The sequence below is a fragment of the Actinomycetospora sp. NBRC 106378 genome, assembly GCF_030269685.1.
Lineage (GTDB): Bacteria > Actinomycetota > Actinomycetes > Mycobacteriales > Pseudonocardiaceae > Actinomycetospora.
In genome coordinates this window covers 55,530-113,043 of the sequence record NZ_BSTT01000011.1, presented here as the reverse complement: position 1 = coordinate 113,043, position 57,514 = coordinate 55,530, and the positions used below count along the sequence as shown (strand labels likewise).

The 57,514-nt window shown below is 74.0% G+C and carries 54 protein-coding genes (2 of these 54 only partly in view); 31 read left to right on the top strand and 23 right to left on the bottom strand.

The annotated features are described in order from the left end of the window. Nucleotides 1–335, top strand: the 3' portion of a protein-coding gene (hpf, locus tag QSK00_RS22210; RefSeq protein ID WP_285594191.1) for a ribosome hibernation-promoting factor, HPF/YfiA family. The gene continues 328 nt to the left of window position 1, outside the view; 335 of the gene's 663 nt are visible here — the last part of the coding sequence; its start codon lies off the left edge, out of view; the stop codon is at nt 333–335. Between the two features lie 176 nt (nt 336–511). Further along, a complete protein-coding gene (secA, locus tag QSK00_RS22205; protein WP_285594189.1) occupies nt 512–3,688 on the top strand; it encodes a preprotein translocase subunit SecA in 3,177 nt (1,058 codons plus the stop codon). Between the two features lie 150 nt (nt 3,689–3,838). On the opposite strand, the gene QSK00_RS22200 is transcribed toward secA, so the two are convergent. Next, complete coding sequence (locus tag QSK00_RS22200) at nt 3,839–4,423, bottom strand: Rv3235 family protein (RefSeq protein WP_285594187.1); 585 nt, start codon at nt 4,421–4,423, stop codon at nt 3,839–3,841. A 126-nt stretch (nt 4,424–4,549) separates the two neighbouring features. Further along, nucleotides 4,550–5,329 carry a TrmH family RNA methyltransferase gene (locus QSK00_RS22195; RefSeq protein ID WP_285594185.1) on the bottom strand — a complete coding sequence of 260 codons (780 nt, stop codon included), beginning with the start codon at nt 5,327–5,329 and terminating at the stop codon, nt 4,550–4,552. Between the two features lie 54 nt (nt 5,330–5,383). Between QSK00_RS22195 and QSK00_RS22190 the strand changes: the two genes are divergently transcribed. The 3 genes from QSK00_RS22190 to QSK00_RS22180 are packed head-to-tail and all read left to right on the top strand — an operon-like array spanning nt 5,384 to nt 8,314. After that, nucleotides 5,384–6,799, top strand: coding sequence for a WS/DGAT/MGAT family O-acyltransferase (locus tag QSK00_RS22190; RefSeq protein ID WP_285594183.1), 1,416 nt, complete (start codon nt 5,384–5,386; stop codon nt 6,797–6,799). Further along, nucleotides 6,796–7,767, top strand: coding sequence for a patatin-like phospholipase family protein (locus QSK00_RS22185; protein WP_285594181.1), 972 nt, complete (start codon nt 6,796–6,798; stop codon nt 7,765–7,767). The genes QSK00_RS22190 and QSK00_RS22185 overlap by 4 nt, the downstream gene beginning before the upstream one ends. Nucleotides 7,768–7,795: 28 nt before the next feature. After that, the gene (locus QSK00_RS22180) at nt 7,796–8,314 is read left to right on the top strand and encodes a DUF6912 family protein (RefSeq protein ID WP_285594178.1); all 519 of its coding nucleotides are present in this window, start codon (nt 7,796–7,798) and stop codon (nt 8,312–8,314) included. A gap of 182 nt (nt 8,315–8,496) precedes the next feature. Here the strand turns inward: QSK00_RS22180 and QSK00_RS22175 are convergent, their stop codons facing one another. From QSK00_RS22175 to QSK00_RS22165, 3 genes are read right to left on the bottom strand one after another with little or no spacing between them, the layout of a single operon-like run. Continuing rightward, nucleotides 8,497–9,459 carry a patatin-like phospholipase family protein gene (locus tag QSK00_RS22175; protein ID WP_285594176.1) on the bottom strand — a complete coding sequence of 321 codons (963 nt, stop codon included), beginning with the start codon at nt 9,457–9,459 and terminating at the stop codon, nt 8,497–8,499. 40 nt (nt 9,460–9,499) lie between these two features. Beyond that, on the bottom strand, nt 9,500–10,735 hold the full coding sequence (locus tag QSK00_RS22170; protein WP_285594174.1) for an FAD-binding domain-containing protein: 1,236 nt from the start codon (nt 10,733–10,735) through the stop codon (nt 9,500–9,502). A gap of 16 nt (nt 10,736–10,751) precedes the next feature. Next, nucleotides 10,752–11,687, bottom strand: coding sequence for an SDR family NAD(P)-dependent oxidoreductase (locus QSK00_RS22165; protein WP_285594172.1), 936 nt, complete (start codon nt 11,685–11,687; stop codon nt 10,752–10,754). Nucleotides 11,688–11,776: 89 nt separating this feature from the next. Here QSK00_RS22165 and QSK00_RS22160 point away from each other — a divergent pair, with 89 nt between their 5' ends. Beyond that, nucleotides 11,777–12,250, top strand: a complete 474-nt coding sequence (locus QSK00_RS22160; protein WP_285594170.1) for a phenolic acid decarboxylase — start codon at nt 11,777–11,779, stop codon at nt 12,248–12,250. Continuing rightward, nucleotides 12,247–12,711, top strand: a complete 465-nt coding sequence (locus tag QSK00_RS22155) for a DUF3237 domain-containing protein (protein WP_285594168.1) — start codon at nt 12,247–12,249, stop codon at nt 12,709–12,711. Before QSK00_RS22160 ends, QSK00_RS22155 begins: the two co-directional genes overlap by 4 nt. Here QSK00_RS22155 and rsgA read toward each other — a convergent pair. After that, nucleotides 12,708–13,721 carry a ribosome small subunit-dependent GTPase A gene (gene rsgA / locus QSK00_RS22150; protein WP_285594166.1) on the bottom strand — a complete coding sequence of 338 codons (1,014 nt, stop codon included), beginning with the start codon at nt 13,719–13,721 and terminating at the stop codon, nt 12,708–12,710. The two genes, QSK00_RS22155 and rsgA, sit on opposite strands and share 4 nt — an antisense overlap. A gap of 61 nt (nt 13,722–13,782) precedes the next feature. Next, nucleotides 13,783–15,150, bottom strand: a complete 1,368-nt coding sequence (gene aroA / locus QSK00_RS22145) for a 3-phosphoshikimate 1-carboxyvinyltransferase (protein ID WP_285594165.1) — start codon at nt 15,148–15,150, stop codon at nt 13,783–13,785. A 28-nt stretch (nt 15,151–15,178) separates the two neighbouring features. Between aroA and QSK00_RS22140 the strand changes: the two genes are divergently transcribed. After that, nucleotides 15,179–15,937 (top strand): SOS response-associated peptidase, encoded by a 759-nt coding sequence (locus QSK00_RS22140; protein WP_285594163.1) that lies wholly within the window; start codon nt 15,179–15,181, stop codon nt 15,935–15,937. Next, entirely contained in the window at nt 15,934–16,590 is a 657-nt protein-coding gene (locus tag QSK00_RS22135) for an alpha/beta hydrolase family protein (protein ID WP_285594161.1), read from the top strand. The genes QSK00_RS22140 and QSK00_RS22135 overlap by 4 nt, the downstream gene beginning before the upstream one ends. A gap of 6 nt (nt 16,591–16,596) precedes the next feature. Here the strand turns inward: QSK00_RS22135 and QSK00_RS22130 are convergent, their stop codons facing one another. The 3 genes from QSK00_RS22130 to QSK00_RS22120 are packed head-to-tail and all read right to left on the bottom strand — an operon-like array spanning nt 16,597 to nt 18,567. After that, complete coding sequence (locus QSK00_RS22130; protein ID WP_285594159.1) at nt 16,597–17,433, bottom strand: SCO4651 family lipoprotein; 837 nt, start codon at nt 17,431–17,433, stop codon at nt 16,597–16,599. A 41-nt stretch (nt 17,434–17,474) separates the two neighbouring features. Then, a complete protein-coding gene (locus QSK00_RS22125; protein WP_285594157.1) occupies nt 17,475–18,053 on the bottom strand; it encodes a TetR family transcriptional regulator in 579 nt (192 codons plus the stop codon). A 25-nt stretch (nt 18,054–18,078) separates the two neighbouring features. Then, the gene (locus tag QSK00_RS22120) at nt 18,079–18,567 is read right to left on the bottom strand and encodes an aminoacyl-tRNA deacylase (protein WP_285594154.1); all 489 of its coding nucleotides are present in this window, start codon (nt 18,565–18,567) and stop codon (nt 18,079–18,081) included. Nucleotides 18,568–18,680: 113 nt separating this feature from the next. On the opposite strand from QSK00_RS22120, the gene QSK00_RS22115 reads away from it, so the two are divergent. Together QSK00_RS22115 and rsrA are read left to right on the top strand one after the other, a co-directional pair. Continuing rightward, on the top strand, nt 18,681–19,511 hold the full coding sequence (locus QSK00_RS22115) for a sigma-70 family RNA polymerase sigma factor (protein ID WP_352231164.1): 831 nt from the start codon (nt 18,681–18,683) through the stop codon (nt 19,509–19,511). Beyond that, a complete protein-coding gene (gene rsrA, locus QSK00_RS22110) occupies nt 19,508–19,849 on the top strand; it encodes a mycothiol system anti-sigma-R factor (RefSeq protein ID WP_285594152.1) in 342 nt (113 codons plus the stop codon). Before QSK00_RS22115 ends, rsrA begins: the two co-directional genes overlap by 4 nt. A 69-nt stretch (nt 19,850–19,918) precedes the next feature. Here rsrA and QSK00_RS30510 read toward each other — a convergent pair whose 3' ends face one another. After that, nucleotides 19,919–19,993 carry a 50S ribosomal protein bL37 gene (locus QSK00_RS30510; protein ID WP_372460497.1) on the bottom strand — a complete coding sequence of 25 codons (75 nt, stop codon included), beginning with the start codon at nt 19,991–19,993 and terminating at the stop codon, nt 19,919–19,921. A gap of 54 nt (nt 19,994–20,047) precedes the next feature. Between QSK00_RS30510 and QSK00_RS22105 the strand changes: the two genes are divergently transcribed. Further along, a complete protein-coding gene (locus QSK00_RS22105) occupies nt 20,048–21,529 on the top strand; it encodes a sensor histidine kinase (RefSeq protein WP_285594150.1) in 1,482 nt (493 codons plus the stop codon). 371 nt (nt 21,530–21,900) lie between these two features. Here QSK00_RS22105 and QSK00_RS22100 read toward each other — a convergent pair whose 3' ends face one another. Then, nucleotides 21,901–22,149 carry a WhiB family transcriptional regulator gene (locus QSK00_RS22100; RefSeq protein WP_018333285.1) on the bottom strand — a complete coding sequence of 83 codons (249 nt, stop codon included), beginning with the start codon at nt 22,147–22,149 and terminating at the stop codon, nt 21,901–21,903. Between the two features lie 612 nt (nt 22,150–22,761). After that, the gene (locus QSK00_RS22095; protein ID WP_285594147.1) at nt 22,762–23,682 is read right to left on the bottom strand and encodes a diacylglycerol/lipid kinase family protein; all 921 of its coding nucleotides are present in this window, start codon (nt 23,680–23,682) and stop codon (nt 22,762–22,764) included. A gap of 86 nt (nt 23,683–23,768) precedes the next feature. On the opposite strand from QSK00_RS22095, the gene QSK00_RS22090 reads away from it, so the two are divergent. Further along, nucleotides 23,769–24,125 carry a hypothetical protein gene (locus QSK00_RS22090; protein WP_285594145.1) on the top strand — a complete coding sequence of 119 codons (357 nt, stop codon included), beginning with the start codon at nt 23,769–23,771 and terminating at the stop codon, nt 24,123–24,125. Between the two features lie 7 nt (nt 24,126–24,132). On the opposite strand, the gene QSK00_RS22085 is transcribed toward QSK00_RS22090, so the two are convergent. Both QSK00_RS22085 and sodN read right to left on the bottom strand, forming a co-directional pair. Further along, the gene (locus QSK00_RS22085; RefSeq protein ID WP_285594143.1) at nt 24,133–24,774 is read right to left on the bottom strand and encodes an acid phosphatase; all 642 of its coding nucleotides are present in this window, start codon (nt 24,772–24,774) and stop codon (nt 24,133–24,135) included. A 61-nt stretch (nt 24,775–24,835) separates the two neighbouring features. Then, the gene (gene sodN / locus QSK00_RS22080) at nt 24,836–25,246 is read right to left on the bottom strand and encodes a superoxide dismutase, Ni (protein WP_179797861.1); all 411 of its coding nucleotides are present in this window, start codon (nt 25,244–25,246) and stop codon (nt 24,836–24,838) included. 118 nt (nt 25,247–25,364) lie between these two features. Here sodN and QSK00_RS22075 point away from each other — a divergent pair, with 118 nt between their 5' ends. Together QSK00_RS22075 and QSK00_RS22070 are read left to right on the top strand one after the other, a co-directional pair. Further along, the gene (locus QSK00_RS22075) at nt 25,365–25,712 is read left to right on the top strand and encodes a S24/S26 family peptidase (protein WP_352231163.1); all 348 of its coding nucleotides are present in this window, start codon (nt 25,365–25,367) and stop codon (nt 25,710–25,712) included. Between the two features lie 104 nt (nt 25,713–25,816). Beyond that, nucleotides 25,817–27,493, top strand: a complete 1,677-nt coding sequence (locus QSK00_RS22070; protein WP_285594139.1) for a lytic murein transglycosylase — start codon at nt 25,817–25,819, stop codon at nt 27,491–27,493. 193 nt (nt 27,494–27,686) lie between these two features. Here the strand turns inward: QSK00_RS22070 and QSK00_RS22065 are convergent, their stop codons facing one another. After that, nucleotides 27,687–28,307 (bottom strand): dTDP-4-dehydrorhamnose 3,5-epimerase family protein, encoded by a 621-nt coding sequence (locus QSK00_RS22065; RefSeq protein WP_285594137.1) that lies wholly within the window; start codon nt 28,305–28,307, stop codon nt 27,687–27,689. Between the two features lie 390 nt (nt 28,308–28,697). On the opposite strand from QSK00_RS22065, the gene QSK00_RS22060 reads away from it, so the two are divergent. From QSK00_RS22060 to QSK00_RS22035, 6 genes are all read left to right on the top strand, one after another. Then, a complete protein-coding gene (locus QSK00_RS22060) occupies nt 28,698–29,864 on the top strand; it encodes an NAD(P)-dependent malic enzyme (protein ID WP_285594313.1) in 1,167 nt (388 codons plus the stop codon). A 433-nt stretch (nt 29,865–30,297) separates the two neighbouring features. Then, nucleotides 30,298–33,204, top strand: a complete 2,907-nt coding sequence (locus QSK00_RS22055) for a sensor domain-containing protein (protein WP_285594136.1) — start codon at nt 30,298–30,300, stop codon at nt 33,202–33,204. Between the two features lie 96 nt (nt 33,205–33,300). Then, nucleotides 33,301–34,356, top strand: coding sequence for an ABC transporter ATP-binding protein (locus QSK00_RS22050; RefSeq protein WP_285594133.1), 1,056 nt, complete (start codon nt 33,301–33,303; stop codon nt 34,354–34,356). Then, on the top strand, nt 34,353–35,000 hold the full coding sequence (locus QSK00_RS22045; protein ID WP_285594131.1) for an ABC transporter permease: 648 nt from the start codon (nt 34,353–34,355) through the stop codon (nt 34,998–35,000). Before QSK00_RS22050 ends, QSK00_RS22045 begins: the two co-directional genes overlap by 4 nt. 1 nt (nt 35,001) lies before the next feature. Then, nucleotides 35,002–35,706 carry an ABC transporter permease gene (locus QSK00_RS22040; RefSeq protein ID WP_285594129.1) on the top strand — a complete coding sequence of 235 codons (705 nt, stop codon included), beginning with the start codon at nt 35,002–35,004 and terminating at the stop codon, nt 35,704–35,706. After that, nucleotides 35,706–36,635 carry an ABC transporter substrate-binding protein gene (locus tag QSK00_RS22035; RefSeq protein WP_285594127.1) on the top strand — a complete coding sequence of 310 codons (930 nt, stop codon included), beginning with the start codon at nt 35,706–35,708 and terminating at the stop codon, nt 36,633–36,635. The genes QSK00_RS22040 and QSK00_RS22035 overlap by 1 nt, the downstream gene beginning before the upstream one ends. An 80-nt stretch (nt 36,636–36,715) precedes the next feature. On the opposite strand, the gene QSK00_RS22030 is transcribed toward QSK00_RS22035, so the two are convergent. The 4 genes from QSK00_RS22030 to QSK00_RS22015 form a co-directional block, all read right to left on the bottom strand. Continuing rightward, entirely contained in the window at nt 36,716–36,892 is a 177-nt protein-coding gene (locus QSK00_RS22030; RefSeq protein WP_285594125.1) for a DUF6104 family protein, read from the bottom strand. Nucleotides 36,893–36,897: 5 nt separating this feature from the next. Next, nucleotides 36,898–40,752 (bottom strand): multifunctional oxoglutarate decarboxylase/oxoglutarate dehydrogenase thiamine pyrophosphate-binding subunit/dihydrolipoyllysine-residue succinyltransferase subunit, encoded by a 3,855-nt coding sequence (locus QSK00_RS22025; RefSeq protein WP_285594123.1) that lies wholly within the window; start codon nt 40,750–40,752, stop codon nt 36,898–36,900. 111 nt (nt 40,753–40,863) lie between these two features. Beyond that, nucleotides 40,864–41,571: a zf-HC2 domain-containing protein gene (locus QSK00_RS22020; RefSeq protein ID WP_285594121.1), complete on the bottom strand. Its 708-nt coding sequence runs from the start codon at nt 41,569–41,571 to the stop codon at nt 40,864–40,866. Beyond that, complete coding sequence (locus tag QSK00_RS22015; protein ID WP_285594119.1) at nt 41,568–42,215, bottom strand: sigma-70 family RNA polymerase sigma factor; 648 nt, start codon at nt 42,213–42,215, stop codon at nt 41,568–41,570. Before QSK00_RS22015 ends, QSK00_RS22020 begins: the two co-directional genes overlap by 4 nt. 194 nt (nt 42,216–42,409) lie before the next feature. Here QSK00_RS22015 and QSK00_RS22010 point away from each other — a divergent pair, with 194 nt between their 5' ends. Both QSK00_RS22010 and QSK00_RS22005 read left to right on the top strand, forming a co-directional pair. Continuing rightward, nucleotides 42,410–43,099, top strand: coding sequence for a CHRD domain-containing protein (locus QSK00_RS22010; RefSeq protein ID WP_285594117.1), 690 nt, complete (start codon nt 42,410–42,412; stop codon nt 43,097–43,099). 2 nt (nt 43,100–43,101) lie between these two features. Then, a complete protein-coding gene (locus QSK00_RS22005) occupies nt 43,102–43,671 on the top strand; it encodes a sortase domain-containing protein (protein ID WP_285594115.1) in 570 nt (189 codons plus the stop codon). Nucleotides 43,672–43,729: 58 nt separating this feature from the next. Here the strand turns inward: QSK00_RS22005 and QSK00_RS22000 are convergent, their stop codons facing one another. Then, nucleotides 43,730–47,506 carry an ABC transporter ATP-binding protein gene (locus tag QSK00_RS22000; RefSeq protein WP_502872069.1) on the bottom strand — a complete coding sequence of 1,259 codons (3,777 nt, stop codon included), beginning with the start codon at nt 47,504–47,506 and terminating at the stop codon, nt 43,730–43,732. Nucleotides 47,507–47,727: 221 nt separating this feature from the next. Between QSK00_RS22000 and QSK00_RS21995 the strand changes: the two genes are divergently transcribed. Beyond that, entirely contained in the window at nt 47,728–48,318 is a 591-nt protein-coding gene (locus QSK00_RS21995) for a cysteine dioxygenase (protein WP_285594110.1), read from the top strand. Then, complete coding sequence (locus tag QSK00_RS21990) at nt 48,315–48,725, top strand: rhodanese-like domain-containing protein (RefSeq protein WP_285594108.1); 411 nt, start codon at nt 48,315–48,317, stop codon at nt 48,723–48,725. The genes QSK00_RS21995 and QSK00_RS21990 overlap by 4 nt, the downstream gene beginning before the upstream one ends. A gap of 80 nt (nt 48,726–48,805) precedes the next feature. Here QSK00_RS21990 and QSK00_RS21985 read toward each other — a convergent pair whose 3' ends face one another. Further along, complete coding sequence (locus tag QSK00_RS21985; protein ID WP_285594105.1) at nt 48,806–50,212, bottom strand: FAD-dependent oxidoreductase; 1,407 nt, start codon at nt 50,210–50,212, stop codon at nt 48,806–48,808. Nucleotides 50,213–50,265: 53 nt separating this feature from the next. On the opposite strand from QSK00_RS21985, the gene QSK00_RS21980 reads away from it, so the two are divergent. After that, complete coding sequence (locus QSK00_RS21980; RefSeq protein WP_285594103.1) at nt 50,266–50,868, top strand: TetR/AcrR family transcriptional regulator; 603 nt, start codon at nt 50,266–50,268, stop codon at nt 50,866–50,868. Nucleotides 50,869–50,928: 60 nt separating this feature from the next. Here the strand turns inward: QSK00_RS21980 and QSK00_RS21975 are convergent, their stop codons facing one another. Next, nucleotides 50,929–53,256 (bottom strand): thiamine pyrophosphate-binding protein, encoded by a 2,328-nt coding sequence (locus tag QSK00_RS21975; RefSeq protein ID WP_285594100.1) that lies wholly within the window; start codon nt 53,254–53,256, stop codon nt 50,929–50,931. Between the two features lie 98 nt (nt 53,257–53,354). On the opposite strand from QSK00_RS21975, the gene QSK00_RS21970 reads away from it, so the two are divergent. From QSK00_RS21970 to QSK00_RS21950, 5 genes are all read left to right on the top strand, one after another. Then, the gene (locus QSK00_RS21970; protein WP_018335091.1) at nt 53,355–53,807 is read left to right on the top strand and encodes an Lrp/AsnC family transcriptional regulator; all 453 of its coding nucleotides are present in this window, start codon (nt 53,355–53,357) and stop codon (nt 53,805–53,807) included. A gap of 8 nt (nt 53,808–53,815) precedes the next feature. After that, nucleotides 53,816–55,447 carry an acyl--CoA ligase family protein gene (locus tag QSK00_RS21965; protein ID WP_285594098.1) on the top strand — a complete coding sequence of 544 codons (1,632 nt, stop codon included), beginning with the start codon at nt 53,816–53,818 and terminating at the stop codon, nt 55,445–55,447. 130 nt (nt 55,448–55,577) lie between these two features. Then, the gene (locus QSK00_RS21960; protein WP_285594097.1) at nt 55,578–56,129 is read left to right on the top strand and encodes a hypothetical protein; all 552 of its coding nucleotides are present in this window, start codon (nt 55,578–55,580) and stop codon (nt 56,127–56,129) included. 59 nt (nt 56,130–56,188) lie between these two features. Further along, nucleotides 56,189–56,698 carry a hypothetical protein gene (locus tag QSK00_RS21955; protein WP_285594096.1) on the top strand — a complete coding sequence of 170 codons (510 nt, stop codon included), beginning with the start codon at nt 56,189–56,191 and terminating at the stop codon, nt 56,696–56,698. A gap of 61 nt (nt 56,699–56,759) precedes the next feature. Beyond that, nucleotides 56,760–57,514, top strand: partial view of an MFS transporter gene (locus QSK00_RS21950; RefSeq protein WP_285594094.1) — the 5' portion only. Its footprint extends 598 nt past the window's final position; 755 of the gene's 1,353 nt are visible here — the first part of the coding sequence; its start codon is at nt 56,760–56,762; its stop codon lies beyond the right edge, outside the window.

Below are 57,514 nucleotides of genomic sequence, written 5' to 3'. Positions count from 1 at the left end.
GCGCCGGCGGACCGGGCGAGGAACTGCCGACCAGCGGCGCCGAGCTCGACGACTCCCTGCCCGACGCGCTGCGCGAGCCCGGGGAGGACACCGCCGTCCCCGCCGCCCGCGAGGCCCTCGACGACCGCTTCGGCCGGGAGGTCGAGGGTGACGGCCCGGGGCGCATCGCCCGGGTCAAGGAGCACGAGGCCGTGCCGATGACCGTCGACGACGCCCTCTCCCAGATGGAGCTGGTGGGGCACGACTTCTTCCTGTTCTCCGATAAGGCGAGCGGACGGCCGAGCGTGGTCTACCGGCGTCACGGCTACGACTACGGCGTCATCCACCTCGTCTGACGCCTCCTCCGCCCGGTGACGGGTGGTCGCAGGAGGTGCCGGGGTCCGGTCCGGCGACGACCGGGCCCCGGACCGCCTCCGTGGTGCGCGCTTACCATGGGGTGCGTGTCCACGCACTCCCCACGAGTGCCGCGGGCGCGGGCCGACGACGACGAGGACGAGCGAGGTCACCCATCGTGGTGCTGAACCGACTGCTGCGAGCCGGCGAGGCGAGGACGGTCAAGCGTCTCGGCGCGATCGCGGACTACGTCGACACCTTCGCCGACGAGATCGAGGCGCTGTCCGACGCCGAGCTGCGGGGCAAGACCCAGGAGTTCCGCGAGCGCTACGCCGACGGCGAGTCGCTCGACGACATGCTGGGCGAGGCGTTCGCGGTCGTCCGCGAGGGGGCCAGGCGCACCCTCGGCCAGTTCCACTACCGCGTGCAGCTCATGGGCGGTGCCGCCCTGCACCTGGGCAACGTCGCCGAGATGCGCACCGGTGAGGGCAAGACGCTGGTCTCCACGCTGCCCGCCTACCTCAACGGGATCACCGGCGAGGGCGTGCACGTCGTCACCACGAACGACTACCTCGCCCGCCGCGACTCCGAGTGGATGGGCCGGGTCCACCGCTTCCTCGGCCTGACCGTCGGCGCGATCTACTCCGAGATGCCGCCCGACGAGCGGCGCGAGGCCTACAAGGCCGACATCACCTACGGCACGAACAACGAGTTCGGCTTCGACTACCTGCGCGACAACATGGCCTGGTCGAAGGCCGAGTGCGTCCAGCGCGGGCACGTCTTCGCGGTCGTCGACGAGGTCGACTCGATCCTCATCGACGAGGCCCGCACGCCGCTGATCATCTCCGGGCCCGCCGAGCAGAGCGCCCGCTGGTACTCCGAGTTCGCCCGGCTCGCGCCGAAGATGTCCAAGGACCTGCACTACGAGGTCGACGAGCGGAAGAAGACCGTCGGGGTCACCGAGGAGGGCGTCGCCTTCATCGAGGACCAGCTCGGCATCGAGAACCTCTACGAGGCCGCGAACACCCCGCTGGTCGGATACCTGAACAACGCGATCAAGGTCAAGGAGCTCTTCCTCAAGGACAAGGACTACATCGTCCGCGACGGCGAGGTCCTGATCGTCGACGAGTTCACCGGTCGCGTGCTCGCGGGTCGCCGCTACAACGAGGGCCTGCACCAGGCGATCGAGGCCAAGGAAGGCGTCGAGATCAAGCAGGAGAACCAGACTCTTGCGACGATCACGCTGCAGAACTACTTCCGCCTCTACGAGAAGCTCTCCGGGATGACCGGTACGGCCCAGACCGAGGCCGCCGAGCTCTCCAAGACCTACAAGCTCGGCGTCGTGCCGATCCCGACGAACCGGCCGCCGCAGCGCGTCGACCAGCCCGACCTGGTCTACAAGACCGAGGCGGCGAAGTTCGAGGCCGTGGCCGACGACATCGCCGAGCACTACGAGCGCGGCCAGCCGGTGCTGATCGGCACCACGAGCGTCGAGCGCTCGGAGTACCTCGCGAAGCTGCTCGTGCAGCGCGGCGTCGAGCACTCGGTGCTCAACGCGAAGTTCCACGAGCAGGAGGCCGGGATCATCGCCCAGGCCGGGCGCCGTCGGGCCGTCACGGTCGCGACGAACATGGCCGGTCGCGGTACCGACATCGTGCTGGGCGGCAACCCCGACTTCATCGCCGACCTCGAGCTGCGGGCCAAGGGACTCGACCCGGTCGAGACCCGCGAGGAGTACGAGGCGGCGTGGGACGACACCCTCACCCGCGTCAAGGACGAGGTCCGGCGCGAGGGCGAGGAGGTCAAGAAGGCGGGCGGCCTCTACGTCCTCGGGACCGAGCGCCACGAGTCGCGCCGCATCGACAACCAGCTCCGCGGGCGCGCGGGCCGCCAGGGCGACCCGGGCGAGTCGCGCTTCTACCTGTCCCTCGGCGACGAGCTGATGCGCCGGTTCAACGGCGCCATGGTCGAGACGATCATGACGCGGTTCAACCTGCCGGAGGACATGCCGATCGAGGCCAAGATGGTCTCGCGGGCGATCCGGTCCGCACAGACGCAGGTCGAGCAGCAGAACTTCGAGATCCGCAAGGACATCCTCGAGTACGACGAGGTCATGAACCAGCAGCGGACGGTGATCTACGACGAGCGCCGCCGCGTGCTCGACGGGGAGAACCTGTCCGAGCAGATGCAGAACATGATCGTCGACGTCGTCACCGCCTACGTCGACGGCGCCACCGCCGAGGGCTACAGCGAGGACTGGGACCTCGAGAAGCTCTGGGAGGGCCTGCGCCAGCTGTACCCGGTGTCGGTGCGCTGGGAGGACGTCGCCGAGGAGCACGACGACATCGACCGTGACGTGCTCGTCGAGGTCCTCACCGAGGACGCGCTGGCGGCCTACGAGCGCCGCGAGGCCGAGATCGACGGCATCGTGCCCCAGGGCGGGATGCGCGAGCTCGAGCGCCAGGTGATCCTCTCGGTGCTCGACCGCAAGTGGCGCGAGCACCTGTACGAGATGGACTACCTCAAGCAGGGCATCGGGCTGCGGGCGATGGCCCAGCGCGACCCGAAGATCGAGTACAAGCGCGAGGGCTTCGAGATGTTCTCCTCGATGATGGAGGGCATCAAGGAGGAGTCCGTCGGCTTCCTGTTCAACCTGACCATCCAGGTCGAGGAGATCGCGCCGGTCGACGCGGTGCCGGGCGCCAACCCGAACACCGACACCGCCATGCAGCCCGCGATCACGCCGGAGACGCCGCCGCAGGACGGTCGCCGGCTCACGACGGCGGGTGCGGCGCCGGTCTCGGCCCCGACGCGGCCGGTCGGTCCGGTCGGCGGCCAGGGCCCGGGTCGGCAGGCCCCGCCACGCATGGTCCCGCCGGACCCGCGCTCGACGCCGACGACGGCCATCCCGGCGGCGGGTCGCCCCCAGGCGCCGGTCGACCGGCCGTCGCAGCCGAGCGGCCCGCAGCCGAACGCGGCTCCGGTGCCGACGGGGCGTGCGGGCCGGGGTGGCCCGAACGGTCGCCACGGCCGCCAGGCCCCGCCCGCGGCGGCCGACGCGGCCACGCAGCCGACCGCGGCCGGCCCGGCGATGTCGCAACTGAACGGCGGGCCGGTCCCCGACGCCTTCCGCGGCGCCGGGCTGGGCGGGAACCGTCCGCAGCAGCTCAACTACTCGGGCCCGGACGAGGACGGCCGCACCGCCGCGGGCGGCGGGGCCCGGACGGGCGGTCGCCACGCGGGCGGCAACCCGCAGCAGGCCCGTCGCGCCGACACCCCGTCGCGCAACGCGCCGTGCCCCTGCGGCTCGGGCCGCAAGTACAAGCAGTGCCACGGGGCGCCGCCGCGGGGCTGACCCGCGGCCACCTTGTCGCGGCGAGCCGCACGGCACCGGCCGTCTTGTCGCAGTGAATCACTGCGACAAGGTGAGCCGGACGGTGCGGTAGCCCGCGACAAGGGCGCCGCCGACACGGCCTCCCGGCGCCGGACCGGCCCCGGGGGCTGATCACCCGACGACGAGCTCGACCAGTCGCCACCCGCCGTCGCGCAGCTCGAAGCGGGCCGCCACCGCGCGGGTCCGGGTCGCGGCGGACAGCGCGGCGGCGACCTCCACGGCCGGGACGGGCTCCGACCCCGCCGTGACCAGCGGGCACATCCGCAGGCCCCGCACGCGAGTCGTCCCGGGCCGGCGCCCGGCCGGGACCCGGGTCCCGAGCCGCGCGAGGACCGCCTCCGGGCAGACGCCGGCGAGGTGCGCGACCGGTCGCACGCCGTCGAGCACCTCGGCGACCGCCGACAGCACCCGCAGCGCGACCGGCCCGACCTGCGACCGCGCCGCCCCGAGCGCGGCCTCCCACGCCGGGGTGGCCAGGTCCGGGGCCGGTTCCGGGTCCGCCCGCGCCACCGCCGGGACGGGGACGGAGTGCAGCGCCCGCAGCCGGGGCGACGGACGCCGGTCCATGCGCCGCGCGAGCCGTGGCGCCGTGCAGACCCGTCCGGCGCGCGGCCGGACGCCGGGCGTGACGGCGTCCACCGGGCCGGTGCCGCCTCCCGTCGACGCCGGTCCGGGTTCGTGTGCCGTGACGCTCATGTGTCCTCCCGGGACGGTGCCGACGGGCGCCGGTCGGCGCCCGGGTCCGACGGGCGGGAGGACTCCGCGGACGCGCCCGACTCTAGGGCCGGAAACTGCCGACCAGGAGGGGTTTGGATGATCTCGTCACGGGGTATGGCGACGCGTCAGTTCGAAGCAGGCCAGCGTCGCCGCGCACGCCGCGTTGAGCGACTCCACCCCGCCGGCCATCGGGATCGCGACCGTGCCGTGCAGCTCGCCGCGCACCTCCTCGGTGAGGCCGTCGGTCTCCCCGCCCACCACGAGTGCGGTCCGGGGAGCCAGTTCGGCGTCGAACAGCGACGACGAGCCGCCGCCGTCGAGCCCGAGCAGCACGAAGCCCGCCTCGGCGAGCGCGGCCAGGCCCGCCGCGGCCGTCCCGGCGCGCAGCACCGGAGCGTGGAACGCCACCCCGGCCGAGGCCTTGACCACGAGCGGGTCGATCGAGGGCAGCCCGCGGCGGGGGAGCAGGACGCCCTCCAGCCCGGCGGCGGTGGCCGAGCGCAGGATCATGCCGACGTTGGCCGGGTTGGTGAGGCCGTCGAGGACGAGCACCCGGGCGGGGGCCTCCGGCCCGAGCGCCGCGAGGAACCGCTCGACGGTCCGCATGCCGGGCGCGACCACGTCGGCGATCACGCCCTGGTCCTGGCGGCCGTTGCCCGCGAGCACCTTGACCCGCTGGGCGGAGGCGCGCGTCACCCGGACCCCGCGGGAGCGCGCCGCCTCGAGGATCAGCCGCACGGCGCGCTGGTCGACCCCCTCGGCGAGCACGACCTTGTCGACCTCCAGCGCGTGGTCGGTGAGAGCCTCGAGCACCGGTTTGCGGCCGTAGACCGTCACGAAACGGTCCTTTGGGGACACGGCGTCGTCCTGCTCCTCGCGTGACATCGGCGACCACTCTGGCAGACAGCGGTCACCCGCCGTCGTGCGAGGATCGAGGCCATGCCGGACCGCCTCACGGCCCTGGACGCCTCCTTCCTCTACATGGACCAGCCGACGACGCCGATGCACGTCGGCAGCGTCGCCGTCTTCCGCAAGCCCCGGTCCGGCTTCGACTACGAGCGGCTCGTCGAGCTCATCTCCGGGCGGATCGGGCTGGTCCCGCGCTACCGGCAGAAGATCAAGCAGATCCCGTACGGCGTGGCCCGGCCGGTGTGGGTGGACGACACCGATTTCGACGTCACCTACCACGTGCGCCGCTCCGCGCTGCCCGGTCCGGGCACCGACCGCGCGCTCAACGAGCTCGTCGCGCGCCTCATGTCGCGCCCGCTCGACCACACCCGCCCGCTGTGGGAGATGTACCTCGTCGACGGGCTCTCGGGCGGGCGCGTCGCGATCGTGACGAAGACCCACCAGGCCATGGTCGACGGGATCGCGTCGATCGACATCAGCCAGGTCGTGCTCGACGACTCGCCCGACGGCCGCGACGACCCGGACGACGACTGGGTGGCCCGCCCCGAGCCGCCGTCGTGGAAGCTCGTCCTCGACGCGGTGGGGGAGGCCGTCGCCCGCCCCGGCAACGCGGTCGAGGCGGCCCACGCCGCCGTGCGCGACGCGGCCGACACCGTGACGAAGGTGGCGGGCGTGGCGGGCGGGCTGCTCTCCGCGGTCCGCACCGCCGTGCGCCCGGCCCCGACCAGCCCGCTCAACGTGCCGATCTCCACCCAGCGCCGCTTCGCGCACGCCCGCACCGAGCTCGAGGACTACCGCACCGTCCGGCGCGCGCACGGGGGCACGATCAACGACGTCGTCCTCACCGTCATCGCGGGCGCCATGCGGAACTGGCTGCTCTCCCGCGGCGCCTCGGTCACGCCGTCGACGACGATGCGCGCGATGGTCCCGCTGTCGGTGCGCGGCGAGGCGGCCGCGACCGGGGCGATCAGCGGCGGCGGGCTGCTGGGGAACCGGATCGCCTCGTACCTCGTGGACCTCCCCGTGGGCGAGCCGAACCCGGTCCTGCGGATGCACCACGTCGCGCACGCGATGCGCGAGCACAAGCAGTCCGGCCAGTCGGTGGGCGCCAACGCGCTGGTGCGGGTGGGCGGGTTCGCGCCGCCCACCCTGCACGCGCTGGGCGCCCGCGCCGCGAGCGGCCTGTCCCGGCGGCTGTTCAACGTCGTCGTCTCGAACGTGCCCGGGCCGCAGCACCCGCTCTACGCGGGCGGTGCCCGGATGCTCGAGATGTACCCGGTGGTGCCGCTCGCGAAGGGACAGTCGCTCGCGGTGGGGCTGACCTCCTACGACGGCGGGGTGTTCTACGGCTTCAACGCCGACCGGGACTCGATGGCCGACGTCGACGAGTTCGGCGACCTCGTGACGGAGGCGCTGGCCGAGCTCGTCGCGACGGTGCCGCAGTGAGGACCCCCTCCCGGCGTGCCGTCGTCCTCGGTACCGGCGGCTCGCTGGGCTACGCGTGGACGGTGGCGGCGCTGTCGACCTGGCAGCAGCACACCGGTCACGACGCGCGTGACGCCGACGTGATCATCGGGACCTCGGCGGGGTCGATCGTCGCCTCGGCCCTCGCGAGCGGGGTCCCGGTCGACGACCTGGTGGGCCACCTGCTCGAGCCGCGGGAGCGTCCGTCGTCGGGGGAGACCCGGCCCCGCCGTCGCGGCGCGCGGGGCGGGCTGCCGCCGATGCCGCGGGTGGGGCCGGGGTCGGTGCGGCTGCTGCGGGAGGTCGTGCGCCACCCGCGCCGCTTCCCGCCGCTCGCGGTGGCGTCGGCGCTGCTGCCGGTCGGGCGGGCCGACACGTCCGGCGTGATCCGGCTGGTCTCCTCGTTCGCGCCGGAGACGTGGCCGGCCCCGCCGACCGCGCCGGAGCTGCGCATCATCGCGACCGACTACGACAGCGGCGCCCGGGTGCCGTTCGGGCGCGAGGGGGCGCCGCCCGCGTCGTGCGGCGAGGCGGCGAGCGCCTCCTGCGCGGTCCCGGGGTGGTTCGAGCCGGTGCGGATCGGCGGGCGCCGCTACGTCGACGGCGGGGTGTGCTCGGCGACCTCGGCCGACCTGCTGCTCGGGTCGGACATGCCGGAGCTCGACGAGGCGCTGGTCCTCGTCCCGCTGGCCCGGCGCGGGCGTATCCACTTGACGGGGGTGGGGGGTGCGGCCGACGGACTGTTCCGTGGGATGGTCGGGGGCCGCAGTGCCCGGGAGATCGCCCGGCTGCGCGAGGCCGGTCTCCGGGTCACCTCGCACGCGCCGGGACCCGAGGAGCGCTCGGTGATGGGTTGGAACGTCATGGACGCCCGCCGGCAGGCGGACGTGGTGCGGACCGCGCTGCGCACGACGGCGCAGTGGTGGTCCCGGAAGGACCGGGACACGTGAGGGTTTTGCTGGGCGAGCGGAGCGACGGGTGAGGGTCTTCGTCCCGACCACGGTGGCCGGGCTGCGCCGGCTGCTCGCCGACGGGCAGGTCCAGCCGCTCTCCGGGACCGCGTTCGCGCTGACCCCGGCGCTGCGCGAGTCCTACCTCGCGGGTGACGACGAGGAGCTGGAGTACGTCGCCATGAGCGAGGCGGCGCGGGCCTCGCTGCGGCTGCTCGCCACCGAGCTGGCCGACGACCCGGAGACGCCGCCGCGCCGGGCGGTCGTCGCGGCCGACGTCGACGACGTGACCCTGCGCCCGGACCTCGACGCCGCGGTCGTCCGGGTGGCGGGTCCCATCCCGTCGAAGCGGCTCGCCTCGATCCACCTCGATCTCGCCGAGGCCGCGGACGCCGTGCGCGCCGCCGCGGCCGTCATCGACGCCGCCGACCTGGGCGACGAGGACGCCGAGCTCACGCTCGGCGACGCCGAGGACCACGACCTGGCCTGGTACGGCGTCCAGGAGCTGCCGTTCGTGCTGGAGCTGGACGTTCCCGACGGCGGGTGAGCGCGCCGGCCTCCCGGCCGCGAGATGTACGTGGGGCAGGTCGCGGGGCGTTCGGGTCTGCCTGGTGTGACTCTCGCGGACGGAGCAGGGCGCACCGGCCTCCCGTCCGCGAGATGCACGTGGGGCAGGTCGCGGGACGTCGGGGCCTGGCTGGTGTGACTCTCGCGGACGGAGCGGCGGCCTCAGGTCCCCGTCGCCGCGCGGGCCGCGGGCTGTCGGGCGAGGAACGCCTCGCCCGCGCGGACGCCGTCGTCGATCAGGCCCTGCAGGAACGCGGGGGAGCGGTCGGCGGCGGACGCGGAGTCGAGGCGACGGTCGAGCTGGATGCGCTCGATGCCGACCTCGCGGTAGCCGGCCCCGTCGAGGTAGCCCGCGCGGACGAACTCGTTGATCTTCCCGATGGCGTCGATCTCCTGCTCCAGCGACAGGTTCGCGGTGAGCTCGGCGCGCCGGTCGGCGATCGCCCCGGGTGAGCGCGGCTCCGCGTCGATGCGCTGCGGGAACAGCTGCACGATCCAGAGCGCGTCCGGGGCGAGGGCGGGGAGGTCGCGGACGGGCGGGTTCTCGGAGAACACGCCGTCCCAGTACACACCGTCGTCGGTGTCGACGGCCCGGAACAGCGTCGGGATCGCGGCACTCGCCAGCACCGTCTCCACCGTGATCTCGCCGCGCCGCGAGTCGAACCGCCGGAACGCGCCGCTGCGCACCTCGACCGCGCCGATCTGCAGCACCGGCCCCTCGTCGCGGGGCAGCGCCGCGAGCAGCCCGAAGTCCACCCACCGTTCGAGGAGGGTCTGCAGCTGCGTGCGGGCGATCTCCGGGAACCGGTAGGGGTCGAACGCCGGCAGCGGCAGCAGGCCGAGGTCGCGCAGGCGCAGCACTCCGACCCCGACGGCGTTGGTCAGCGCGTCGAGCGGGCTCGTCGCCGCGTTGTCCCGCCAGAAGCCCTCGAGCAGCTCCACCGCGCGGCGCCGACCGCCCGTCCGCCAGCCGTACCAGGCCAGCAGCGCGCAGATCGCGCCGCCGGAGGTCCCGGTGAAGGCGACGGGCTCGACCTCGGGGGAGCGCAGCAGCGGCCGCAGCACGCCGGCGGTGAACGCCGTCTGGCTGCCGCCGCCCTGGCAGGCGATCGCGACTCGGGGCACGTCGCGATGATGCCCCGGGAGGCCGGGCGTCATGCCCGGATCAGAGGCCGTCCGGCCGCTGCGGCATCCCCTTGCGCCACGCCGTGTAGCTCTGCAGCCGCCCGCCGCGGGGCCGGAACAGCCACGGCCAGGGGTGCACGACGGCGGGCTCGACGGCGGCCGACCGACGACGGAAGCCGGGGACCGGCGCGAACGTGACCGCGACCCGACGTCCGGACAGCTCCTCCGGGACGCGGCCGCGGTACAGCTCGACGGGACGTCGCGTGGCCAGGTCGGCCAGCGTCTCGGTCAGGAAGACCAGTCGTTTGCCGGAGAGCCGCAGGCGCGCGAGGAGCGGCTCGTCGAACACGAACACGGTCGGGGCGTCCGGGTGGGCGGCCAGCGCCGGGTCGTCGTCGCCGAGGGACTCCGCGGTGAGCCAGACCGCCTCGACGTCGGGGACCTCGGCCACCGACGACGGGCCACCGGTCGACTCCGGGTCCGGGTCCGACCGGAGGGCCTCCGGCGGCTCGATCCGGGACGTGCGCTGCTCGGGCGGCCAGTCCTGCACCGGGCAGTCGGCGTTCAGCGCGCACTCCGCGCAGAGCTTCGGCGCCCGCTTCTCGACCTGGTTCCGCGAGAAGCCGTACGCCTTGCCCGTCCCGGTGCCGACCGTCCACTGCCAGCCGAGGCGGTTCGCCGCGCGGGAGCCGTCGAGCAGGTGCGTGAAGAACGCGTCCTCCCCGTCGCGCCACTGCGCCCCGGCCCGGACCGTCCACTGGCTGGAGAGCCACATCCGGCACTGGTTGACGAGCCAGCCGTCGTCGTGCAGCTCGGTGAGGTTGGTGTCCATGCAGTTCATGTCCCGCGGCCACGGGTCGTCCCACGTCTCGGGCGGCCGCGGGGGTCGGGCGCGGAGGTCGTCGCCGAGCGCCGGGCCGACCCGCGCGTAGACGTGCCGCGCGTACTCCTGCCAGGCGAGCTCGTCGCGGTACTTCGTGCGGTCGCGCTGCGGGGCGTCGGCGACGTGCTGCCACAGCGCCGGCAACGACACCAGCCCGTGCCGGATGTACGGCGACATCCGGGAGGCGCCGCGGCGCTCGGGCGGCCAGACGTCGTTGCGGCGGCGGGCGTAGTTCGCGACGTCGAGCGACCCGAGCGCGACGTCCGCGGCGGTCTGCCCACCCCGGAACGCGCCGGAGGCGGCCGGGGTGTCGCAGGTCAGGTCGCCGAGGTGCTCGGTGACGAAGGCGACGGCGGCGTCGGGCCCCGGGTCCGGGACGGGCAGTGGTGGCACACGGCTGCGTACCCGCTCAGCCCGGGATGTCCCATCCGGCCTTCTCCAGCAGCGCCAGCGAGACGTCCCAGAGCCGCCGAGCGGCCTCCGGGTCCAGCGCGTACGCCTTCACCCCGTGGATGCCGCCCCGGATCTCCTCGACGACCTCCGCCTCGTGGCAGTCCTCGAAGTACCGCCCGCCCACGCCCGCGAGCTGCGGCGACGTCGCGAGCAGCACCGACGTGGCTGCGCCCTGCTCCGGGGTCTTCATGATGTCGGCCGCGGTCACCGACAGCTCCTCGATCACCGCCGGGTCCCAGTGCTTCTGCAGCCCCGTCCAGATGCCGCCGGGCATGAGGGCGTTCGCGACGATCCCGTCCGCGGCCCAGCGGCGCGTCAGCTCGACGGCGAACAGCACGTTGGCGGTCTTCGACTGGCCGTAGGCGAGACCCGGTTCGTAGGCCCGCCGCTCGAAGAACAGGTCGTCGAACACCACGGGCGAGCTGCCGTGCCCGCTGGAGGACACCACGACGACGCGCGCGTCGCCCGCCGCCGCCAGCGCGCCGTGCAGTCCGAGCGTGAGCGCCATGTGGCCGAGGTGGTTCGTCGCGAACTGCAGCTCCCAGCCGTTCGACGTGGACGTCTCCGGCGTGTCCATCACCCCGGCGTTGTTGACGAGGACGTGCAGCGGTCCGCTCCAGGCGTCGACGAACGCGCGGACCGAGGCGAGGTCGGTGAGGTCGAGCAGGGCGGTGGACACGTGCTCGTTGCCCGTGCTCGCGCGGATGTCGGCGACCGCCCGGTCCGCGGCCTCCGCCGAGCGGGCGGCCACCGTCACCGCCGCTCCGGCGGCCGCCAGCGCCCGCGCCGTCTCCACGCCGATCCCGGACGCGGCGCCGGTGACGACGGCCGTGCGACCGGTGAGGTCGACGCCCTCGACGACCTCGAGGGCGGTGCTCCGTGCGTCGAACATCGATCTCTCCTCGTGAGTAACCATCCGGTTGGTTTCGAACGTAGCACGTCACGGTCTCCCGATCCGGGAACAGCGGGTACACCGCTCCCGTGAGCGACACCATCGTCGGGAAGCGGCTGATCTACACCTACGCCAACGGCTGGGAGTACGAGCTGTACGTCAAGAACGACACGACCGTCGACTACCGCATCCACTCGGGGCTCGTCGGCGGGCGCTGGGTGCGCGACCAGCAGGCCTACGTCTCCCGGCTGCGGGAGAACGTCCACACCGTGCACTGGACCGAGCCGACCGGCACGAGCGTGTCGATCGTGGCCGACCTCGAGCACCGGGTCACCCACGGCACGATCTTCTTCCCGCGCTGGGTCGTCGACGACCCGCAGGCCACGGTCTGCTTCCAGAACGACCACCTCGACGAGATGGCCCGCCGCCGCGAGGCCGGGCCCACCTATCCGATCGAGGTGATCGACGAGGACAGCGAGATCACGCTGCTCGAGGACCCGGGTCCCGACGACGAGTCGGTCATCTCGGAGCCTCCGGCCGGCGGTGAGAAGCCCCGCTCGTGACCCTGCCGACGCCCGGGCTGGAGTTCCTCGCGCACGTCGAGGTCGAGCTCGACACCCCGGTCGACCTGGGGTTCACCGACGCGGGCCACCGCCGCATCGTGCCGATCGTCGGCGGGCGGGTCACCGGCGAGCGGTTCTCCGGCATCGTCGTCCCCGGCGGCGCCGACTGGCAGGTCATCCAGGCCGACGGCGCCACCACGATCGACACCCGCTACCTGCTGCGCTCCGACGACGGGGCCGACGTGTACATCCGGACGGCGGGCGTGCGCGCCGGTCCGCCGGAGGTCCTGGCCGCCCTCGCGCGCGGCGAGGAGCCCGACCCGTCGTCGTACTACTTCCGCGTGCACGCGACGTTCGAGACCTCGGCGCCGCGGTACCACTGGATGACCCGGGTGCTGACGGTCGCGGTCGCGCAGCGCCGGGCGTCGCGGGTGGTCTACGACGCCTACACGGTCGGCTAGGCCTCCCAGGCGGGGACGCGCAGCGCGGTGAGGACCCGGCGCAGCGCGTCCAGGCGGCCGGCCGAGAGCATCCCGGCGTCGACCAGCGGGTCGAGCGCGCACTCCGGGTCGGCCGGCGGGCCGAGGTGCGAGCACCCGCGCGGGCAGTCCTCGACGGCGGCGGCGAGGTCGCCGAACGCGGCGACGACGTCGTCGGGGGAGATGTGCGCGAGCCCGAAGGACCGCACGCCCGGGGTGTCCACCACCCACCCGCCCTCGGGCAGGCCCAGCGCGACCGCGGAGGTCGAGGTGTGGCGGCCCTTCCCGACGCCGCTGACCACGCCCACCGCCCGCTCGGCGTCCGGCACGAGGGCGTTGACCAGCGTCGACTTCCCGACGCCGGAGTGCCCGATCAGCGCCGACACCTCGTCGTGCAGCAGCTCGCGGAGCTCCCCGGGATCCCGGTCCGACCGGGTCACGACGACGGGCAGGTCCAGTTCGGCGTACTCCGCGGCGAACGGCTCCGGGTCGGTGAGGTCGGCCTTCGTCAGGCACAGCACGGGGTCGAGGCCCCCGGCGTAGGCCGCGACGAGGCAGCGGTCGACGAACCCCGTACGGGGCACCGGGTCGGCGAGGGCGGTGACGATGACGAGCTGGTCGGCGTTCGCGACGACCACCCGCTCGTAGGGGTCCGTGTCGTCGGCGGTGCGGCGCAGCACGCTCGTCCGCTCCGCGACCCGCACGATGCGGGCGAGCGTGTCCTCCGTGCCGGAGGTGTCGCCCACCAGGTCGACGTGGTCGCCGACGACCACGGGCGTCCGGCCCAGCTCGCGGGCCCGCATCGCGATCACGCGCACGGTGGGGTCGTCGTCGGGCGCGCACGTCCAGCGCCCGCGGTCGACCCCGACGACCATCGCGGCCCGCGCGTCGGCGTGCTCGGGGCGGCGCTTCGACCGGGGTCGGGTGCCCTTGCCGGGCCGGACCCGGACGTCGCTCTCGTCGTACCGCCCGGCGGCGCTGCGGGGGCTCACCCCTTCTCCCGGTGACAGGAAAGCGTCGTTGCTGTCGTCCGGTGGCAGGAGAGCCGCATCGTCACGCCGGGATCCCCGCCCCCCGCACCAGGGCCGACCAGTCGTCGGCGAAGTCCGGCAGCGTCTTGCCCGTCGCGGCCACGTCGTCGATCTCCAGCCCCGGTACGACGAGCCCGAGCAGCGCGCCCGCCGTCGCCATCCGGTGGTCGGCGTAGGCCCCCCACGGACGGGTCGGGCGGAGCGTTCCCGACGGCGGGTGCACCTCCAGACCGTCCTCGGTCTCGGTGACCCGCGCGCCGACCGCAGCGGCCTCGGCGGCCAGGGCGGCGAGCCGGTCGGTCTCGTGGCCCCGGATGTGGGCGACCCCGCGCAGCCGCGACGTGTGCCCGCCGAGCGACGCCACCACGGCGAGCGCGGTGACGGTCGGGGTGAGCTCGCCGATCTCGCCGAGGTCGACGTCGACCCCCTGCAGCCGGTCGGGGCCCACGACCGTCAGCCCGTCGGGTCCCTCCGAGAGCTGGGCCCCGAACGCCTCGAGCGTGCGGCGCACGGCCCCGAGCGGCTGCAGGTCGGGCAGGTCGTGGCGCGACTGCGTGTGCCGCTCCGGGTTCGCCCCGGGCCGCCGCTCGGGCCACCCGGCGACCGTCACCCGGCCCCCGGTGATCATCGCGGCGGCCAGGTAGACCGCGGCGCCCGAGAGGTCGGGCTCCACGACGAACCGCGGGTCGGGGGTGACCGGCCCGGCCGACACCGCCCAGCGGGCGTCCTCGCTGGTCACCGTGACGCCCGCGAGCCGCAGCATCGTCACCGTCATGTCCACGTGCGGCAGCGACGGGACCGGCGTCGAGGAGGTGACCGCGAGGCCGTCGTCGTACCGGGCGCCGGAGAGCAGCAGGCCCGAGACGAACTGGGAGGACGCCGAGGCGTCGACGGTGACCGGGCCCCCGCGCACGCCGCCGCGGCCGAGCACGGTGAACGGCAGCCGGTCCGCGTCGGCAGGCTCCAGGGCGACGCCGAGCCCGCGCAGCCCCTCGAGCACGCCGCCCATCGGACGCGTGCGGGCGTGCGGGTCGCCGTCGAACTCCACCGGCCCGCTCGCGAGGGCGGCGGCGGGTGGGAGGAAGCGCATCACCGTGCCGGCCAGGCCGCAGTCGACCCGGCCGCCGGACAGGTGGTGGGGTGCGGTGATCGTGACGTCGAGGGTCCCGTCGCGACCCGGGGCGACGTCCGTGCCCACCCCCATTGCCGCCAGCCCCCCGACCATGAGCGTGGTGTCGCGCGAGCGGGCGGCCCCGGCGACGGTGCGGGTGACGCCGTCGGTCGCGAGGGCGGCGAGCAGCAGGGCCCGGTTGGTGACCGACTTCGAGCCCGGGACGGCCACCGACCCGTGCACGGGGCCGTCGGCGGTCGGGGCGCTCCACGCGGTCATGGCCCTCATCCTGGCAGGATCGGGACCCATGTGCGGTCGCTACGCCCTGGCCAAGGACCCGGCCGACCTGGCCGAGGAGTTCGACGCGCGCGACGAGACCGGCGGCCAGGCCGTCGGCCCGGAGTACAACGTCGCGCCCACGCTCACGGTCCCCGCCGTCGTCGACCGCCATCCCCGCGACGACGACGGGAAGCCGGACCCGTCCACCGTCGAGCGGTCCCTCCGCGCGATGCGCTGGGGCCTCGTCCCGTCCTGGGCGAAGGACCTCGCGGTCGGCAACAAGATGATCAACGCCCGTGCCGAGTCGCTCACCGAGAAGCCGGCCTTCCGTCGCGCGGCCGCCTCCCGCCGCTGCCTGATCCCGGCCGACGGCTGGTACGAGTGGCTGCGCGACGGCAAGCAGAAGACCCCGTACTTCATGTCCTACGACGACGGCGGGTCGCTCGCCCTGGCCGGGCTGTGGGAGACGTGGCGGCCGGCCAAGGGTGAGGCGCCGCTGATCTCGACGGCGGTGGTGACGACGGCGTCGGCGGGCGTGCTCACGGAGATCCACCACCGGATGCCGCTGGTCCTGCCGCGCGACCGGTGGCAGGCCTGGCTCGACCCGGACCGCGAGGCGATCGACGACCTGCTCGCGCCGTCCGAGGAGGTCCTCGCCGCGATCGGGATGCGGCAGGTGTCCTCGAAGGTCAACAACGTGCGCCACCACGGCGCCGAGCTGATCGAGGAGGCGCACGAGGAGCCCGAGCAGCAGGGCCTCGATCTCGAGGCGGTCAACCCGTCGTGATCGTCGAGGTCGAGGAGTTCGAGGTCGCCACCCCGCACGGACCCGCCGTCGTGCACCTTGAGCACGCGAGCTACTGCGGCGGCCTCCTGGTGCTCGGGCACGGCGCCGGCGGTGGGATCGAGGCACCGGACCTGCTCGCCGCGGCGTCGAGCGCCCCCGTACCGATCGCGGTCGCCCGCGTGCTGCAGCCCTACCGCGTGGCCGGGAGGAAGGCGCCGCCGCGCGCACCGGAGCTCGACGAGGCGTGGGCGTGCGTCCTGGAGGAGCTGACCGTGCGCTTCCCCGACCAGGACCAGGTCCACGGGGGCCGGTCGTCGGGCGCCCGGGTCGCGTGCCGGGGTGCGCTGCAGGCCCCGAAGCGCCCGGTGGGTGTCCTCGCCCTGGCGTTCCCGCTCCTCGCGCCCGCCCGCAAGGACGGCACCCGCCCCGACCGCTCGCCCGAGATCGACGCCGTCGACGCGGCCGGCATCCCGGTGCTCGCCGTCTCGGGCGACCGCGACCGCTTCGGGGTCCCGCCCGCCGCCGCGCACCGGGAGGTCGTCACCGTGCGGGGCGACCACTCGCTGCGCGCCCAGGGCCCGGTGCGTGCGGCGATCGAGCCGTGGATCGCCCGCTTCTTCGAGCCGCTGCCGGACGGCCTCGAGCTGGTCTGAGCCCGGTCAGCTCGCCCGGGCCCGGAGCTCCCGGAACAGGTCGCGCACCATCTCCGCGGGCGGCGCGACGACAGTGGCCTGGGGGAGCAGGTCGGTGAGCGTGATCGTGGTCGTGGCCTGCCCGGGGACGAGCGTCTCGCTCACCTGGCGGACCTTCCCCTCGGTGTCGACCCACACGTCGACCGGCAGCGCCGTCAGCCCCTGGTCCGCCCGCAGCCGGTCCACCAGCGGACCGAGGTCCGGCGCGAGGGTGCGCAGGCCGGCGAGGTCCACGTCGCCGCGCCAGTGCACCGTCGGGACCTCGGCGATCGTCTCCGGCCCGACCATGACGACGTCGTCGCGGATCGCGAGCAGCGTCGTCATGAGGTCGGCGGGGTTGCCGGTGATCCCGGAGCCGAGCTGGATCACGGTGTCGGCGAAGAGCCCGCGGTCCACGTCGTCCAGGGCCACCGACACCCACTGGCGGCCGCGGGAGATGTCGTTGATCGCCCGCAGGGGCAGGGCGCCGAAGGCCGTCCGCCCGATCGCGAGCGCGTCGACGCGGCCCAGGTCCCCGATGCGCAGCGCCGTCGAGGAGGTCCGGCCCCGGAAGTCGACGACGCCGGACCCCGTCGTCGTGATGGAGCGGTCACGGGCCGGGCCGTTGGACCGGACCTGCACCGTGGCGCCGCCGGCGGCGGCCGTCGCGCGGGCCGCCGTCCGGATCGACTCGGCCGCCCCCGCGTCGGTGCGGGCACCGGGGCGGGCCGCCTGCCCGGCGGCGGTGTCGTCGCGGCCGAGCCCCAGCGACGCGCACCCGGACAGCGTGCCCAGGAGCAGGAGGACGACGACGAGCACGCGCACGGTGCCAGTAGACCTTCGGTTGTGCGCAACCCGCCGCTTCGTCACCCGAAAGGGGTCAGGGCGCCCCGCACCGCCCGCGCCAGGGCTTCCCGACGGCGGGTGTGGTCGCGCTGCGGGTCGCCGGGCGCGGCGGCGACGACCGTCGCCGCGGGCGACCACGTCATCGACATCGCGATGACCAGGGAATACACGTCGGCGGGCTCGAACGCCCCGTCGACCAGGCCCTGCGCCTGGGCCTCGGCGATCGCGGCGTGCTTGCCCTCGACCTCGTCGCGGACGGCGGTGAGCAGGTCGCCGCTCGGGACGCGCTCGAGCCGTGCCCACACCGCGAGCAGGATGACGGCGGGTCTCTGCAGGTAGGCGTCGTAGAGGCGCACCGCGTACCCCGGGAGGTCGTGCGCGTCGAAGGGCACGAGGTCGACGATCAGCGCCAGGTGCTCGCGGAAGACGGCGTCGAACAGGCCGTCCTTGGAGTCGAACCACGCGTAGATCTGGGCCTTGTTCGCCTCGGCGGCCGCGGCGATCCGGTCGACGCGGGCCCCGGCGATGCCGCGAGCCGAGAACTCCGCGGTCGCCGCGTCCAGCAGGCGCCGCCGGGTCGCGCTCCCGTCCTTCGGCATCCCGCGAGGGTAACCAACCGTTCGGTCACGGCGGCGTCGCGACGGCGGCCGTCGTCGCACCCGCCGTCGTGACGAGGTCGGTGGGCGCGAGCTCCATCTGCAGCCCGCGCTTCCCGGCGCTGCAGAACACGGTGTCGAAGCGCAGGGCCGACTCGTCGACCACCACGGGCAGGCGGGTGCGGGAGCCGAGCGGCGAGATGCCCCCGGCGACGGAGCCGGTCAGCCGTTCGGCCACCGCCACGTCGGCCATCACGGCCTTCTTGCCGCCCCGTGCGGCGGCCAGGGCCTTGAGGTCGAGCGACCCCGACACCGGCACCATCGCGAGCACGGGCCGCCCGTCCACCTCGGCGACGAGCGTCTTGAACACCCGCGTGTGGTCCAGGCCCAGTGCCTCCGCCGCCTCGGTGCCGTACGCGGCGACGCCGGGCGCCTCGTAGGCGTGGGTGGTCACCGGGACGCCCGCCTTCGCGAGCAGGGCGAGGGCCGGGGTGCCGGCGGCGGATCGCTTGGCCACGGCGGCAGCCTAGGAGGCCCGACGCAGCGACTTCCTGCCACCGGATGCCTCCTGCCCTGCCGGGCCGAGGGAACAGGCGCACCCCGGACCGTGTTGGCACCGACATGGCAGCCATGACGATGGAGCGGACCCCGATCCGACTCCTCATCCCCGATGAGGGGGGTGTCCGCACGCCCACCGGGGTAACCTCCCCGCGATCCGACGCCATCGTCGAGCGGTGGCGCGAAGGGAGTGCGGTGTCCGAGGCGGTCGAGCAGGCGGAGGTCGATCCGTCGACCGACGTGCAGCAGGGCGGGTCCACTCCCGCCGACCTGGAGACCGAGACCGTCGCTGCACGCGCTGAACGGTTCGAGCGCGACGTGATGCCGATGGTCGACCAGCTGTACGCGGCCGCGATGCGGATGACCCGCAACCCGCCGGACGCGGAGGACCTGGTCCAGGAGACGGTGCTCAAGGCGTACTCGTCGTTCACGTCGTTCAAGCCCGGGACGAACCTGAAGGCCTGGCTCTACCGCATCCTCACGAACTCCTACATCAACACCTACCGCAAGAAGCAGCGGCAGCCGCAGCAGAACTCCACCGACGAGATCACCGACTACCAGCTCTCGCAGTCGGCCGAGCACTCGTCGGCCGGCCTGCCGAGCGCCGAGGCCGAGGCGCTGGACCGGCTGCCGGACACCGACATCCGTGAGGCGCTGCAAGCCCTGCCGGACGACTTCCGGATGGCGGTCTACCTCGCCGACGTCGAGGGGTTCGCCTACAAGGAGATCGCCGAGATCATGGGCACGCCGATCGGCACCGTCATGTCGCGGCTGCACCGCGGCCGGCGGCAGCTGCGCGACGCGCTGACCGACACCGCGCGCGACCGCGGTTTCATCCGGGACGGTGCGGGAGACGCAGCGCAGCGGAGCTCGACCATGGGAGACGGGGTGAGCGAGGCATGAGCTGCGGCAACCACCACGAGACCGACTGCGAGGAGGTCCTCGCGGAGGTCTGGCTGCTCCTCGACCACGAGTGCGACGCCGAGCGGGACGCGCAGCTGCGCCGCCACCTCGAGGAGTGCGGCCCCTGCCTGGCCCGCTACGGGCTGGAGGAGAAGGTCAAGACGCTCCTGGCCCGGACCTGCGGCGGGGAGCGCGCGCCGGACACGCTGCACCAGAAGCTCCGCGAACGGATCCGCGCGACCGTCCTCGAGCAGGCGCAGGTCAGCGTCGAGCGGACGCCCAGCGGGACGGTCGTCGAGGTGAACGCGACGCGCGTGGAGACCTGGCGTCGGGCCTAGGTTCCCGGAACGCACGAAGGGCCCCCGGAGCGATCCGGGGGCCCTTCGTCGTCCTGGGGCGGAACCACGTCAGCTGTTGGGACGCTTGCCGTGGTTCGAGCCCTTCTTCTTGCGGTCCCGCTTCTGACGTGCGCGCTTCGACATGAGGCGATTCTCCCATGCGCCCGCACGACCGTGCGCCGATGGTTGGATGGGCCCGTGAGCACGCTGAGCTTCCTGCTCGCCACGCACACCTCGCTGTCGGGGGACGAGGTCGCCCACCTGCAGCGGCTGGCCTCGGAGTGGCAGCTGCTCTCGGACCTGTCGTTCGCCGACTTCCTGCTGTGGGTGCCGGTCACCGAGGCCGAGACGCCGTCGTTCGTGTGTGTCGCGCACAGCCGTCCGACCACCGCGCCGACCGCCCACCCCGACGACATGGTCGGCGGCACGGCCACCGCCGCCCAGCACCCGCAACTGGTCCGCGCCCTGACCGACACGACGATGCGCCGCGAGGAACAGCCCCGCTGGCACCGCGGGCGGTCGATCCGCCGCGAGGTGGTGCCCGTCGGGTGGAACGGTCGCGTCGTCGCCGTCCTCGGCCGCGACACGAACCTCGCGGCCCCGCGCGTCCCGTCGACGCTGGAGATCTCCTACCTCGCCGTCGCCGGCGACCTCTGCCAGATGATCGCCGACGGGACCTTCCCGACGGCGGAGGGGGTCGACGAGGGCCGCTCCTCCCCGCGCGTCGGCGACGGCCTGGTACGGGTGAGCGCCGCCGGCACCGTGCTCTACGCCAGCCCCAACGCCGCCTCCGCCTTCCACCGGCTCGGCTGGTCGGACGAGCTCGTGGGTGCCGACCTGCCGCTGGTCGCCCGTCGGGTGTCGGCCGACCCGTTCGAGGGCGCCGAGGCGGTGTCGGTGGTGCGCGACGCCCTGGCCGGTACCCCGTCGGCCCGCACCGAGCTGGAGAGCCGCGGGGCGACCGCGGTGCTGCGCGCGTTGCCGCTGCGTCCGCGCGGGGTGCCGAGCGGGGCGCTGGTGCTCGTCCGCGACGTCACCGAGGTGCGGCGCCGGGACCGGGCGCTGATGAGCAAGGACGCGACGATCCGCGAGATCCACCACCGCGTGAAGAACAACCTGCAGACCGTCGCCGCGCTGCTGCGCCTGCAGGCCCGCCGCACCCGGCACGAGGAGGCGCGGTCGGCGCTGAACGAGTCGATGCGCCGGGTGGCCTCGATCGCGCTGGTGCACGAGTCGCTGGCGGCGTCGGTCGACGAGCGGGTCGACATCGACGAGGTGCTCGCCGGGGTCCTCCCGATGATGAACGACCTGGTGCGCCCGGGCGCCGGGCTGACGATGACCCGCGAGGGCCGCGCCGGGGTGCTCCCGGCGGTCATGGCGTCGCCGCTGGTGCTCGTGGTCACCGAGCTGGTGTCGAACGCGCTCGAGCACGGGTTCGACGAGGGGTCGACCGGGTCGGTGCGGATCGTCGCGACCCGGACGGCGAGCCGGTTGCAGATCGACGTCGTCGACGACGGGCGGGGCCTGCCGGACACGTTCTCCCTGGAGCGCGCGCCCGGACTCGGCCTGCAGATCGTGCGCACGCTCGTCGACTCCGAGCTCGGGGGCACCCTCTCGCTGCGCCCGGAGCCGACCGGTGGCACCCGAGCGGAGCTCCGCATCCCGCTGACCGGCCGCTGAGTCGCCGGCCGGGCCACGGACGCGCTCGACCGAAGGGCACCCTCGCGCGGACAGGTGGGCCGGGGGCGCCCCTCGCCGGGCCGGGCAGCCGTCGCGACCCGCCGTCGGGACCCGCTGTCCGCGAAGGGCACGCCAGGCATCCCCGCGCGCCGGGGAACCTGTCTCACGTCACTCTCGCGAACGCGCCCGGCCGCTACGCCGTTCGCGAGGGGAGGATTCGAGCGCTCTCGTGGCGCGAGGGTTCCCCTCGCACCGGGGGGAGGCGCCCCCGGAACGAACGAAGGGCCCCTCCGCTCGACCGGAGGGGCCCTTCGTTCCGTGCTGGGTGGGGACGAACGCGTGGGGAGCGAGCGTCCGTCCCCGGGGCCGGGTCAGGCCTGGACGTCCATGCGCACGCCGTAGCGCTTCATGGCGCGGCGCTCGTCCTCGCTGGCACCGCCCCAGACGCCGGCGTCCTGGCCGGACTCGAGGGCCCAGGTCAGGCACTCGGACATCGCCGGGCAGCGGCGGCACACGGCCTTCGCCTGAGAGATCTGCGTGAGGGCGGGGCCGCTCGTCCCGATCGGGAAGAACAGTTCCGGGTCCTCGTCGCGGCAAGCAGCGTCGTTCCGCCAGTCCATCGTGCTGGTCTCCTCAGCTGGGTGCGACTCGGGGTGCGCACCTGGTTGCGTCGTCGTGGGGCATTCCGTTCGGGGCGGAATCCCACGGGACCGGATGTCCGGTCCCTCGGTACCGTTCTCGTGTGCGGGGAGGTCCGACCCCTCCCGCGCCCGACCTGCGGCGTCCTTGCCGTCGGTCGGCCACCGGGTGGTGTCCGCCTCCCGTGCCCTCCGGTTTCCGGTGATCTCTCACCGACTCCCGGGGACCCGCCGTGCAGTTCCGCTCTCGCATTCCTGCCCGGCTCTCGCGGGGGATGACCAAGAATCTGCAGGAGGAACGCGTCTGGATCGAGTCCCAAGCGGCTCGACGGGCTTGCGCAGGCGGTGAGTGGATATCGGCGGACCGTGACCGCGCGGTCACTGCGACGAGCGGAAAACGCGACACGACGAGGCGTCGACCCGGGCGTCGGACGACGACGAGCGGTCGGTATGCTCCCGAGCAGCCTGTCGACGGCGTGGGAGAGACCTCTCAGGGTCCCCCGAAGGCCGGATCAAGCCGCCGTTCGTCGGCTTGTGGTCTACGCCCGCCGGACCGGAAGTGACGCGGCTCACGACTGCTGGACGCGTGTCGGCCTACACGACGACGCGCAGGGCCTCCGGCACGGCCATGAACTCCACGTCGCTGCGCCGCCCGAGGTGGTCGCCGTCGACCTGGAGGTTGACGGGCTCCTCGGAGGTGATGCGCAGGGCGGGCACGTCGTCGCGGCGGACCACCGAGGACAGGCCGCGGAAGCCGCCGGGCCGCAGGATCTGGCGGACGGTGCGCGCGATCGTCGGGAGGCCGAGATTGCGCATGGCGAAGAAGCCGAGCCCGGAGTCGAACGAACAGCCCGGGTTGGTGCGGACCGCGTTGCCGCCGAGGTAGGTCCAGGGGTCGGTGTTGGAGACGATCGCCATCTTCGTGCCTTCGACCGGCTCCTCACCGGGGATCTCGATCGTGAGCGACGGCGGGTTCGCCCGGGCCCGCGCCCAGCGACGGATCGCGGTGTTCACGTAGCGGGTCGGCGTGACCTCCCGGCCGTCGCCCCGCAGCCGCTCCATGGCGGCGATGACGTCCGCGTCCCAGCCGAGCCCGGCGTTGAAGCTGAACCAGCGCTCGTCGGCCTTCCCGAGCCCGACGGTGCGGCTCCGACCGGCGGCGAGCGCGCCCAGGAGCTGGTGGGTGGCCTCGAGCGGGTCGCGGGGCGCACCGAGGGCGCGTGCGAAGACGTTGGCCGACCCACCGGGGACGACGCCGAGGGCGGGCACCCGCGGGTGGGGGCCGTTCACGAGCAGTCCGTTGAGGGCCTCGTTCACGGTGCCGTCGCCGCCGAGCACGACGACGAGGTCCACGCCCTCGTCCGCCGCTCGGGACGCCAGCTCCGCGGCGTGGCCCCGGTACCGGGTGGCCACCACCTCGAGCTTCAGCTCGCTGGCGAGGGCGTGGGCGATGACGTCGCGTCCCGCTGCCGTGGTGGTGGTGGCCGAGGGATTGGCCACGAGCAGGGCGCGCACGGCACTCACCGTAGCCCGGCACGGTGCGTGGTTGGGCCGGGCGTGGGGCACGGATCGCTCACGGCCCGGCGCCTACGCTGGATTCCGTGCTGTCGACGTCCCCGCCCCGGTCCGTCGTGGTGGCCGCACTGGTCTGTGCGGGGGAGGGCGTGGCGCTCGTCGTCACGGGCACGGTGCTGCTCGCGCTGTTGGGGACCCCCCAGGTCTGGGCCTTCGTGCTCCTGCTCGGTGTGGGGGTGGCCGCGGCCGGCATCGCCCTGGCCCGGGGCGCCCGCGGTGCCCGGGGACCGGTGGTGGTCGCCCAGCTGATCGGGCTCGGTGTCGCCTTCTACGCGGGCGTGACCTCGGGACGGCCCGACCTCGGGGTGCCGCTCGCGGTCGTCTGCGTCCTGGTGCTCGCCGGGGTGCTCACCCGGGCCGGACGCGACTGGGCGGAGCAGTAGCGGGCGCTCAGTGCCGGTCGGCGGGCGGGGGCGGGGGCTCGGCGAGGCCGCCGGGGACGTTGAGCAGGTCGATGCGGTGCTCGCCGCGCTCATGGCCGAGGACGGTCACCGACGCCGGGTCGAACGCGAACCCGACGCCCGCCGACGGCGGCAGACCGAGGTAGCGGGCGACGAGCACCCGGGAGGCGTGGCCGTGCCCGACGACGATGACGTCGCGGACGGCGAGCTCACGGTCGGCGTCGGCGATCACGGCGTCGATGCGCTTGGCGATCGCCTCGTCGGACTCGCCGTGAGGGACGGCGTGGGTCCAGATCGTCCAGCCCGGGTCCTCGGTGCGGATGTCGGGGGTGGTGCGGCCCTCGTAGTCGCCGTAGTCCCACTCGACGAGGTCCTCCCGGACGTCGTCGACGGTGAGCCCGGCGAGCCGGGCGGTGGCCCGCGCGCGGGTGCGGGGGCTGGACCAGACCACCGGGGCCGGCTGGGCGTCCCCGCGCAGGGTGCGGAGGAGGTCACCGGCCACGCGGGCCTGCTCCTGGCCGCGCTCGGTGAGCGGGATGTCGGTGCGGCCGGTGTGCTGCCCCGAGCGCGACCACTCGGTCTCCCCGTGGCGCAACAGGTACAGCCGGCCGACCGGGCTCTCGCTCACCACGTACCTCCTGCGAACGACGACGCGCCCGCCCCGAGCGGGACGGGCGCGTCGACCGACGGGCTCAGGCAGCCTTCTTGGTCTCCCAGAAGATGTCCGAGATCTCGCTGATGTAGCCGAGCAGCTCGTCACCGGTCTTCGGGTCCGTCGACCCCTTGGTGCCGGTGGCGCCGGCCGCCTTGGTGGCCTTGTTGAACAGCTCGTGGAGCTGCGGGTACTTCTCGAAGTGCGGCGGCTTGAAGTAGTCCGTCCACAGCACCCAGAGGTGGTGCTTCACCAGGTCGGAGCGCTCCTCCTTGATCTGGATGGCACGCTCCTTGAACTCCGGGTCGTCGGAGTCCTGGTACTTCGACTGGATCATCTTGACCGACTCGGCCTCGATCCGGGCCTGAGCCGGGTCGTACACGCCACAGGGGAGGTCGCAGTGCGCGGTGGCCTCCAGGCGCGGACGGAGGATGCTCGCGAGCAGTCCCATGTCGCCTCCCATCTCCCCTCACCAGGGGGATTCACGGTGATCGTTCCGACCGCGGCCCAACCTACTCCGACCGCGACGCGCGAGCAGGGGGAAGGACGGTCCCTCCGGTGAACGGTCTGTGCAGGTGAGGCGTCTGCGAGCGGCGTTTTCGGCCCTGCGGGTCCGGGTACCTCGCCGGGTCCTCGTCCGGGGCGCGTCGATGGCACCGACGCTGCGTGACGGGGACGTCGTCCTCGCCCGGCCCGGACGCCGTCCCCGGCCCGGCGACGTCGCGCTCGTGCGCTGGTCGGCGCGGCCGGGACAGCTCTCGGTCAAGCGTCTTGCCCTTCCCGACGGCGGGTCCTGGTTCGCCCTCGGCGACGCGGCCCTCGCGTCGACCGACTCGCGCACGCTGGGTCCGGCCGAGGCGCTCGCCGTCGTGACCCACCGGCTCTGGCCGCACCCCGGGCGCATCGTGCGGCGCTGAGCACGGTCCGGTCACGATCGGGGGAACCCGAGCCGCACCCGTTAGCGTCAGCGTGTCGCGATACGACAGTCCCACCGATGCGTGTCGGGGGACGGGAGCGGTCGGTGGGTGACGAGCGGGGGCCGTGGATCGGCTCGTCGTGGATGGTGTCGACGATGCCGGGCAGTGCCGGGCCGCGTCCGCGGGTCGTCCTGACCTGGGTCGTCGGCGTCGCCGTCCTCCTCGCCGTGCTCGGCGCCGCCGGCCCGCACCCGGTCACCGCCGCACTGCCGCTGCCGCCCGTCGACACCAGCGAGGTCGGCGCCACCGGTCAGCTGCCGACGGCCGGGATCGTGCCGATGCCGGCGGAGCCGCTGCCTGCGGTGCCGTCGGAGTTGCCCTCGCTCGCGGACACCGGCTCGGGTTCGGCGGCGGGCGTGCCCGGGACGATGCTCGCGGCGTACCGGGGTGCGGAGTCGTCGATGGCGGTCGCGGCACCCGACTGCCACCTCTCCTGGGCGCTCGTCGCCGGGATCGGCAAGGTCGAGTCGGGCCACGCCTACGGCGGCGCGCTCGCCGACGACGGCACCACGACGAGCCCGATCCTCGGCCCGCAGCTCGACGGCACCGGCGGCAACGCCGCGATCGGCGACACCGACGGCGGCGCGCTCGACCACGACGCCGTCTGGGACCGCGCGGTCGGCCCCACCCAGTTCATCCCCTCCAGCTGGCGCACCTACGGCGCCGACGGCAACGGCGACGGCGTCGCCGACCCCGACAACGCCTTCGACGCCGCCCTCGCCACGGGCCGCTACCTCTGCGCGGGCGGCACCGACCTCGCCTCGGCCGCCGGACGGCACGACGCGGTCTTCCGCTACAACCACTCGGAGTCCTACGTCGCCACCGTGCTGCGGTGGGCGGACGCCTACGCCTCGGGTGCGCTGCCGGTGCCCGATTCCGCCGGCGGCATCCCCGACCCCGTCCTCGCGTCCGGCGCTCCGACCCTCGCGGCCCTGCCGGACCCCGTCCCGACGACGGATGGCCGTCCCGGCCCGACCGGTGCGGGGCTCCTCGGCGGCAGCCCGGTGCTGCCGCCCGCTTCGGCTTCTCCCGCTCCGTCGATCCTCTCCGCCCCGCTCCCGGCGGAACCGGTCATCCCGGTGACGCCACGGGTCCCGGGTGGTTCGCCGGTGCCGGGTGGTTCGTCCGCCGTGCCTGGCAGTTCGTCGGGGCCTGGCAGTTCGTCGGTTCCGGGCAGCTCGACCGCGCCTGCTGGATCGCCCGCGCCTGCTGGATCGCCCACGCCCGGCAGCTTGACCGCGCCCGCCGGCTCGTCGGCGCCGCCTCCTGCGCCGTCCGCACCCCGCCCGGCCACGCCGCCGACGAAGGCGACACCACCCGCGTCGACGAGCACGACCCAGCCCTCGAGCACAGCGCCGTCCAGCAGCCCGACCTCGAGCACCACGACGTCCCGCGCCACCCCCGTCCCGGCGGCCCAGCGCTGCACGGCGTCGCTGCCGACGGTCGCGAAGGCCTTCGGGGTCCCGGCCGCCGAACTGACGGCCGCGACCGCCGACGGCCCGAAGCCGGGTCAGCTCACCTGCACGGTGAGTCGGAGCAAGAAGCCGCTCGTCGTGGCGGTCGTGGCCACCACCGCGTCCGCCCCGGCGCCGACGGCCGGTCCGGGCGTCACGCGCACCGTCCTCGGCGGGCGGGTCGTGCTGTCGGTCCCGCCCTCGGCCGGCATCCCGGCGCCCACCGCCTCGGCCGCACTCACGAAGCTCGCCGCCGCCTGGGCGTGACCGCTCGATCAGCAAGATCTCGCCGTGCGGAGCGAAGTGATCGCTCAGCGACCACTTCGCTCCGCACGTCAAGATCTTGGCCTTCGGCAGGGCCCGCCGTCGGAGACGGGAGCTGGCGAGACGTCACTCATCGGTGCCGGGTCGGAGCCGGATGGGTGACGTCTCGGCGGCGTCGGCCTGAGCGAGAGCGCCGTCAGGCCGTCCCGGCCGCCACGAGGGCGGCGACGCGGGCGCGGCAGGCCCCGGCGTCGGGAAGGGCACCGGCCGCCGCGGCGTCGGCGAGCGAGGGGGCGGCGAGGTCCTTGTCGGAGAGGATCAGCTCGTCCGCGGGTACATGTTCCGTCCAGGGCAGCTCGAGGGCGGGGTCGAGCGGGTTCACCCCGTGCTCCGCACCCGGGTTGTAGGCCGTGGAGCAGAGATAGGTGGCGACGGTGCCGTCGACGAGCGCGAGGAACGCATGCCCGAGTCCCTCGGACAGGTAGACCGCGTTCAGGGCCTCGCCGTCGAGGCGCACCGCGTCCCACCGCCCGTAGGTGGGCGAGCCGACGCGGATGTCGACCACCACGTCGAGCAGGGCCCCGGCCGAGCACTGCACGTACTTCGCCTGACCGGGCGGCACGTCCGCGTAGTGCAGACCCCGGAGCACACCCCGGCGGGATACGCTCGTGTTGGCCTGCGCCACATGCAGCGGGTGCCCGACCGTCCCGGCGAACACCTCCGCCTGGAAGGGCGCTGCGAACGCGCCACGCGTGTCGGGGAAGACCGGCGGGGTGAACACCCACGCACCGGGCACCGCGAGTTCCTTGGCCTCCACGGCGCCGGACCCTATCCGCTGGTGGGGCCGGCCCACGGCGAGCCTGTGACCGGCCCGACCCCGTCGGGGCGCAGACACCGCGCCCGACGCGCGCGAGGATCGACCGACTCCGGGTCACCCCTGCCCGCTCCGCCCGACGTGAGACACCCCTCTCCGGCGCCCGGCGGCGACCGACGCCCCTCAGGAAGCGCACCGCCCCGACCGGCGATGCGCGGCGCACCCGTCGTCGCCCCCCAGCCCCACCGCCTCGTCCGGACCCGTGGGGCGTCCCACCACCGCGACCACGACACGTAGGAGGACCGCGTGAGCAGCACGAGTTCCGTCCCGGCGGCCGACACCGGCTCCGCCACGGCCAGCGACCCGAGCGGCCGCGACCTCACCGACGCCGACATCTTCGGCCCGCACGAGGGCGGGAAGCTCTCGGTGGCGCCGACGGTGGCCCTCGCGGGCCGCCGCGACCTCTCGATCGCCTACACGCCCGGCGTGGCGAAGGTCAGCCGTGCGATCGCCGACGACGCCGCCCTGACCGCCCGCTACACGTGGACCCACCGGCTCGTGGCCGTGGTCAGCGACGGCACCGCGGTGCTCGGTCTGGGCGACATCGGGCCGCGCGCGTCGCTGCCGGTCATGGAGGGCAAGTCGGCGCTGTTCAAGGCGTTCGCCGACCTCGACTCGATCCCGCTCGTGCTCGACACCACCGACGTGGACGAGATCGTGCAGACGCTGGTGCACCTGCGCCCGAGCTTCGGGGCGGTCAACCTCGAGGACATCGCCGCCCCGCGCTGCTTCGAGATCGAGCGCCGGTTGATCGAGGCGCTCGACTGCCCGGTCATGCACGACGACCAGCACGGCACGGCCATCGTGGTGCTCGCGGCGCTGCGTGGGGCCGCGGCGGCGCTGGACCGGGACCTGGAGCCGCTGAAGGTGGTCGTCAGCGGCGCCGGGGCGTCCGGCGTGGCGTGCGCGAAGATCCTGCTCGAGGCCGGCGTCGAGGACGTGACGGTGCTCGACTCCCGCGGGGTCATCCACACCGGCCGCGACAACATGAACGTCGCGAAGTACGCGCTGGCCGAGCAGACCAACCCGCGCGGCCTGCGCGGTGACCTGACGACGGCCCTCTCCGGCGCCGACGTCTTCCTCGGCCTCTCCGGCTCGACGGTGCCCGAGTCGATCATCGAGACGATGGCCGACGACGCCATCGTGTTCGCCCTGTCGAACCCCGACCCGGAGATCGACCCGACGGTGGCGCGACGGCACGCGTCCGTGGTGGCCACCGGGCGCAGCGACTACCCGAACCAGATCAACAACGTGCTCGCGTTCCCCGGGGTGTTCGCCGGCGCCCTCGACGCGTCGGCCCGCCGCATCACCGAGCACATGAAGCTGGCCGCCGCGGACGCCATCTTCGGCATCGCCCAGGAGGAGCTCGGCGTCGACCACATCGTGCCGAGCGCCCTCGACCCGCGGGTCGCGCCCGCGGTGGCGGCTGCCGTGGCGAAGGCGGCGGGGGCCGACGGGGTCGTGCGGACCCACGTCGCCGAGGTCGCGTCGGACTCCTGAGCCCGGAACGGCGACGACGAACGGCACGGACTTCCGGGTGATCGGGTGTGAACCGATCGGGGTGCGGCTGCCGGTCACGGCTCGTCGGCGACCGTTGGCACCGGCGGACTCGCACGCATCGTGAGAACCGACACGCGTCTGAGTGAATGGGTGGCGGGGCGAACGACACGCGATCGGATCTGTGCCGTTCGTCGCCTCCACCGACCGTCGCCGGACCGTTCACCGTCCGAGTTGAGACATACCCGTTGGACTTGATGCAGGCGACCGCGTCAGAGCCGACGGTCGGCGCCCCGGTGCACCCGACGGGGTGATGTGCCCGGACCTCGACGGGGTGTCCTTCGTTGCGGAGATCAGATGGCGGTCCGGCCGACCCGAACGGGTCGGAGGGGGCACCGCCGGTGAAGGGGTCGATCGCGTGAACGGAGCCAGGCGGATGCCGCGACTCGCCGTCGTGCGGGTGGCGGACGCCGACGCGTCCGACTCCTCGCCCGGCCTCGTCGGCGAGCAGGTGCCCGCTCCCGCCCGCCCCGACACGTCGCGGGCGGACGCCCACCCCGCCCGCTCGACCTACCGCACGACCGAGGAGCCCGCGGGCGAGGCCGACACGCTCCCGACCGTCCCCCGGGGCCGCCCGTCCCGCGCCGACGCCGCCGGACGCCAGGCCCCGCCCAGCCCGCGGCCCCGTCCCGGCCACGACCGCCCCGCGCCCCGCCCGAACCCGCCGTCGAGCCCGAACCCGCCGTCGAGCCCCGTCGAGGCGGCCACCGTCGCCGCGACGGCGGTCCCGGCGCCCGGGGAGACCGACCCGCTGCTGGACCTGCTGCCCGAGGGCCCGGCGGTCGTCGTCGACGCCGAGGGACTCGTCGTCACCGCCTCCCGGGGGTTCGCCCGGCTGGTCGGGACGTCGGCGGGGGAGATGGCCGGGACGCCGGTCGACACGTACGTCACCGCCACCGCGGCGGGCACGAGCGAGCGCGGCGAGGTCCGCCGCCGCGGCGGCACGACGGTGCCGGTGCGCCTCGTGCGGTGGAACCGCCTGCCGGGCAGCCCGCACCGCGCGATCGTCGTCGTCGACGTCAGCGACCTCGACGAGGGCGAGGCCGTGCGCCGCGCCGTCGACACGGCCGTCGCCGACGAGCGCCGTCGCCTCGAGGGCCTGACACGGCTCGCACAGGTCGGGTCGTGGGAGAACGACCGGACCGTCGACGGCTGGTCGTTCTCGTCCGTGGCCCGCACCCTGTTCGGGCTCCCAGCGCTGGGGACCGTCGGCCGCGCGACCGTCGCGGAGTGCGTCCACCCGATGGACCGCCCGCAGGTCAGTGCCCGATGGGCGACGATGGTCGAGACCGGCACGCGGCTGGACCTGGAGGTCCGCCCGGCCCACGACCCGTCCCGGCTGCTGCACGTCCGCGCCGAGCGCACCGCGGTCGGGCACCGCACCGTCGTGTCGGGGTCGGTGGAGGACGTCACCGAGCGCCGGGCCCTCGAGACGCGGATGCGCACCTCGAGCCAGCGGTTCACCGACCTGCTCGCCGTCGCCCCCGTCGGGGTCGCGATCTTCGACGACCACGAGCGCCTCGTGCAGGCCAACCAGTCGCTGTGCCGGCTGCTGGGCGAGGGCCAGGAGACGCTGCGCCGCCGCCGCGCCGACGAGCTGCTCGACCTCGCCGCCGAGCAGGGTCCCGACACCGTCGCCATGCCGACGCCGCTGCTCGCCCGGCCGGCCGGCTCCGCGGGCTCGATCAGCTGGTCGTGTGCGGCCCGTGCCCTGCGCCGCCGCGAGCGCGGCGCCCGCGGTGAGTTCACCGACTCGGTGTGGTGCGAGCTGCACGTGTCGGTCTCGGTCGACGACGCCGGCGGGGCCACCCACCTCGTCGTCTTCACCGACGTGACCGAGAACCGCCGGGTGGAGGCATCGCTGCGCCACCAGGCGATGCACGACGAGCTGACCGGTCTGCCGAACCGTCGGGCCCTGACCCGCGCGGTCTCGCACCTGCTGGGCGGCCCGACCGCCCGCCGGACCGCCGTGCTGTTCTGCGACCTCGACAACTTCAAGCGGGTCAACGACTCGCTGGGTCACGACGCCGGGGACGAGCTGCTGGTGTGGCTCGCCGACCGGCTCCGCGACGGGCTGCCGCCCGGCTGCACCGCCACCCGCCACTCCGGCGACGAGTTCGTCGTCCTGTGCGCCGACGTCGACGCCCACGGCGGCCTCGACGCGCTGACCGACCTCGTCGCGAAGCTGCTGCGCACCGCCGTGCCGGTGCACGGTCAGCTGGTCCGCGTCTCCGCGACCATCGGCGCGGCCGTGGGGGCGGCCCTCGGCCTCCCGGCCCTGGTCAACGGCTACGAGGTCGACCCCTACGCCGACCCGGTCGCCCCGATCCTCGCCGCCGCCCGCGCCGACGCCGACGGGTCCGACGCCCCGGAGCACCCGGCCACCGGCGACCTCATCCGCTTCGCCGACGCCGCGCTGTTCGAGGCCAAGAGCGGCAGCAACCGCGTCGCGCTCGCCGACGAGGCGATCATGCGGGGTGCCGACGAGGCGCTGCGGCTGGAGATGCAGCTGCGCCAGGCGCTGGTCAACGACGAGCTGGTCCTGCACTTCCAGCCGGTGGTCGGCCCCGACGGCTGCGTCCAGACCGCCGAGGCGCTCGTGCGCTGGCAGCACCCCGAGCACGGCCTGATCTTCCCGGACAAGTTCCTGCCGGTCGCCGAGGCCGCCGACCTGCTCGGCGAGCTCGACCGGTGGGTGCTGCGCACCGCGGTCCGCGAGGCGGCCACCTGGCCCGCCTACGGCGACCGGCCCGCCGCGTCGGTCGCGGTGAACCTCGCCGGGCTGCTCCCCGGCGACCCGGACTTCCTGGTCACCGTCCACGAGATCGTCACGTCGTCCGGGCTGCCCTGGGACCGCCTCGTGCTGGAGCTGGTCGAGACCTGCCTGGCCGACCTCCCGCCGTCGACCCTGCGCGAGATGAACGAGCTGATCGCGGCCGGCGTGCGGTTCGCCGTGGACGACTTCGGCACCGGCTACTCGTCGCTGTCCCGCCTCACCGGGCTGCCCGCGCAGATCGTCAAGCTCGACCGGGGCTTCGTGCGCGGGGTCGCCACCGGCGAGTCCGACCGCGCGGTGGCCCGGGCCGTCGTCGAGCTCGCGGCCGCCATCGGGCAGACCTGCGTCGCCGAGGGCGTGGAGGACGAGGACCAGTTCGCGGTGCTGCGCGACCTGGGCGTCGACGCCTACCAGGGGTGGCTGTTCGCCCGGGCGATGCCGGGCCCGAAACTGGCCGAGATCCTCGCTCGCGGGCCGATCGCCCCGGATGTGGCGGACGCGTCCTGACGGGCGTTTCGCGCGCGTTCGGCGGTCCGTTCGGTTACGGTTCCCCGACCCAGGCGGCCGACCAGGCGCCGCCCTGGCCGCGGAGGAACCACTGCGGTGATCGAGTTCTCCGACGTGCGCAAGGCCTACCCCGACGGCACCGTCGCCCTCACGTCGTTGTCGCTGACCGCCCGCGAGGGCGAGATCACGGTGCTGGTCGGGCCGTCGGGCTGCGGTAAGACGACGACGCTCCGGATGGTCAACCGCATGGTCGACCCGTCGTCGGGAACGGTCCGGTTGGACGGCGTGGACGTCTCCACGCAGGACCCCCCGACGCTGCGCCGCGGCATCGGCTACGTCATCCAGAACGCGGGCCTCTTCCCGCACCGCACGGTGCTGGACAACGTGGCGACGGTGCCGGTGCTGCTCGGACGCCGCCGGTCCGAGGCGCGCTCGGCGGCCGGAGAGCTGCTCGAGCGGGTCGGCCTGGACCCGAAGGTCGGCAGCCGCTACCCGGCCCAGCTCTCGGGCGGCCAGCAGCAGCGCGTCGGCGTCGCCCGCGCGCTCGCCGGCGACGCACCGGTGCTGCTCATGGACGAGCCGTTCTCCGCGGTCGACCCGGTGGTGCGGGCCGACCTGCAGGACGAGCTGCTGCGCCTGCAGTCCGAGCTCGGCCGCACGATCCTCTTCGTCACCCACGACATCGACGAGGCCATCCGCCTCGGCGACATGGTCGCCGTGCTGCGGGTCGGCGGCACCCTGGCCCAGTTCGCGCCGCCCGCCGAGCTGCTCGCGGCCCCGGCCGACGACTTCGTCGCGGGCTTCGTCGGGCGCGACCGCGGCTACCGGCGGCTCCAGTTCGTCGGGGCGGGCTCGCTCGCGCTCTCCGACTTCCCGACGACGGGTGAGGGCTGGTTGCTGGTCGTCGACGACGACGGCCGCCCGACGGGCTGGCGCCAGGGCGAGGAGCACGTCGCGCTGGGCACCGTGCACGCCGAGGGCGGGTCGCTGCGCAGCGCGCTCGACGCCGCGCTCAGCTCGCCGGCGGGGCGCGGCGTGGCCGTCGACGACGACGGGCGGGTGCTCGGCGGCATCGAGCCGGAGGCCGTGATCACGTTGCTGCACGCGTCGGCGGGATCGACGGCAGGGTCGTCGCCGGAGTCGGTGCGGTGAGGCTCTTCGGCGCGGACATCCTCCCGCTGGCGGCCGAACACATCGTCCTCGCGCTGGTCCCGGTGCTCCTGGGCCTCGTGATCAGCCTGCCGCTGGGCTGGTGGGCGTGGAGCTCGCGCGGCGCACGCCGGATCCTGCTGCCGCTGACCGGGGTGCTGTACACGATCCCGTCGCTGGCGCTGTTCGTCGTCATGCCGCTCGTGCTCGGCACCCGCATCCTCGACCCGGTCAACGTGGTCGTGGCGCTCACCATCTACGCGGTGGCCCTGCTCGTCCGCAGCGTCGTCGACGGGCTCGACGAGGTGCCCGGGGAGGTCCTGACGGCGGGTGTCGCCATGGGCTACCGGCCGCTCGGACTGCTCTTCGGGGTGCAGCTGCCGCTGGCGGTGCCGGTGCTCGTCGCCGGCGTGCGGGTGGCCGCGGTGAGCTCGTTCAGCCTCGTCGCGGTCGGCGCGATCATCGGGCAGGGCGCGCTCGGGACCCTGTTCACCCAGGGGTTCGAGCGGTTCTACACGGCCCAGATCGTCTTCGGGCTCGTGTCCATCCTGGTGCTGGCGCTGGTGATCGACGGGCTGCTGATGCTGCTCGGCCGTCTCCTCGCGCCGTGGGCCGCGGCCCGGGCGCCGCAGAGACAGGCGGTGTGAGGTGTTCTCGAGCCTGATCGCGTGGTTCACCGCGAGCGCGCAGTGGTCCTCGACCACCGGGATCCCGACCCGCCTGCTGCAGCACCTCGGTTACACCGCCCTGACGGTCCTGGTGGCCGCCGTGATCGCGGTGCCGATCGGCCTCTACATCGGGCACACGGGCCGCGGTCGCTTCCTGGTGGTGGGCCTGGCCAACGGCCTACGGGCGCTGCCCGAGCTCGGTGTGCTGGTGCTGTTCGTGCTGCTCATCGGGCTCGGACTCACCCCCGTGGTGCTCGCCCTCATGCTGCTGGCCATCCCGCCGCTGCTCGCGGGGACCTACGCCGGCGTCTCCGGGGTCGATCCGGCCGCCGTCGACGCGGCCCGGGGCGTCGGCATGACCGAGCGGCAGATCCTCGTCCAGGTCGAGCTGCCGAACGCCCTGCCGCTCATGGTCGCCGGGCTGCGCACCGCGACGCTCCAGGTCGTCGCCACCGCCACCATCGCCGCGTTCGTGTCGCTCGGCGGGCTCGGCCGCTACATCGTCGACGGCCAGGCACAGCGCGACTTCGTCCAGATGGCGGGCGGCGCCGTGCTCGTCGCCCTCCTCGCGATCGTCCTCGAGGTGGCGCTGCAGGGCCTGCAGCGCGCCGTCACTCCCGGGGTCCGCCGGACCCGATCCACACCCGTCGTCGGGAAGACCGACACCGTCACCGTTGGAGGCTGATGCCCGTGCGAACGACCCGCGCCCTCGGCGCCCTGCTCCTCGCCGCCCTCGCGTTCCTCGCCGCCGCGTGCGGTGGCGGGGGCGACCCGCTCGCCTCCCAGCCGCAGGCCCCCGCGGCCGGCGACACCATCCGGGTCGGCTCGGCGAACTTCACCGAGAACCGCCTGCTCGCCGAGATCTACGCCACCGCGCTGTCGATCCGCGGCATCAAGGTCGAGCGGCAGTTCGGCATCGGCAGCCGGGAGACCTACTTCCCGGGCCTGCGTGACGGGTCGATCGACCTCGTCCCGGACTACACCGGCAACCTCCTGCAGTACCTCGACACGAACGCCACGGCCACCGCCCCCGCGGACGTGTACGCGCAGGTGCAGCAGAAGCTGCCGCCGAACCTCAAGGTGCTGGAGGCCAGCCCGGCCGAGGACAAGGACGCGGTGGTGGTCACCCGCGCCTTCGCGACGCAGAACAATCTGACCTCGCTCGACCAGATCGGGCCGCTGTGCGGCAACATCGTGTTCGGCGGGCCGCCCGAGTTCCAGACGCGTCCGTACGGCATCCCGGGCATCCAGAAGTCCTACGGCTGCACGTTCAAGGAGTTCCGCTCGCTCGACGCCGGAGGGCCGCTCACCGTCGCCGCGCTGCGCGACGGCTCCGTCCAGGCCGCGGACCTGTTCACCACCGACACGTCGATCCCGAACAACGACTTCGTGATCCTGGCCGACCCGAAGTCGAACTTCGCGGCGCAGCAGGTGGTGCCGCTGATCAACGCGTCGAAGCTGTCGAACCCGGCCGTGGCCGACGTCCTGAACCTGATCTCGCAGAAGATGGACACCGCGACGCTGACGGACCTCAACAAGCGCCTCGACGCGCCGGACAAGCCCGACCCCGCCCAGGTGGCCCGGGACTGGCTGTCGTCGGCCGGGATCGGCTGACGAGCTCCACCCCGCACGAACGAACGGCACTCTCGCAGCATCTATGTGCGCGAGAGTGCCGTTCGTTGGTTCCGGGCCGGTCAGTCCTCGTCGCTGTCGTCGCGCGCGAGGAACACCGCGAAGCGGTCGGCGGCACCGGCGTGCTCGGGATGGGCGTCGACGAAGGCGCGGAGGCGGTCGGCCAGCCACGCCAGGCTGACCTCCTCCTCGCCCCGTCGGTCCTCGAGCTCCTCGATGCCGCGGTCGGTGAAGTACACCGTGCCTAACCTTCGATGGCCTCGGCGATCAGCGCCTTCTGCTCCACCTCGTGCACCTTCGCGACGCCGGCCGCGGGGGCCGCCATGCGCCGGCGCGAGATGCGGCGCAGGCCGCGCAGCCGCTCGACCTTCTCCGGCAGCATCAGGCCCAGGAACGGCCAGGCGCCCTGGTTGGCCGGCTCCTCCTGCACCCAGGAGACGCTCTGGGCGTTGGAGTAGCGGCCGATGATCGAGGAGATCTCGTCACCGGCGATCGGGTAGAGCTGCTCGAGCCGGACGATCGCGATGTCGTCGGTCTTCCCGGCCTTCTCGCGGGCCGCGACCAGCTCGTAGTAGATCTTCCCGGCGCACATCAGGACCTTCGATGCGCCCGCCGCCCTGTCGTTCGACGCGAACGTCGGGTCGTCGAGGACCGGGTGGTAGCTGCCGGTGGTGAAGTCCTCCACCGGGCTCACCGCGGCCTTGTTGCGCAGCATCGACTTCGGCGTGAAGACGACCAGCGGACGACGCACGCCGTCGGTGGCGTGCCGGCGCAGCAGGTGGAAGTAGTTCGACGGCGACGACGGCACCGCCACCGTCATCGAGCCCTCCGCGCACAGCTGCAGGAACCGCTCGATGCGCCCCGAGGTGTGGTCGGGCCCCTGGCCCTCGTGGCCGTGCGGCAGCAGCAGCACGACGTCGGAGGTCTGGCCCCACTTCGCCTCACCGGACGAGATGAACTCGTCGATGATCGACTGGGCGCCGTTGACGAAGTCGCCGAACTGCGCCTCCCAGCAGACGAGGGCGTCGTGGTTGACCACCGAGTAGCCGTACTCGAAGCCGACCGCGGCGAACTCCGAGAGCGCCGAGTCGTAGGGCATGAATTTGCCCTGGTCGGCGGTCAGGTGGCGCAGCGGGACGTACTCCTCGCCGGTCTTGCGGTCGATGAGCACGGAGTGGCGCTGGGTGAAGGTGCCGCGGCGCGAGTCCTGGCCGGAGAGCCGGACGAGCTTGCCGTCGATGAGCAGCGAGCCGAACGCGAGCAGCTCCGCCCACGCCCAGTCGATGCCCTCGGCGGTCTCGGTCGAGGCGGCCTTGCCACGGCGCTCCAGGACCGGCTTGACGCGCGGGTGGACGTTGAACCCCTCCGGGGGCTCCGCGAACGCCCGGGCGATCCGCTGGACGACCTCCAGCGGCACCTTGGTCTGCAGCGAGTTCGGGACCGCCTGCTCCCACTCGACCGACGGGCTGGGCTCGATCTGGGCCTTCTCCAGCTCGCGGACCTCGTTGAAGACGTGCTCGAGCTGGCTGCCGTAGTCGCGCAGCGCGTGCTCGGCCTCGTCGAGCGAGATGTCGCCGCGGCCGATCAGCGACTCGGTGTAGGTCTTGCGCACCGAGCGCTTGGCGTCGATGACATCGTACATCTCCGGCTGGGTCATCGAGGGGTCGTCGCCCTCGTTGTGGCCGCGCCGGCGGTAGCAGACCATGTCGATGACGACGTCGGAGTTCCAGCGCTCGCGGAACTCGACGGCGAGGCGCGCCACCCAGACGCAGGCCTCGGGGTCGTCGCCGTTCACGTGGAAGACCGGCGCGTCGATCATCTTCGCGACGTCGGTGCAGTAGTGCGTCGAGCGGGTGTGCTCCGGGGCGGTGGTGAAGCCGACCTGGTTGTTCACCACGACGTGCACGGTGCCGCCGGTGCGGTACCCGCGCAGGAGCGCCAGGTTCAGCGTCTCGGCGACCACGCCCTGCCCCGCGAACGCGGCGTCGCCGTGCATGGCGACCGGCATGACGGTGAAGCCCTCGGGACCCTTGTCCAGCATGTCCTGCTTCGCGCGGACGATGCCCTCGAGGACCGGGTCGACGGCCTCGAGGTGGGACGGGTTGCTCGTCAGGGAGACTGTGGTCTCGCCGTCGCCGAACATCCGGAAGAACTTGCCCTCGGCGCCGAGGTGGTACTTCACGTCGCCGGAGCCGTGGGCCTGGCCCGGGTCGAGGTTGCCCTCGAACTCGCGGAAGATCTGCGAGACCGGCTTCCCGACGATGTTGGCGAGCACGTTCAGCCGGCCGCGGTGCGGCATGCCGATGACGACCTCGTCCATCTCGTGCGCCGCGGCCTCGTCGAGCACCGCGTCCAGCAGCGGGATGACGGTCTCGGCGCCCTCCAGCGAGAAGCGCTTCTGGCCGACGTACTTGGTCTGCAGGAACGCCTCGAACGCCTCGGCGGCGTTGAGCTTGGAGAGGATGTACTTCTGCTCGGCCGCCGACACCTTCTCGTGCGGCACCTCGATGCGCTCCTGGAGCCAGGCGCGCTTCTCGGGGTCGAGGATGTGCATGTACTCGACGCCGATCGTGCGGCAGTACGAGTCGCGCAGCACCCCGAGGATGTCGCGCAGCTTCATGCACGAGCGGCCCGCGAAGCCGTCGACCGGGAACTCGCGGTCGAGGTCCCACAGCGTCAGCCCGTGGCTCTGGATGTCCAGGTCGGGGTGCTTGCGCTGCGGGTGGTCCAGCGGGTCGGTGTCGGCCATCAGGTGGCCGCGGTTCCGGTACGCGTCGATCAGCTCGAGGATGCGGGCCGTGCGGTCGATGTTCGACTCGGGCAGGTCCTGCACCCAGCGGATCGGCTCGTAGGGGATCCGCAGCGCTGCGAAGATGTCGTCGTAGAAGCCGTCCTCGCCGAGCACGAGGTGGTGGATGCGCCGCAGGAAGTCGCCGGACTCGGCGCCCTGGATGATCCGGTGGTCGTACGTCGAGGTCAGCGTGATGATCTTGCTGATGCCCATGTTCGCCAGGCGCTCGTCGCTGGCGCCCTGGAACTCGGCCGGGTACTCCATCGCGCCGACGCCGACGATCGTGCCCTGACCGACGGTGAGACGCGGCACCGAGTGGTTGGTGCCGATGGTGCCCGGGTTGGTGAGGCTGATCGTCACCCCGGAGAAGTCCTCGGTGCCGAGCTTGCCCGAGCGCGCCTTGCGGACCATGTCCTCGTAGGCGGCCCAGAACTGCGCGAAGTTCATGTTCTCGCAGCCCTTGAGGGCCACGACCACCAGCGAGCGCGACCCGTCCTTGCCCGGCAGGTCCATCGCCAGGCCGAGGTTCACGTGCCCGGGGTCGACGACGGCGGGCTTGCCCTTCGCGTCCGACCCGTAGTGGCGGTTCATGTTCGGGAACTGCGCGAGCGCCCGGACCATCGCGTACCCGAGCAGGTGGGTGAAGGAGACCTTCCCACCGCGGGTGCGCTTGAGGTGGTTGTTGATGACGATGCGGTTGTCGGCGAGCAGCTTCGCCGGGACGGCGCGCACGCTCGTGGCCGTCGGCAGCTCGAGCGACGCCTGCATGTTCTTGGCGATCGCGTTCGCGGCGCCCCGCAGCGGCGTCACGGACTCGTCGGTCGACCCGCCGTCGGCGGCCTTGGCGGGGGAGGTCGACCCGGCGGCCGGCTTGCTGTCGCCCTTGGGCTCGGCCGACGCGCCGTTCCGCGACTCCTTCGGCGCCGGCTTCTCCGCCGTCTTCTGCTGCGTGGCCGTGTCGGAGGACCGGGCCGGGGCGCTGCCGTTCGACGATCCCGACGACGACGCGGAGCCGTTCGCCGAGGAGGTCTTCGCGGCGCCGGCGGTGCCGGACCCGCTCGAGCCGTTGCGCTCGCCGCGGCTCGCGCCCGACCCGGCCGAGCCCGACGCGGAGGTGCCACCGGACGCGCCGGTGGAGGAGGTGGAGCCGGCGCCCGCCACGCTCGACCCGTCATCGGGCGCGTAGTCGGCGAAGAACTCGTGCCACGCCGTGTCGACGGAGTCCGGGTCCGCGAGGTAGCGCTGGTACATCTCGTCGACCAGCCACTCGTTGGGACCGAACTGGGCTGCCGGGCTGCTCGTCGACACGGCTGGAGATCGCCTCAATCACGTGCGGGAGTGGAAACGGACACCAGGTTAGCGCTCCGCGGTCGCGGGGGTGGGGCCTGTGTCGCCCACTGCACCGGTTCACGGGCGGGGTCACACGAACCGCGACCGCAGCACCTCCTCGCCCTGCCCGGTGGTCACCACGAATCCGGCGGCGTCCCGGGGCAGGACCGGCGAGTTGAGCCGGCAGACCATCTCGTCGCGACCGGTGCCGACGAACGCGCCCGCGGCGTACGCGCGGCCGTCGCGGCCCGTGACCGAGACGAGGTAGGTCCGCCCCGCGTCGAAGCCGCGCGCGGTCAGCACCACCTCCACCCCCCACGTGTGCGCGACGGTCGCGGCGTCGGCCTCGACGCCGGGGACGAGGGCCTGCACCGCCACCGGTTCGCGCGGTCCCTGGGCGTTGCGCACGCCGAGCCCGTAGCCGGCGGCCCCGCCCGCCACGGCGAGCACGACGGCCCCGGCGGCGACGAGCAGCCCCGTCCGCCCCGCCCGCCGGCGCGGTGCCAGCGGGACGACGGGCGCGGGCGCCTCGTGCGACTCCTCCCGCACCCGCCGCAGCACCTGGTCGAACCCCGCCGGCGGGGCGGGTGCCCCCGGGGGTGCGACCCGGTCCGGGTCGACGGCCCGCAGCGGCTGCGCGAGCGGTGCGATCGCCGCGAGCTCCGCGCGGCACGCGGGGCAGCCGGCGAGGTGGGCGTCCACCTCGTCGCGCTCCGCGGCGTCGAGCCCGTCGAGGACGTAGGCCCCGAGCCGCTCGCGCAGGACCTGGTGGTCCCGGTCGCCGGGGGAGGGGTTCACAGCGGCACTCCCATGTCGTCCATGATCGATCGCAGGTTGCGCAGGCCGTAGAAGACGCGGCTGCGCAGGGTCCCGAGCGGCACGCCCAGCTCGCCCGCCACCTCGGGGTGGGGCCGCCCGCGCAGCCAGGTCTCGACGATGGCCGTGCGCTGGTCGGTCCCGAGCCGCCCCAGCGCCTCCTCGAGGAACCACGTGGTGACGAGGTCGTCGCTGAAGGAGCGTCCGGGCTCGCGCGACGCCCGTTCGGCCACCGCGCCGAGCGTGCCGGGGTCGGTCGGCGTCCCCGGGCGGGCGCGGTCGCGACGGACCTGGTCGACCACGAGGTTGCGGGCGATGGTGAACAGCCAGACCCGCAGGCTCGCGACCGTGGCGTCGTAGCGCTCGGCGTGGCGCCACGCCCGGACGAAGACCTCCTGCACCACGTCCGCGGCCGCCGCGGCGTCGCGGAGGTGGCGGGCCGCGAAGCGGTGCAGCTCGCCGGCGTGCGCGCGGTGGGCGGCCTCGAGGTCGGCGGGACGGCGCAGGTCGACCGCGGCGAGGGTGCCCCCGTTCCCGTCGTCCACGTGCACCCCTCGCTCCCGGTTCGGGGTCATCGTGTCGGTCCGGGAGTAGATCGACGTGTGTGGGTGGGTCGTCACGGTCACCGGTACGTCCGCCGGGCCCTGGTCATGGCGCTCCTCCCGACTCGCGGACCGGCGACCCGGTCCCGTCGTCGGGAGTCCCTACGGATCGCGGCCCGCGGCCGTTCACAGCGGATCGACCGGGAATCGGGGTGAACGCCGCCGTGGTTCGGCCCGTAGTCACGGGAGCAACCGGACGAAACGCCCAGGAGGCCCCCGTGCGCCGTACCCCCGTCAGGCTCGCCGCCCTGTCCGCCCTCACCGTCGGCGCCCTCGCGCTCTCCGGTGGGGCGGCCCTGGCCCAGGACGCCCAGGTCGACGAGCCGTCGAGCTTCACCAGCATGTTCACCGTCATGGCGACGCCCGACACGGTCGTCGGCCAGAACGGTCAGCCCGCCCCGGGCGAGCCGGGCGCGACCGGCACCTTCGACTACCGGATCAACTCCGACGAGGAGATCATCTGCTACGACCTGCGGTTGGAGGGCGTCACCGGCGAGTACCAGAGCCCGGCCCGCACGGCGACGCACATCCACGAGGCCGCGGCCGGGGCGTCGGGTCCGCCGCGCATCGCCTTCCCGGACCCGGAGGGTGACGGTGCGACGCGCACCGGCTCCGGCTGCCTGCAGGGCCCCTTCACCACCGGGGTCCAGGCGAACGGCCAGGACAGCGGCACCGGGTTCTCGCTGAAGCAGATCGAGGCGAACCCGGCTGCGTTCTTCGGGGACACGCACACCGCGGGCTTCACCGCGGGCGCCGTGCGCGGGCAGCTGACGCCCGTCCCGATGGGTGGCGTCGAGACCGGCGCCGGCGGCACGACCGACGCCGTGGCGCCCCTCGCGGTCGGCGCGGCGGCCCTCGTCGCGGCGGGCGCCGCGGGTGCGGTGGCCTACCGGCGGTCGCGGGTCTGACGGTGGGGCTCTCCCGGCTGCCGGCGGTGGTGGTCCTGCTCCTGGGGCTGCTCCTCGCCGGCTGCGCCGCCCCGGTCCCGACGGCGGGTGGTACGCCACCCGCCGCCGGCCCTGCGGTGCCCGACGCCGGGTCGGCGCCGGTGTCGGTGCGCGTCCCGGCGATCGGGGTGGTCCGCGACGACGTGCAGCGGCTGGGGCTCGCGGCCGACGGGACGGCGGAGGTCCCGACGGACTTCGAGCGCGTCGGCTGGTTCGCCGGGGGAGCGGCCCGGGCCGGCGGCGGACCCACGGTGCTGCTCGGGCACGTCGACTCCCGCACCGGGCCGGCGGTGTTCTACCGCCTGCGTGACCTGCGACCCGGCGACCTCGTCGAGCTCAGTCGGGCGGACGGCACCACCGCCCGCTACGCGGTGTCGCGCACCGAGCAGGTGGCCAAGGACCGGTTCCCCACGTTCGCGGTGTTCGGGGCGACCGCGGACGACGTCCTGCGGCTCGTCACGTGCGCCGGCGCGTTCGACCGGGGTGAGCGGAGTTACACCGACAACCTCGTGGTGCATGCGGAGCGTGTGTGAACCGGTAAGGGGGGTGCCTGCGGAGGTCCCATGACGGGGTCGTGGCGTCGAGGGGGTGTCACGACCCCGTTCCCACCTCCACGGTGTCGCGCTCGACGATCTCCTCCCCGTCGTCCGCCGTGGCGGCCCCGGTGCGCCAGAGGAGCGCGTACCGGCCGTCGAGGTCGAGCAGCTCGTCGTGGCTGCCCTCCTCGACGATCCGCCCGTCGTGCAGCACCACGATGTGGTCGGCCCGCGCCGCGGTGGCGAGGCGGTGGGCGACCACGAACGTCGTGCGACGGGCGGCCACCCGGTCGCCCGCGGCGAGCACGGCGGACTCGGTGGCCGGGTCGAGGGCCGCGGTCGCCTCGTCGAGCAGCAGGAGCGCCGGGTCGACCAGCTCGGCGCGCGCGAGGGCCACGAGCTGACGCTGACCGGCCGACAGCCCGCCGCCGCGCTCGCCGACCGGCTGGCGGAATCCGGCGGGCAGCGACGCGACCACGTCGAGGGCCCCGACCCGCCGGGCGGCCTCCTCGATCTCGGCGGGCGTGGCGTCGGGGCGCCCGTAGGCGATGTTGGACGCCACGTCGCCCACGAACAGGTGGGCCTCCTGCGGCACGACGCCCAGCCGGCGGCGCAGCCCGGCGAGGTCGTAGTCGCGGACGTCGACGCCGTCGACGAGCACCGCGCCCCGGGTCGCGTCGTAGAAGCGGGCGACGAGCTTCACCACGGTCGACTTGCCGGCGCCGGTCGCCCCCACCAGGGCCACGGTGCGCCCGGCGGGCACGCGCAGCGACACGTCGCGCAGCGCCGGCGCGTCGGAGCCGGCGTAGGAGAACCCGACGTCGCGCAGCTCCACCTCGCCGCGCAGCTCGCCCACCGGCACCGGGTCGACCGCCGCGGGCACCGTCGTCGGCGTGCGCAGGAGCTCGGAGATGCGGGTGAGGCCCACCCGCGCCTGCTGGTAGCCGTCGAAGACCTGCGAGAGCTGCTGCACCGGGCCGAAGAACATCGCCAGGTAGAGCAGGAACGCCACGAGCACACCCGACGACAGGTCGCCCCCGGCGACCCGGGCCGCACCGACCCCGAGCACGGCGGCCTGGGCGACGTCGGAGAGGAGGTTGGCGCCCGGGAAGTAGGTGGCGATGAGACGTTGGGCGCGCAGCCGGGCGCGGCGGTAGGCGTCGGAGTGGTCGGCGAAGTGGGCGGCCGAGCGCTCCTCGTGGGTGTGGGCCTGGGCGACCCGCAGCCCGGCCACGTTCTCCTGCAGGTCGGCGTTCACGACGCTGACCCGTTCCCGCGCCTCGGCGTAGGCCACCGACGACAGGCGCCGGAAGACGAACGTCGCGACGATCAGGACCGGCATCACCGAGAGCGCGACGAGGGCGAGCTCGACGTCGGTGAGCAGCAGCGCGGTCGCGACGCCGACGACGGTCAGGAGCGCCACGACGGCCTGGGCGAGCCCGGTCTGCAGGAACGACGACAGGGCGTCGACGTCCGTGGTCATCCGCGTCATGATCCGGCCGCCGAGCTCGCGCTCGTAGAAGTCGAGGCCGAGCCGCTGCAGGTGGGCGAAGCTGCGCACGCGCAGCAGGTAGAGCCGGCTCTCGCCGACGCGCGCGGTGAGCACCGTCTGGAACCAGACCACCACCCAGTCGACGAGCACCACCGCGAGCCCGATGCCGACCGCGAGGGCGAGGACCGACGGCGCCCGGCCGTTGATCCCGCCGTCGACCGCCACCCGGGCGAGCGTGGGGAACGCCAGGGTGGCCAGGGCGTCGAGCGCGACCAGGGCGATGACACCCCCGAGCGCCCACCGGACGGGCCGCAGGAGCCGCCCGAGGCGGAACCCGGGGTCGGGCGCCGCCGGGTCCTCGCCGTAGAGCTCCGGGCGCTCGTCGGCGGCCGGGAGCTTCGCGAGCGCGCTCTCCATCTCCTCCGACGCGACGCTCCCGTCGAGACCCGCGCTCACGCCGCGGTCGCCGGGCGGCGCGTCCGCGCCGTCGGTCCGCGGACCGGCGGGCCAGAGCCCGGGCGTGACCCCGTCGGGGCCCGGCAGGTCCGGCTCCGGGCGGCGGACCGCCTCGTCGATCCGCTCCCCGGGGCCGGCCAGGAGAGCCGTGAACAGCGCGCACCGCTCGGTGAGCTCGGCGGCCGTGCCGACGTCGACCACCCGGCCGGCGTCGAGCACCGCGATCCGGTCGGCGAGCGCGAGGGTGGAGCGGCGGTGGGCGATGACCAGCGTGGTGCGCGTCGCGGTGACCGCGCGCAGCGTCTCGCCGATCGCCGCCTCGGTCGCCGCGTCGACGGCGCTCGTGGCGTCGTCGAGGACGAGGACCCGGGGGTCGTAGAGCAGGGCCCGGGCGAGCGCGATGCGCTGGCGCTGGCCGCCGGAGAGCGTGAGCCCGCGTTCGCCGACCCGGGTGTCGTAGCCGTCGGGCAGCTCGGAGACGAAGCCGTCGGCCTGGGCGGCGCGGGCGGCGGCGCGCACCTGCTCGTCGGTGGCGTCGGGACAGCCGTAGGCGATGTTGGCGCGGACCGTGTCGGAGAAGAGGAAGGCCTCCTCGAACACCACGCCGACCGTGCGCCGCAGCGAGGTGAGCGACAGGTCCCGGACGTCGGCGCCGCCGACCCGGACCGCACCCTGCTGGACGTCGTAGAAACGGGGGATGAGCAGCGCGATCGTCGACTTGCCCGAGCCCGCCGTCCCGATCACCGCGAGGGTCTCGCCCGGTTCGACGCGCAGCGACAGCCCGTCGAGCACCGGCTCCGAGCGCGCGTAGCCGAAGCGGACGTCGTCGAGCTCGAGCGGCACCGGCCCGGCGGGGACCGGCACCCGGCCGGGGGCCTCGGCGTCGGCGACGATGTCGGGCTGCGAGTCGATCAGCTCGTACACGCGCTCGACCCCGGACCGGGCGAGCTGCCCGACGACGACGAGCCCGGCGACCATGCGCGCGGGCCCGATGAGCGCGGCGATGTAGGTGGTGAAGGCGAGGAACACGCCGACGGTGATCTGCCCGGTCAGCGCGAGCCCGCCGCCGAGGGCGAACACCACGAGCTGGCCGACCGTGGGCAGCGCGGCGAGCGTGGGGGTCAGGCGCGCGGTGAGACGGGCGGCCCGCAGCCGGTCGCCGTACAGCTCGCCCGCGAGCCGGGCCAGCCGTGCGGTCTCCCGCTCCTCCTGCCCGAAGCCCTTGACCACCCGGACCCCGGTGACCGTCTCCTCGACGCCCTGCGCGACCTCTGCGGCGCGCTGCTGCGCGGCCCAGGTGGCGGGGTAGAGCTTCCGGCGCATCACGGTGGTGAAGGCGAGCGCCACCGGCAGCGTCACCAGGGCGACCAGCGTGAGCAGCGGGGACAGGAACAGCATGATCACCACGGACACGACGACCTGCGCGAGCGTGCCCACCGAGTACGGCACCATCCCGAGCAGGCCCTGGACCTGCTGCAGGTCGGAGTTGGCGCGGGAGACCACCTGCCCGGTGCGCAGGGCGTCCTGGCGGGGCCCGTCGAGGCGCGAGATCGACCCGAACACCCGCCGGCGCAGGTCGTGCTGCACCGACAGCGAGAGCCGTCCGCCGAGGTAGCGCCGCAGGAAGGCCATGCCGAACTTGACGACCGCGAGCGCGACGACGGCCCCGACGATGAGCCCGAGCCCCTCGGTGGAGCCCCGGACCGCCCGGTCGACCGCCACGGCGGTGAGCAGCGGGCCGACCGACTCCAGGCTCACCCCCAGCACCGACGCGCCCACCGACGCGACGGTCAGCCCGCGGTGGCGCCAGCAGTCACGCGCGAGACGGGCCACCCATCCGGTGGTCCCGTCGCTGGGTCTCTCGGAGTCCGGCACGAGAACCAGGCTAGGTGGGGGGTCCGACACCCTGCCCGTCGGAGATCGTGGTAACAATGTCACGTGCAGCTCCGCGTCCGCATCGACCCGTTCTGGGTCAGCCGTCGCGCGCACATGTTCGACCAGTTCTGTCGCTGACGAACGCCCTCCGTTCCCCGCGCGCGGCCGTGTGCCCCGGGGAGCGTCTCCCGCGGTCGAGCCCCCGGCCGCGCACCCCGTGAGGCCTCGTCATGACCGCAGTCCTGCCTGCCCCGTCCTTCCTGCCCCGCACCCTCCACGGCGACCGTCGCCGCTGGCACGACGGCCCCACCCCGGTGAGCCTCGCGGACCTCACCTCGCTGACCCGCCAGGTCGCCGCCGAGGTCGTGGCCGGCCACCACGCCGTCGAGATCGACGCGGCGAACCGCTGGTCGCGGCGCCTGCACGCCGACCCGCACCTCGACGTCTGGCTGATCAGCTGGGCCACCGAGCAGGCCGCGGAGCTCCACGACCACGGCGGCTCGATCGGTGCCCTCACCGTGGTCAGCGGTGAGCTCACCGAGTGGCGCTGGAGCGCCGGGCAGGCCGACGACCACCTCGCCACCGCGGAGGAGATCGCCTCGCGCGGTCCCGGGCTGCGCCGCCGGGTCCTGACGGCGGGTTCCGGCGCGGCCTTCCCGTTGGGGCACGTCCACGACGTGTCGAACCGGCGCACCGAGGCCGCCGTCAGCGTGCACGCGTACTCGCCGCCGCTCTCGGCGATGTCCTACTACGGCGTGGAGCGCGGCACCCTCACCCGGACGCGCTCCGAGCTCGTCGAACCGGGAGCATCACCCGAGTGACCACGATCGCCGACGTCCTCGCGGCCGCCCGCGCCCGGCTGACCCGTCTGGAGGCGGCCGAGGCCGCCCGCGTGGTGGCCGAGGGCGGGAAGCTCGTCGACATCCGCCCGGGCTGGCAGCGGGTCGCGGAGGGTGAGGTGCCCGGCGCCGTCGTCATCGAGCGCAACCACCTGGAGTGGCGTCTCGACCCGACGTCGGAGGCCCGGATTCCCGAGGCCACCGACCACGACGTCGCCTGGGTCGTCCTGTGCTCGGAGGGCTACACGTCCTCCCTGGCCGCCGCGGCCCTGCAGGACCTCGGCCTCCACCGGGCCACCGATGTCGTCGGCGGGTTCCGCGCCTGGCAGGAAGCCGGTCTCCCGAGCGCCCCCGGGACCGGCGAGCCCCCGGACTACGCCCGGTCCTGACGACGGGTCGCCCTCCCGCGGTGACGATGGCGATCTGCTCCCGCCGGGTGCGTGCAGCGCGCCGTCGTCGGGCGCGTCGATCACCGCTCCGGGTCCGCCGATGCGACGACCCCGTCCGGGCGGACCAGCATCGCCCGCGGGCCGCGGACGACCGTCGTGCGCTCGTCCGACGCCGGGCCGTCGGCCGTCACCACGCGCGTCCACCGGCCGTCCCGCGCGACCTCGGCGAGCCGACGGCCGTCGTCGAGCACCGTCTCGGGCGCCAGCCGACCGACCAGCGGGTCGTCGCCCGGCTGCGCGATCGGGGCGTGCACCTCGGGGCCGGCGAGCAGCCGGGCGGCGGCGGTCGCCCCGGGACGGGTGGCCAGCGCGTCGCCCACGAACCGGCGCAGCGCGATCGTCTTCGGGTCCGGCCGCATGAGGGCGACCTGTGCCCGGGTCAGCTCGAGGACCGCGGCGGCGGCGGGACGGCGCTCGGCGTCGTAGGTGTCCAGCAGTGACTCGGGCTCCCGCCCGCGGACGACGGCCGCGAGCTTCCAGCCCAGGTTCATCGCGTCGGAGAGGCCGAGCCCGAGGCCCTGGCCGCCGAACGGCGGGTGCACGTGCGCGGCGTCGCCGGCGAGGAGCACCCGGCCGTGCCGGTAGGCGTCGACCTGCCGCGTGTTGTCGGTCCACCGGGTCGCGCTGTGCACGGCGGTGACGCGGGCCCGGGTGCCCGACACGTGCTGCAGCGACTTCTCCAGCTCCTCGGCCGTGACGGGCGCGTCGCGGTCGGCGGGCGGGCCGTCGAACTCCACGGTGAGGATGCGGCCGGGCTGCGGACCGACGCACCACACGCCGTGCGGGCCGTGCTGCCAGCCGGACTCCAGGTCGTCGGCGTCCGCGAGGTCGACCAGCGCCTGCCGTCCGGTGATCTCGGGGTCGGTGCCGGGGAACCCGACGCCGACCGCGCGCCGGACGACGCTGCGCCCGCCGTCGGCGCCCACCACCCAGGAGGCCGTCCACTCCCCGCGGTCGGTCGCGACGGTGACCCCCGAGGCCGACTCGACCACACCCGTCGTCGTGAGCCCGCGGTGGACCGGCACGCCGAGGGCGGTCGCGTGGTCGAGCAGGATCGCCTCCAGTTCGTGCTGGGGGATCGCGAGGAGCATCGGGACCGGGCCGTGCCCGGCGTCGGGGAGGTCCATGAGGTCGAGCCGGAGCGGGATCCCGGCCAGGTGCCCCGCGAACCTCGGCCCGGGTCCCGTCGTCGGACGCACGAAGCCGGCCATGAACCGCTGCTGGACCTCCAGCCCGCGCTCGAGCAGGCCGCGACGGTCGAGCGCGTGCACGGCGGTCGCGACGACGGAGCCCGCCTTGATCGTGCGGTCGGGCTCGGTGTGCCGTTCGAGGACGGCGACGTCGACGCCGGCCAGCGCGAGCTCGGCAGCCGTGAGCAGCCCGACGGGTCCGCCGCCGACGACGAGGACCTCGTGCGTAGTTGTCATGGACCTGAAATTAGGCTCGACCTAACGATAGGTCAAGCCGATAGGCTGACGGCGTGACCCAGGGCCTCCGGGAGCGGAAGAAGCAGGCGACGCGCGCACACATCGCGGCCGTCGCGACGCAGCTGTTCATCGAGCAGGGCTTCGAGGCGACGACGATCGCGCAGATCGCGGAGCGGGCCGAGGTCGCGAAGATGACGGTGACGAACTACTTCCCGCTCAAGGAGGACCTGTTCTTCGACCGGGCGCCGGAGATCGTCGCCCTGCTCGCGGAGGTCGTCTCCCGGCGCACGGCGGGGACGACGCCGGCGGAGGCGGTGCGCGAGGCCTACCTGGAGGGGCTCGACGCCCGGTGGCCGCCGCTCGGCTTCGGCAGCGCGGACTTCGTGGACGCGATCGCGGCGAGCCCCGCGCTGCAGGCCCGCGGCCGGTCGATGCTCGCCGACCAGGAGGCGGCTCTCGCGGCGGTCCTCGTCGCGGAGGCGCAGGAGGCCGATCCCGACGACGACGGGCTCGACGCCCGCCTCGAGGCGACCCGGCTCGCCGGGATCGTGCGCGTGCTCGTGGCCGAGCTGGTCGGCCGGGTGATCGCCGGCGAGCCCGAGGAGGCGGTCGTCGAGCGGGTGCGGCGAGCCGCCCGGGAGCACCTCGGTCCCTGACGACGGCGACCTGCTCCCACCCGATGCGAGCAGGGCGCCACCATCGGGTCGGCGTCGGGCTCAGAGGCGCGAAGCGCACCGGACGATCGCGTCCGCGTCGATGTCGTGCAGGGCGTGCGCCGAGGCGAGGTCGGAGGACTGCCCGAAGCCGCTGACGCCCAGGTGCTCGGCGCGCACCCCGTGCACGCCCGCGAGGAACGCGAGGGTGTGCGGGTGTCCGTCGAGCACCGTGATCAGCGGTGCCGCCCGGTCGACCGGGAAGCAGGCGTCGAGGATCCAGCTCGGGTCGCCGGTGTCGGAGCGCCGCGCCCGCACCGCCCGGAACAGCCGGTCCGCGCTGGTCACGACCACGACGTCGGCGGGGACCCCGAGGGTCCCCAGCCGGTCGGCGGCCGCCAGCGCGTTCGGCACGGTCGGTCCCATCGCCGCGATCGTCACCCGCGGCGCCTCCGGGGAACGCCGCAGCACGTACCCGCCCGCGACGACCTGCCGCCGCCGCTCCTCGCGCGCGGCCGGGTCCTCCGGCACCGCCGCGAGCGACTGGTCGACCGGCGCCGTCGAGAGCCGCAGGTACGACGACGACCCGTCGGGGCGCCCGAGGCGGGACAGCCCGTCGAGCAGGCACCACGTCACCTCGATCGCGAACGCCGGCTCGAACGCCACGCAGCCCGGCTGCTCCAGCCCGATCGACGGCGTGGTGATCGACTGGTGGGCGCCGCCCTCCGGGGCCAGCGAGACCCCGCTCGGCGTCCCGACCAGGATCGACTGCCCGCCCGCGTACATCCCGAACGACCACGGCTCCAGCGCCCGCGAGACGAACGGGTCGTAGAGCACCCCGATCGGCAGCAGCGGCTCGCCGTAGCGCGACCACGTCGCGCCGAGCTCGCCGAGGAGCCCCACGAGGTTCGTCTCGGCGATCCCCAGCTCGATGTGCTGACCGGTGGGCCGCTCGCGCCAGTGCAGGATCGTCTCGGCGTCGTCGTCGAACCAGTCGCGCCGCTCCGAGGCCGCCCACGACCCGACCTTGTTCAGCCAGCCGCCCAGGTTGGTCGACGACGCCACGTCCGGCGAGCACGTGACCACCCGCCGCGCGGCGTCCGGAGCGGAGCGCGTCAGGTCGAGCAGGGCCCGGCCGAGGGCCTGCTGCGTGTTGCCCGTTCCCGACGGCGGGCGTCCCAGGTCGGTGGGGACCCGCACCGCGGGAGGGGTGCCGACGGCAGGTCGCTCGAGCCGGGCGGCGACCGCGCCGCAGAGCTCGGCGGCCGCGCTGCCGCGGGGCAGCGGCGCCCACGGCTCGTCGAGGTCGGCGCCGACCCGGGCGGCGAGCTCGCGCATCTGCGGCTCGGACAGCAGCGAGGAGTGGTTCTGCGGGTGGCCCTGGGTCGCGAGCCCGTAGCCCTTCACGGTGTAGGCGAAGATCACGGTGGGGCGGGTGTCGTCGATGCGGGCGTAGGCGTCGAGCAGGGCGCCGAGGTCGTGGCCGCCGAGGTTGCGGATGGCGGCGTGGACGCCGTCGTCGTCGATCGTGGCCAGCAGCGCGGCGAGCCGGTCCCCGTCGTCAGGAAGGCCCTGGGGGAGCCGTTCCCGCAGCTGGGCGGGGGTGCAGCGCAGGAGGCGCTGGTACTCCGGGTTGGTCATCGTGTCGATGCGCCGGCGCAGCGCGTCCCCGCCCTCGCGCGCGAACAGCTCCGTCAGGACCCGTCCGTACTTGACCGTGAGGACCTGCCAGCCGGCCGCCTCGAACAGGCCCTGCAGGCGGGTGGCTGAGATGTCGGGGACGACGCGGTCGAGCGACTGGCGGTTGAAGTCGACGATCCAGGTGATCTCGCCGAGCTCGCGGACCATGGGATCGAGGACGGCCTCCCAGACGGCGCCCTCGTCGAGCTCCGCGTCGCCGACCAGCGAGAACTGCCGGCCGGTGCCCGCCCGTCCGCCGACCCCCTCGGCGTAGCGCCGGGCGATCGCGCCCCAGATCGGGGCCGTCGCGCCGATGCCGACGGAGCCGGTGGAGTAGTCGACGGGTTCGGGGTCCTTCGAGCGCGACGGGTAGGACTGCAGCCCGCCCTGCTCCCGCAGCGTCGTCAGGAAGCGCTCGTCGAGGCGCCCCAGCAGGTGGTTGATCGCGTGCAGGACGGGCGAGGCGTGCGGCTTGACCGAGACGCGGTCCTCGGCGCGCAGGGCGCCGAACCACAGCGACGTCATGATCGAGACGATCGACGCGGACGACGCCTGGTGGCCGCCGACCTTGAGCCCGCCCGGGTTCGGGCGCACGCGGTTGGCGTGGTCGACGATCGCGGTCGCGAGCCAGAGCACGCGGCGCTCCACGTCGGCGAGGGCCTCCAGCGCGGGGGTGGAGGCCGTCGTGGGCTCGGAGACGCGCACGGTCATGCCGGACATCTCACCGACCCCGCGCACGAGAGACAAGCGGAAGGCCCGTGGCGTGCAAAGGTCGACGCGCTCCGCCTCGTGCGGCGAAGATTCGTTGCGTGGACGAACCCCGGGTCGCTGACGTCGACGACACCGATCACCGCCTCCTGGCGCTGCTGCGCGAGGACGGGCGCCGGACGTTCTCGGACATGGCGCCGCGCCTCGGGCTGTCCGTGGCCGCCGTGAAACGCCGGGTCGACCGGCTGCGCGAGACCGGCGTGATCACCGGGTTCACCGTGCAGGTCGACGCGACCCGGCTGGGCTGGGGCGTGGAGGCGTTCACCGAGGTGCGCTACGCGGGGAGCACGCCCGTCGGCGACATCGTGTCGACCGCGTCGACGGTGCCCGAGGTGCAGGCGGTCTACACGATCGCCGGCGACCCCGACGCGCTGGTCCAGGTGCGTGCCCGCGACCTCGCCGACCTGCAGCGGGTGATCGACCGGTTACGCCGCGCAGGAACGATCACGGGCACGAAGACACTGATGGTGCTGGGGCGCTGGACGCGGGCATGATGCGGTCCGTGGCTGCCGAGACCTGGATCACCGAACTGACGCCGCTGTCGTTCCTGCGCCGCTCGGCGGGGGTCTACCCGGACAAGACGGCGATCGTCCACGGGGCGTCGCGCTGGACCTACGCGGAGTTCGCGCGCGACGCGCAGCGACTGGCCCGTGCCCTGCGGGCCTCGGGGGTGCAGCCCGGCGACCGGGTGGCCTGCCTGCTGCCGAACGTGCCCGCGATGCTGCACGCGCACTTCGGGGTGCCGCTGGCGGGCGCGATCCTCGTCGCGGTGAACACGCGGCTCTCGGCCGAGGAGGTCCGCTACATCCTCGACCACTCGGGCGCGACGATGCTGATCGTCGACTCGGAGCTGCTCGCCGCGGTGGACCCGATCCGGGAGTCGCTGGAGACGGTCCGCGAGATCGTCGTGCACACCGATCCCGAGGGTCCGGGGGGTGGGCCCGACGGATACGCCGACCTGCTCGCGCGCGGCGACGAGGGCGACGACCTGTCGTGGGACGTCGTCGACGAGCGCTCGACGATCACGATCAACTACACCTCGGGCACCACCGGCAGGCCCAAGGGCGTGCAGTACCACCACCGCGGGGCGTACCTGAACTCGTTCGGCGAGATCGTGCACAGCTACCACGACCCGGCGAGCGTCTACCTCTGGACGCTGCCCATGTTCCACTGCAACGGCTGGTGCACCCCCTGGGCGATCACCGCGATCGGCGGCACCCACGTCTGCCTGCGCGAGGTCCGCGGCGACGTGATCTGGGGCCTCATCGGCGAGCACCGGGTCACCCACCTCAACGGCGCTCCGACGGTCGTCACGACGATCATGAACGCGGCCGAGGCGCGCAAGCTCGACTACCAGCTCGTCGTGACGACCGCGGGTGCGCCGCCCAGCCCGACGACGATCCTCGAGATGGAGCGCCTCGGGTTCCGGGTGGTGCACGTCTACGGGCTCACCGAGGTCTACGGCCCGTACACGGTGTGCCAGTGGCAGGACGACTGGGCCACCCTGGACCCGACCGAACGCGCCCGGCTGCAGGCCCGCCAGGGCGTCGCGATGGTGCAGGCCGACCCGGTGCGCGTCGTGGAGGTGCTCGACGAGGACGTCACCGACTGGGCGTCGGTGCAGCTCGTCGACGTCTCGGCCGACGGCGCGACGATGGGCGAGATCGTCATGCGCGGCAACAACGTCATGAGCGGCTACTACCGCGACGACGAGGCGACGGCGAAGGCGTTCGCGGGCGGCTGGTACCACTCGGGCGACCTCGGCGTGATGCACCCCGACGGCTACGTCGAACTCCGCGACCGCGCGAAGGACGTGATCATCTCCGGCGGCGAGAACATCTCGACCGTCGAGGTCGAGCAGGCCGTGCTCTCCCACCCCGCCGTGCTCGAGGCCGCGGTCGTCGGCGTGCCGGACGAGCGGTGGGGCGAGCGCCCGAAGGCCTTCATCACCCTGCGGAGCGGGCAGACGGTCGAGCCGGACGACGTCGTCGAGCACGTCAAGACGCAGATCGCCCGCTACAAGGCGCCGCGCGAGGTCGAGGTGATCGAGGAACTGCCCAAGACCTCGACCGGCAAGATCCAGAAGTTCGAGCTGCGCGCCAAGGAGTGGGGCGGGCAGGAGCGGAAGATCTGAGGTGCTCCGCAGGTGAGCACTTCTCCGTGCCGGAGCACGGAAAAGTGCTCACAGGGCGTGAGCCACCCTGATGCGGGGAACGCACTTCCGACCGTGCACCATGCACACGACGAGATCGGGAGCGAGCACCGTGAGCGAGCAGTACGAGGCCGTCGTCGACAACGACACGAGCCCCCTCGACGACGAGCCGTCGGTCGTGCTCGACGAGGACCGCATCGGGACCGACCCGCTCGAGGACGGGATGGACACCGCGGAGGACTACAGCCGCGACGTCAAGCTCGGTGGGGACGACAACGACCCGGAGCGCGACTCCATCGCCTACCGCCTCCCGCAGGAGGAGCCCGACGTCACCGAGGGCATCGAGGAGCCCCCGGGCCGCCCGATCGCGGCGACCCCGGCGATGGACCTCGACGAGTCGGTGGACGACCCGGAGAACGCCGTCGACGGCGTGGGCGACGTCGGCACCTCCGGCGCCCCGGTCGCCGACCCTCTCGACCCCGACGGCGCCGTCGAGGCGCAGCTCGACGGCGAGGTCCAGGTCGGGCTCTCCTCCGCCGCCGACGCCGCCGAGGGGACCGGGCTGCCGGCCGACGACCGCATCGGCGAGGTCGCCGCGGTGGAGAACGAGTGGCCGACCGAGGGCGCCGAGCAGCAGGCGCTGCACGTGGACCAGGAGAGCTGAGACCGCTGGAGCTCCCCGCCGCCCTCCGCGACCGCCGCCTCCTCACCGGGGCGGCGGCGGTGGTGCTGGTCCTCGTGGTGTTCGCCGCCGGGGCCCTGGTGGGCGGCTGGCGGCCGTTCTCCTCGCAGCCCGACGTCTACACGTTCGGCCCGGGCGGCGATCTGGCGGCGTTCACGCTCTTCGACGGGCAGTGCGCGGTGGGGCGGCTGGGCGACGGCGAGGGCTACACCGACGCCTCCAACGCGCCGTGCGGGGACGCCCACGACGTCGAGGTCGTCGGCACCGGGACGCCGCTGAACTCCAGTCGCGAGGTCACCTACCCGGGTGCCGCGGCGTTCGCGGAGTACGGGCGGGCGTTCTGCGCGATGGTCGTGGCGTCGGGGCAGGTGGCGCCGTCGTCGGGCGGGGTGGAGAAGTCGGCGCTGCGGGTGGCGGCGGTGGTGCCGGCGCAGTCGGTGTTCGACGAGCCGAACGGCACGGCCTCGGGCTCCTCCGGCGGCCGTCTGGTCTCGTGCGTGATCAGCCGGGCGGACGGTCAGAAGCTGACGGATCGCTTCTCCGTCATCTGATTCTTCCGCTGTGTGAAGTTTCCGTTGCTTCGTATGGGTGTGACGCGCACCATGCTGCGGCATGGCCGATGCAGCAGCAGCTTCGCTGAACGATCCCGTCGCCCGCCGACGGCTCAAGCGCCGAGCCGTCGTCGCGAGCACCGTCGGCACCACCATCGAGTGGTACGACTTCTTCCTCTACAACACCGCCGCGGCCCTCGTCTTCGGACCGTTGTTCTTCAACAACTCGTCCTCCGGCGGCGTCCTGCTCGCGTTCTCCACGCAGTTCGTCGGGTTCGCCGCCCGGCCCCTCGGGGCGGCGATCTTCGGGCACTACGGCGACCGCATCGGTCGCAAGTACTCGCTCGTCGCGACCCTGCTGATCATGGGCGGGGCGACGGTGCTCATCGGCCTGCTGCCCACCTACGACACCATCGGTGTGTGGGCGCCCGTCCTGCTCACGCTCCTGCGAGTGCTGCAGGGCATCGGCGTCGGCGGTGAGTGGGGCGGCTCCGTGCTCATGGCGATGGAGTGGGGCCACCGGCGCCAGCGCGGCCTGATGGCGGCCTGGCCGCAGGCGGGCGTGCCGATCGGGCTCGCCCTCGGCACCTTCGTGGTGTGGGCCTTCGCCGGCCCGGACTTCCTCGACGGCGGGTGGCGCTGGCCGTTCCTCGCCTCGATCGTCCTGATCGCGATCGGGTTGTTCGTCCGGCTGACGGTCCTGGAGTCGCCCGCGTTCGCCGCGGTCCGCTCGAGCGGGCAGGTGGCGAAGCTGCCGCTGGTGGACACGTTCAGGTACCAGTGGCGCGACGTGCTGAAGGCGCTGTTCGTGCGCAC

Coding starts and splice junctions, on each gene's coding strand:
- QSK00_RS22200 (WP_285594187.1), bottom strand. CDS start 4,423: ATGAGCGTCACGGCACACGAACCCGGACCGGCGTCGACGGGAGGCGGC.
- QSK00_RS22195 (WP_285594185.1), bottom strand. CDS start 5,329: ATGTCACGCGAGGAGCAGGACGACGCCGTGTCCCCAAAGGACCGTTTC.
- QSK00_RS22190 (WP_285594183.1), top strand. CDS start 5,384: ATGCCGGACCGCCTCACGGCCCTGGACGCCTCCTTCCTCTACATGGAC.
- QSK00_RS22165 (WP_285594172.1), bottom strand. CDS start 11,687: ATGTTCGACGCACGGAGCACCGCCCTCGAGGTCGTCGAGGGCGTCGAC.
- aroA (WP_285594165.1), bottom strand. CDS start 15,150: ATGACCGCGTGGAGCGCCCCGACCGCCGACGGCCCCGTGCACGGGTCG.
- QSK00_RS22140 (WP_285594163.1), top strand. CDS start 15,179: ATGTGCGGTCGCTACGCCCTGGCCAAGGACCCGGCCGACCTGGCCGAG.
- QSK00_RS22125 (WP_285594157.1), bottom strand. CDS start 18,053: ATGCCGAAGGACGGGAGCGCGACCCGGCGGCGCCTGCTGGACGCGGCG.
- QSK00_RS22115 (WP_352231164.1), top strand. CDS start 18,681: ATGACGATGGAGCGGACCCCGATCCGACTCCTCATCCCCGATGAGGGG.
- rsrA (WP_285594152.1), top strand. CDS start 19,508: ATGAGCTGCGGCAACCACCACGAGACCGACTGCGAGGAGGTCCTCGCG.
- QSK00_RS22100 (WP_018333285.1), bottom strand. CDS start 22,149: ATGGACTGGCGGAACGACGCTGCTTGCCGCGACGAGGACCCGGAACTG.
- sodN (WP_179797861.1), bottom strand. CDS start 25,246: ATGGGACTGCTCGCGAGCATCCTCCGTCCGCGCCTGGAGGCCACCGCG.
- QSK00_RS22055 (WP_285594136.1), top strand. CDS start 30,298: ATGCCGCGACTCGCCGTCGTGCGGGTGGCGGACGCCGACGCGTCCGAC.
- QSK00_RS22035 (WP_285594127.1), top strand. CDS start 35,706: ATGCCCGTGCGAACGACCCGCGCCCTCGGCGCCCTGCTCCTCGCCGCC.
- QSK00_RS21995 (WP_285594110.1), top strand. CDS start 47,728: ATGACCGCAGTCCTGCCTGCCCCGTCCTTCCTGCCCCGCACCCTCCAC.
- QSK00_RS21985 (WP_285594105.1), bottom strand. CDS start 50,212: ATGACAACTACGCACGAGGTCCTCGTCGTCGGCGGCGGACCCGTCGGG.
- QSK00_RS21975 (WP_285594100.1), bottom strand. CDS start 53,256: ATGACCGTGCGCGTCTCCGAGCCCACGACGGCCTCCACCCCCGCGCTG.